Origin of the sequence: Actinoallomurus sp. NPDC050550, from assembly GCF_040655075.1 — a bacterium.
In the GTDB taxonomy this organism is placed as follows: Bacteria; Actinomycetota; Actinomycetes; order Streptosporangiales; family Streptosporangiaceae; genus Actinoallomurus.
In genome coordinates, this window is sequence record NZ_JBFAJC010000005.1 from 57,672 (window position 1) to 114,947 (window position 57,276).

The following is a 57,276-nucleotide window of genomic DNA, read 5'->3' on the forward strand; positions in this document are numbered from 1 at the left end:
CGCGGCGGGCATCAACGGCCCGATGAACCGGTGGTACGGCGGAATGGTGCACGAACTGGGGCACGCGTTCGGCCTGCCCGACGCCACGTCCACCGACGGGACGTGCATGTCGGCGTCCCTCTACGACTACCCGAACTGCCACTTCAGCCCGACGCAGAAGAACGGCATCCTCAACGGCCCCTACGGCAGCTTCCTCTCCTGATCGGTGATGGGCGGCGTGACCGGAGCGTCACGCCGCCCATCCCGTGCCGCGGCCGGCAGACCGCAGGCGTTCCATTCGGCGGATCGGCCGGGTCGACACATCGTTCGATCGAGTTATCCACAACCCGTGGCGACGCCTGGATGCGCCCGTTCGATGAACGCGATGATGAAGTTCCCGGTGGTCAGCACCGCCGTAATGGCGGTCTCCTCGGCCGCCACCGGGTGCCGCGTTCGCGAAAGGGGTCTAAATGCACGGGGGTCTGCCCTTCATAGGGTTCAGCACCATCATTTACGGGGTCGTCGGGATCGTCACGGTGGTCGCGCGGTTCAGGAGGCGCAAATGATGCCCTCCCTCACCGTCATCGTCCCGGCCCACAATGAGGAGGAAGGGCTTCCGGCGACGTTGGAGTCCCTTCTCAGCCAGACGGTCCCGCCCGACGAGATCATCGTGGTCGACGACGGCTCGACCGACCGCACCGGCGCGGTCGCACGGTCCTACGGGGTGACCGTGCTGACACCCGCACGGAACCTCGGCAGCAAGGCCAAGGCGCAGAACCACGCGCTGCCGCACTGCCGGACCGATCTCGTGCTCGCGGTCGACGCCGACACCGTGCTCGCACCCGACTACATCGAGAAGATCAAGCCGGCGTTCGACGATCCGGCCGTCGTCGTCGCGGCGGGGAACGTGCAGACGCGGTTCACCCGCACCGCCTGGGAGCGGGGCCGGTCGATCGAGTACCTCTTCGGCTTCCACTGGAACCGGCCGATCCAGAACCACGCGAACAGCCCGGTGGTCTGCTCCGGCTGCTGCTCGGCGTTCCGGCGGGACATGCTCGTGGCCTTCGGCGGCTTCCCCGAGCGCACCATCGTCGAGGACATGGACATCACCTGGTCCCAGCAGATCGCGGGCCGAAAGGCCGTCTACGTCGGCGACGCGGTCGCGTGGGCGGCCGACCCCGAGACCCTCACCTACCTGCGCAAGCAGGTGTGGCGCTGGATGGCCGGCTTCTTCCAGAACGTCCGGCTGCACCTCGGAGGGCTGGTGGTCCGCAAGCCCATGCTGGCTCTGTGGATCGTCCTGGCGGTGTTCGAGGTCTTCACCGCGCCGCTGTGGTGGGCCGCCCCGTTCCTCCTCACCCTCGGGATGCACCGCCCGGTCGCGCCGACCCTGGCGTGGTGGCTCGGCTCCGAGCTGCTCTTGACCGCACCGCCGCTGATCTATGCGGCGCGACGGCGGAGGCTGCCGGTGCTCCGGGTGCTGATGAACGTCCCGTTCGTCTACCTGACGAAGGCGGTCAACCTCTACTACGCGTGGAAGGCCCTCATCGTCGAGCTGATCCTCGTCCCGCTCCATCTCTCCCCGGGGCTCGTCGTGTACGAGAAGGGACGCGCCCACACACCTCCCAGCGCGTAGCGCGAGCGTGATCGCGTACGGCCGCCGCCGGCCGTACGCGATCACATGAACTCAAGGGAAAAGATAGGCGATCACCACCTACCCGGATGCGATCGTCCGGTCTATGATCGCAACGCCTTGTCAATGTTTCTGACAACACAACTCGGAGTTTCGGCTCGCAATATGGAGCGACTCGATGACACACCGTGTTTCCTGAGCGATCGGAGCGCGCCGAAATGCGCCGATCCCGCGAACCGGTGAGCACGATCATGCCGAATTACGTTCGACTTAGGTAAGCCGGCGATAGAGCATGGCACCACGGCGTCCCAGCGACCACATCCCTCGAAGTGTGCAATTCACCAACCACCTGATCGGAGGATCACCCATGACCAGCGACGACCGGATTAAGAACATCGTTGTTCTGGGAGGCGGTACGGCGGGCTGGATGTCGGCCGCGTACCTGGGAAAGGCACTCGGGCGATCGGTGAATATCACGGTCCTCGAGGCGCCCGCCATTCCGAAGATCGGGGTGGGTGAGGCCACCATTCCCAATCTCCAGAAGGTGTTCTTCGACTTCCTCGGCCTGTCCGAGGAAGAGTGGATGCCCGAGTGCAACGCGAGCTTCAAGATGGGCATCAGGTTCGTCAACTGGCGGACCGGCGGCGCAGGCGAGGCCCAGCCGCGGCCGCACGGAACGGGACTGGACCGGTTCGACCACCTCTTCGGTCTGCTGCCGGAGCACGACAACCTGCCGTTGTCCCACTATTGGACGTACAAGAGGTCGCAGGGCGCGACCGATGAGCCGTTCGACCGCGCCTGCTACGTCCAGCCGGCGATCTTCGACAAGAAGCTGTCCCCCCGTCACATGGACGGCACGAAGTGGGCGAGTTACGCCTGGCACTTCGACGCCCACCTGGTCGCCGACTTCTTGCGCCGGTTCGCCACCAAGCAGCAGGGAGCGGTGCACATTGAAGACAGGTTCACCGGCGCGGAGGTCGATCAGAACGGGCACATCGCCGCGATCACGACCGAGGCCGGCCTCAGGCTCGAAGCCGACCTGTTCATCGACTGCTCGGGTTTCCGGAGCCTTCTGATCAACCAGGTCATGAAGGAGCCGTTCCTGGACATGAGCGACCACCTGCTCAACGACCGGGCGGTCGCGACCCAGGTGCCGCACGACGACGAGACCGACGGGATCGAGCCGTTCACCTCGGCGATCGCGATGTCCTCCGGCTGGACCTGGAAGATTCCGCTGCTCGGCCGGTTCGGCACCGGTTACGTGTACTCGAGCCGGTTCGCCACGCAGGACGAGGCGACCGAGGAGTTCTGCCGGATGTGGAACCTCGACCCGGAGAAGCGACCGCTCAACCACATCAGGTTCCGGGTCGGCCGCAACCGGCGGGCCTGGGTGAAGAACTGCGTCGGTATCGGCCTGTCCTCCTGCTTCCTGGAGCCACTGGAGTCCACCGGCATCTATTTCACCTACGCCGCGCTCTACCAGCTGGTCAAGCACTTCCCGGACAAGCGCTTCGACCCCGTCCTGATGGACCGGTTCAACCGCGAGATCGAGAACATGTTCGACGACACGCGGGACTTCATCCAGGCGCACTTCAGCTTCGCGCCGCGCGACGACACGCCGTTCTGGCGCGCCTGTAAGGAGCTGGAGCTGGCGGACGGTTTCAAGGAGAAGGTGGCGCTGTACAAGTCCGGCCTGGGGGTCAACCTGCCGGTCACCGACGAGGGCAACTACTACGGCAACTTCGAGGCCGAATTCCGCAACTTCTGGAGCAACGCGAACTACTACTGCGTGTTCGCCGGACTCGACGTCCTGCCGGAGCACTCGATGCCCTTGCTCAGCCACCGGCCGGACTCCATCGAGTCCGCCGAGGCCGTGTTCGCGGAGGTCGGACGCCGACGGGACGAGCTCCTGAACACTCTGCCCTCGACCTACGCGTACCTCCGCCACCTCCACGGAAAGTAACGGCGCGCCGCCCTCTGGGCGGGCCCTGTCCTCCTGGCGAAGCCCGGAGGACAGGGCTATGGGCCTGCGTACAGGGGCGGCGGCATGACGAAGGGTTCCGGCGCCGTACCAGCGACGTTGGTCGCGCTGACGACGTGGCGGCGTCGGCCCACCTACGCGAAGGGTCATGTGCAGTGACTGAATCATCCCTTTCAATGCCGGAGGTCTGCTCGCCGAACGAGTTCCGGTCACTGATGTCGGAGTTCCCCAGTGGCGTTGCGATCGTGACGACCCTGGACGACGAACGGCGGCCGTGGGGCATGACCTGTTCCGCGCTGTGCAGCCTCACGACGGCCCCGCCCACGCTGCTGGTATGCCTGCGCGCGGAGAGCCCGACGCTGAACGCGATCCTGCGGCGGGGAACATTCGCGGTCAATCTCCTGCACGGCGGCGCGCAGTCCGTCGCCGAGCTCTTCAGCTCGAGGATGAGCGTCCCTGAGCGGTTCGAGTCGGTGGACTGGTCGGCCGGGCCTTCGGGACCGCATCTGACCGGGCACGCACACGCGATCGCCGACTGCCGGGTCGCCCGCACGGCGGATGGAGGAAGCCACCTCATCCTGTTCGGGAGGGTCGGCGGCGTCACCCAGCAAAGGGGACACGCTCCCTTGCTCTACGGCAGAAGGCGCTACCACACCTGGCCGCAGTAGGTGAACACCTGCCGCCTTTCACCCGGTCCCCCGGAGGCCCCACCCGGACATCGCCGGTCGGCCGACAAATGGCGTTGACGCCGCGATCGGGCGGTCTGTCATTAATCGCGAAAGGCCGTTGACAGGCCCCAACAGGCGTCTTAACGTCCATGCGACCGCTCCCGAACATTGTTCGATATATCGAACACGCAAAGGCGAAGTCCGGAGGAGACGAAGAGAAATGCGAAGCAGACCGCCGCTGCTCCCGGGCTGAAGCCGGATGAGAGGCTCACCATGAATGTTCTGTCACGACTTCGCCGTGCGCGAAAAGCACTGATCTCGGCGGGCGCGGCGGTCGCGCTCGCCGCCGGCCTGCAGACCGGAATCTCCACGCCGTCACAGGCCGCGACGTCGCTGCCGTGTGACATCTACGCCGCCGGCGGCACCCCGTGCGTGGCGGCGCACAGCACGACCCGTGCCCTGTACGCCTCCTACAACGGTTCGCTCTACCAGGTGCGCCGCTCTTCGGACAACACCACCCGCAACATCGGCGTGCTCAGCGCCGGTGGATACGCCAACGCCGCCGCGCAGGACTCGTTCTGCTCCGGTACGACCTGCGTCATCACCGTCATCTACGACCAGTCCGGCCGGGGTAACAATCTCACCCAGGCACCCGGCGGCGGGGCGGCCGGCGGCCCGGACAACCTCGCGGTCGCGACCGCGGCGCCCACCATGATCGGCGGCCACAAGGCCTACGGCGTCTACGTGGCTCCCGGCACCGGTTACCGCAACGACCACACCTCGGGCATCGCGACCGGAGACCAGGCACAGGGGATGTACGCGGTCTTCGACGGCACGCACTACAACGGCGGCTGTTGCTTCGACTACGGCAATGCCGAGACGAGCAACAACGACACCGGCAACGGCCACATGGAGGCCATCTACTTCGGCAACATCAAGGCCTGGGGCTACGGCGCGGGCGACGGCCCCTGGATCATGGCCGATCTGGAGAACGGCCTGTTCTCCGGAGTGAACCAGCACTACAACGCAGGCGATCCGACCGTTGATCACCGGTACCTGACCGCGATCGTCAAGGGTGAGCCGAACCATTGGGCCATCCGGGGCGGCAACGCACAGTCCGGCGGCGTGTCGACCTTCTACAGCGGCGTGCGCCCCAACGTCTCGGGCTACAACCCGATGCACAAGGAAGGCGCCATCATCCTCGGAATCGGCGGCGACAACAGCAAGAGCTCCGCCGGGACCTTCTACGAAGGCGTGATGACCTCCGGCTACCCGTCGGACGCCACCGAGAACTCGGTACAGGCCAGCATCACCGCCGCCGGATACGCGACGTCGAGCGGCGGCGGCGCGGGCGGATCGCTCACCCCCGGCTCGTCGATCTCGCTGCGCGCGACGACGTCCGGCTACACCGACCGCTACGTCCGGCACTACGACGACAAGGCCATCACGTCGGTGATCAACTCGTCCAGCTCTGATCTCGACAAGAACGACGCCACCTGGATCGTGCGCAGCGGCCTGGCCGGCAGCTCGTGCGTGTCGTTCGAGTCGAGGAACTACCCCGGCGACTACCTACGGCATCAGAACTACGAGCTGTACCGGCAGCACAACGACGGCAGCTCGCTGTTCGCCTCGGACGCCACCTTCTGCCCGCAGACCGGCAAGAGCGGTCAGGGCACCTCGCTCGCCTCCTACAACTACCCGGACCGGTTCATCCGCCACTACAACAACACCGTCTACGTCGCCTCCAACGGCGGATCGCACGACTTCGACAGCTCCTCGTCCTGGGCCGACGACGTGAGCTGGGTCGTCAGCCAGCCCTGGGTGTAGACGCGGTCGACCTGAGCGGAGCCGTCCCCGGTCCACGGGGGCGGCTCCGCGCCGTTCTCCCCCGGACGGCCCGCCGGCTCCCTCAGGTGCCTTTCCCCGGAGATGACGGCGCGTAGGGCGATTCCCGGAAGACCAGGGGTAGGTACCCGTCAGTGATCAAGCCCTGAGGAGTACGCGGATGTGCCTGGGGATCCCTGGAGAGCTGGTCGGGTTCTGTGACGACCCTCCGGACCTGGCGACCGTCGACGTGAGCGGGGTCCGGCGCCGGGTCAACATCGGGCTGCTCGCGGGACAGAGCCTGCAGCAAGGCGACTGGGTCCTCGTGCACGTCGGCTTCGCGCTGTCCAAGATCTCCGAGGAGGAGGCGCAGGCCGTCCTGGACTTCCTCGAGGACATGGGCCAGGCGTACGACGACGAGGTCACCGCGCTTCGGGAGTCGAACCTGTAGGAGGGTCCGGGATGCGCTTCGTCGATGAGTACCGGGACGCGGGGAAGGCACGGGTGCTGGCCTCGCGGATCGCCGCGCTGTGCGAACCCGGGCGGCGGTACCGGTTCATGGAAGTGTGCGGCGGGCACACGCACACGATCTACAAGCACGGCATCGAGGACCACCTGCCCGAGGCGATCGAACTCGTCCACGGGCCGGGCTGTCCGGTCTGCGTCATTCCGATGGGCCGGGTCGACGACGCGATCGCGATCGCCGGGCAGCCGGATGTCATCATGACCTCGTTCGGTGACATGATGCGCGTCCCCGGCGGCCGGGGGTCGTTCTTCGACGCCAAGGCCGCGGGCGCGGACATCCGGATGGTGTACTCCCCGCTGGACGCCCTGAAGATCGCGCGCGCCAATCCGGATCGGCGCGTGGTGTTCATGGGGATCGGGTTCGAGACGACGGCGCCGTCCACCGCGATGACCGTGCTGCGCGCCGCGGCGGACGGCGTCGACAACTTCTCGGTGTTCTGCAACCACGTGATGATCATTCCGGCGATCAAGGCGATCCTCGACTCCCCCGACCTGCGCCTCAACGGATTCCTGGGGCCCGGTCACGTCTCCACGGTGATCGGCTGCGGGCCGTACGAGTTCATCGCTCGCGACTATGGGAGACCGCTCGTCTGCGCCGGGTTCGAACCGCTGGACATCCTGGCATCGGTGCACATGCTGCTCCGCCAGCTCGCCGAGGGCCGCACCGAGGTGGAGAACCAGTACGCGCGGGTCGTGCCGTGGGAGGGCAACCGTACGGCGCTGCGCGTCATCGGCGAGGTGATGGAGCCCCGTCCTTACTTCGAGTGGCGCGGCCTGGGATTCATCTCTCATTCCGCGCTCCGGATGAGGGACGCGTACGCGCGCTTCGACGCCGAGCGGGTCTTCGAACTGCCGGGCGTCCGGGTCGCCGACCCGAAGGCGTGCCAGTGCGGAGAGGTTCTCAAGGGCGTGCTGAAGCCCTGGGAGTGCAAGGTCTTCGGGACCGCGTGCACGCCGGAGACGCCCATCGGCACCTGCATGGTCTCCGCCGAGGGCGCCTGCGCGGCGTACTACAACTTCGGCCGGTTCAGCCGGGAGCGCACCCGGGAGGCGAGCGGAACGTGAGCAGGGCACAAGAGGCGAGCGGAACGTGAGCGAGGCACAGGAGGCGAGCGGAACGTGAGCGAGGCACGGGAACACGCCGTCTGGGCGGAGCGGGCCGTCCGTGAGGCCGAGGCGGAGCACGTCCTCGCCGCACCGCCTACGGCGGGTGAACCGGATCGGGAACGGCAGGTCCTGGAACGCATCGAGCAGGTACGGCGCCGCAGACCCCGGCTCAGAGAAGAGCGCATCACGCTCGCGCACGGCGCGGGCGGCAAGGCGACGCGCACGCTGATCGACGCGGTGTTCCTCGAAGCGTTCCGCAATCCGCTGCTCGAGGCGATGGAGGACGGCGCGACCGTCACCGTGGACGGCGCGCGGCTGGTCTTCACCACCGACTCCTTCGTGGTCTCCCCGCTGTTCTTTCCCGGGGGCGACATCGGCGATCTCGCGGTGAACGGCACGGTCAACGACCTGGCCGTGTGCGGCGCGCGGCCGCTGTTCCTGTCCGCCGGGTTCGTTCTCGAAGAGGGCTTCCCCGTCGACGAGTTGCGGCGCGTCACCCGCTCGATGGCCCGGGCCGCCGCCTGCGCCGGCGTGCGGATCGTCACCGGCGACACGAAGGTCGTGCAGCGTGGGAAGGCCGACGGCTGTTACATCACGACGGCCGGCATCGGCGTGCTCGGCCATGACCTGAACCTGTCCGCGGGCGGTGCGCGCCCCGGCGACGCGGTGCTGGTGTCGGGACCGATCGGCGATCACGGCGTCACCGTGATGCTCGCGCGCGGCGAACTCGACATCGACGCGGATCTGACGTCCGACACGGCGCCCCTGCACGAGCTGTGCGCGTCACTCCTGAAGGCGGCGCCCGGTACCCGGGTGCTCCGGGATGCGACGCGCGGCGGTGTCGCGACGGTCCTGAACGAGGTGGCCGCCGCGTCCGAGGTCGCGATCGTCGTCGATGAGACGGCCGTGCCGATCCGCCCGGAGGTCGCCGGCGCCGGCGAACTGCTCGGCATCGACCCCCTCTATGTCGCCTGTGAAGGCCGCATGGTCGCGATCGTGGACGGCGCCGACGCCGACTCCGCGCTCGCCGCCCTGCGCGCGCATCCCCTGGGCGTCAACGCGGCGTTGATCGGGAGGGTCGCTGCGGATCCCGCAGGTCTGGTGCTGCTCAACACGGCGTTCGGCGGTACGCGAATCGTCGACCTCCTCGTCGGCGACCCGCTTCCGCGCATCTGCTGACCCTCGCCCCCGATCCCGGCGGCGCGGATCCGGTACGGCCCTATCGCGGGACGCGGATTCGGTACGGCTATCGCGGGACGCGGATTCGGTACCGCCCCACCGCCGAACGCGAATCCGGTACCGCCCTACCGCAGCGGCGTCGTCCGCCCGGTGCCGCCGTTCAGCTCCACCTGGATGAGTTCCCACAAGACCTGGTACGTGGTCGTCTGGGCCTCCTGGATCCGGTGCACCGAGGAGGAGGGCACGACCAACAGGTGGTCGACCGCACCGCACTCGGCCATCCGGCCGCCGTCGTACCCGGCGAAGCCCACGGTCACCATACCGAGCCGTCGCGCCTCCTCCAGCGCGTGGACGATGTCGGCCGATCCGCCGCTCGTCGACAGCCCGACCGCGATGTCACCGGCCCGGCCCAGGGCCGCCAGTTGTCTCGCGAAGATCACCTCGAAGGCGACGTCGTTGCCGAGCGCGGTGAGCACCGCGACGTCGCTCGTGAGCGCCAGCGCCGGCAGCGGACACGCCCCGGGCCCCGGGTTGGTGAACAGCTCGACGATCGCGTGCCCGTCGGTGCTGCTCCCCCCGTTGCCGAAGGCGAACAGCCGTCCGCCCTGCCCGAACGACCGGGCGAGCGCCCTCGCGCACGCCGCGATCCGGCCGGCGTTCCGCCGGCACATCTCCGCTCGCAGCGCGACGATCTCGTGCGCCTTCTCGACCGTGGACCGGGTCACCTCCGCGAGCACCGCGTCGAAGTCCGCACCGACGTCGTACAGCGCCGGATAGAGCGACCGCATGTCGTCGGACGCGGCGCTGCTCATCTCTACTCCCAAGCCACTGCCTTCGGCGTGGCGGGCCGAGGCGGGCTCCGGCGGATGCCCGCTCATCGGCCCGGCTCCGGTTCGAGGACCCCCGGCTGCTCGAGGAAGACGTGCACGAGCTCCCAGAGGATGTGGTACGCGGTGACGTTGATCTCCTTGACGACGCGTGGATCGTCCGCGCGGACCACGAGCGTGTGGTCGATCGGCGGGGCGCCTGCGATCGGTCCGCCGTCGCCGCCGACGAGCGCGACCGTGAGCAGGCCCATCTCGTGGGCGGCCGCCAGGCCCCGCCGGACGTTCTCGCACCGTCCGTCCGCCGACAGCCCGACGGCGATGTCGGCGGGCGCACCCATCAGGCGGACGCCGGCCGCGTAGGTCTCCTCGAATCCCGCCCTGCGGATGACGCCGGTGAGGGCGTTCGGGTCGGCGGCGAGGGACAGCGCCGGCAGCGCGCGTTTGCCGACGATGACGGGATGGACGAACTCCACCGCGATGTGCGCCGCGTCGGTGGCCTGTGCCCCATTGCCGAAGACGATCATCTTGCCGCCCCGGTGGAACCGTGCGGCCATGGCGTGGCAGGCCCGGGCGACGCGCTCCGCTTCCGCGGCGAGGGCCTCCGCCGGTTCCGTACGGCGGCCGAACGCCGCGGTGACCGAATCCTCCGAGATCGTCATCGCCCCTGTCCTCCGGGTCCGGCCGGCGCGGCGACCGACGCGTGCCGGACCAGGTAGTAGTCGAGAAGCGCGCGGGTCTCGGCCAGGACGCCGGCCCAGGTACCCAGGAGGGCCTCGCCGCGCTCGGTGAGGTAGTAGGTGCGCCGTCGCGGTCCCGCTTCCGACGCCTCCCATTTCGAGCACAGCATCCCCTGGCGTTCGAGTGAGCGGAGCCTGCGGTAGAGGTGCCCCGGGTCTCCCTCCGCGATGCCGAAGGGCTTGAGCCGTTCGAGCAGCTCATAGCCGTGCGCGGGCCGTTCCCGCAGGAGCAGGAGCAGGCAGCACTGCAGGAAGTTCCGGGGTTCACCGGCGGGCCGGGCCGCGACATGGTCGGCTTGCGCGGCGCGGGCCGTCGGCCTCAGCTCCCGGTCGGCTTGTGCCATGTCCCCCCCGGCGGATCGACTCGATCGATACGGAAAGCGATGTCTCCATCACCGGGAGTACCCACATGATCGCGATCGCATCCACGTCCGCCCCTCGTTTCCCGCCCGCCTCGGACGGCGAGGGCACGGACCGCTACCTGACGAGACCACATAGAGGGAGGGATCACTTACCGTGCGTGGCGCTCGTGCCTTATACCGGTTAACGCCGCTTTTCCGCGGTGTGAGGGACCGCCTGCCGGACCTTCGCCGGTCGATGGTCGGCGTCCGCGCCGTCGGAGAAGGGAGCAGCGATCATGACAGCTGAGCCGGTCACCGCCGGCGCCGCCTTCGATCGCGCCCTCGCGGTCGCCGACGCGATCCTCTACGAGGGCTATCTGCTGTACCCGTATCGCCGCTCGTCGGCGAAGAACCGGGTCCGCTGGCAGTTCGGCGTGCTGACCCCACGGGCCTGGACCGAGGCGCGGGGGGTGGACGACGAGGGGGTGGCCGGGTCCGCCGAAGGATGGTGGCAGCGGACCGAGTGCCTGCTCGAGGCGAATGATGAGTCCGCCGTCTGGTGTCGTGTCCGGTTCCTGCAGCTCCGGAGCAGGTCGGTGGAAGAACGAAGCCCGGATGGCGGCCATCGCGCGGTCGACCGCCTTCGGATCGGCTCCCGGCTCGAGCTCGCCTTCGACGAGGCGATCCCCCGGGACTTCGACGTGCGGATCGTCGTCGGCGAGGCGCTGAACGGCGAACGGCGGTTCGCCCTTTCAGCTCCCGGTGGCGAGGACGTCGAGGCGCTCACGGATGACGCCGGCCGCCCGGTGGGACGGACGGTGTCGCGGTCGTGGCCGGTGGACGCGTCGGTGACGGTCTCCGCGGCCCGCTGCCCCACGGCACCGTGGCTCGTCCGGCTGCGCGTGCGCGTCGAGAACACCGACCGTACGACCCCGCCGGACGCTCCCCGGGGCGAGGCGCTGCGGCGATCGCTGATCGCCGCGCACACCATGGCGGCCGCGCGCGACGCGTCGTTCGTCTCGCTGCTCGACCCGCCAGGTTGGGCCGAGGCGGAGGCCCGTGCCTGTTCGAACATCCGGACCTTTCCCGTGCTCGCCGGGCCGCCCGGCGAGCGGGACCTCCTGCTGTCGTCACCGATCCTCCTCTACGACCACCCGGCGATCGCTCCGGAGAGCCCTGGGGATTTGCACGACGGCACCGAGATCGACGAGATCCTCTCGCTGCGCACGCTGACGCTCACCGACGCCGAGAAACGCGAGGCCCGCGCGACCGATCCTCGCGCCGCGGCCATCATCGACCGGGTCGACGGGATGCCGCCGGAGGTGATGTCCCGCCTGCACGGAGCCGTCCGTTCCCTCGGCCCGGCCGCTGCGACGGCCGGCGAGGGCGGGGGCAAAGGCGTGAGCAAGGACGCGTCGCCTCCGTCACGCTGGACCCCGCCCGACGCGGCCGACCTGCCCCCCGACGCCGACGTCGTCGTCGTGGCCGACCGGCGTGTCACCAAGGGCAGCCGGGTGCGCCTGCTGCCGCAGCGGCGGGGCACCGACCCACAGGACATGTTCCTGGCGGGCCGGACCGCCAGGGTGGAGGCCGTACTCCTCGACGTGGACGGCTCCCGTCAGCTGGCCGTCACCCTGGAGGACGATCCCGGGGCCGAGCTCGACCGATGGTACGGGCGGTTCCGTTACTTCTCCCCCGCCGAGATCGAACCGCTCGCCGACGCCGGGGGCACCGAGTGAGCGACGAGGGAAGACGACGTCCGCAGGCGCCCCGGAGGCTGAGCGGGAGACGCAGCATGAGCGCGCCCGGCCGTCAGGTGCTCGTGGCGGGCATCGGCAACGTGTTCCTCGGCGATGACGGGTTCGGCGTCGAGGTCGTCGGCCGGATCGACGCGTCGGCGCTTCCCTCGACGGTGGAGGTGGCCGACTACGGGATCCGGGGCGTCCACCTGGCCTACGAACTGCTCGACGGCCGCCACGACACGTTGATCATGGTCGACGCCGTTCCCCTCGACGGCCCGCCCGGGACGCTGGCCGTCCTCGAGGTCGACCCGCCGACGGGCCCGGCCTCCTCGGACCCGCCGACCGGCCCGGCCTCCGCACCGGAGCCGTCGCCTCCCCCGGCTCTCGACGGGCACGGCATGGATCCGGAGGCCGTCCTCGGGCTGCTCCACGCCATCGGCGGCGGCATCGACCGCGTGCTCGTCGTGGGCTGCCGGCCGGCCGTCGTCGAGGAGCGGATGGGACTGTCCGAGCAGGTGCGCGCCGTCGTGGACGACGCGGTGTCGCTCGTGACGGAGCTGGCGTGCGAAGAAGCGGCGAAGCCCGGAAGGGCGGAGAGGCGACCTGCCGATGCATGAGATGGGACTGTGCGACGCGATCGTCGACGCGGCCGTGCGCCGCGCCCGCGGGCGGCGGGTGACCGGCGTACGGGTGTCCGTGGCCGGCCACCCGGTCGATCCAGACGTCATCGACCAGGGCTTCCAGCTGGCCGCGGCCGGGACGGTGGCGGAAGGGGCGAGCGTCGAGCTCGTCCTCCGGCCGCCGTCGGTCCACTGCCGCGGCTGCGGCGCTCGCAATGACGCCACCGACGCCCTCGTCCTCGCCGCGTGCCCGCGGTGCGGCGGCATCGACGTCGACGCGGTGGACGCCGAGGAGGTCGTGCTGGAGTCGATCGCCTTCGAGCCGGCCGGGGAGAGGAGACCCTGATGGACGCGACTCATCCCCACACGCGGAACCGGCCGTCCGCACCGGCGCCGGCGGCTCCAGGCACCGCGATCTACGACCGACTTCGAGACAGGCCCTAGGAGGGGGACCCCGGACATGAGCATCGACGAGAAGCCCACGACCCGCGAGGCCCAGACGGGTTTCGAGCACATCGACATCCTGTGGATCTCTGAGGGGATGAGCTGCGACGGCGACACGGTGGCGATGACCGCCGCGACGCAACCGCCGATCGAGGACATCGCCCTCGGCCTCATCCCCGGGCTGCCCCGGGTCACCCTGCACAACAAGGTCCTGTCACCGGCCCAGGGCGGCGAGCAGTTCCTGGCACCGTTCCGCGCGGCGGCCGCCGGCGAGCTGGAGCCGTTCATCCTCGTCATCGAGGGATCCGTGCCCAACCAGAACATCATCGAGGGCGACGGCTACTGGACGTCCTTCGGCAACGACCCGCAGACCGGCGAGCCGCTCACCCTGAACTGGTGGATCGACCGCCTCGCCCCGAAGGCCTGGGCGGTGGTCGCGGCCGGTACCTGCGCGACGTATGGCGGCATCCACGCGATGGCCGGCAACCCGACAGGATGCATGGGCCTGGCCGACTACCTCGGCTGGGATTTCACGTCGACCGGCGGACTGCCGATCGTCAACGTGCCCGGATGCCCGATCCAGCCCGACAACTTCATGGAGACGCTGACCTGGGTGCTGTACCACGCCGCGGGCAGCGCTCCCCCGCCTCCGCTGGACAAGATGCTGCGCCCGCAGTGGCTGTTCGGCAAGACGGTCCACGAGGGCTGCGACCGGGCCGGCTACTACGAGCAGGCCGACTTCGCCAAGGACTACAACTCTCCCAAGTGCCAGGTGAAGGTCGGCTGCTGGGGACCGGTCGTCAACTGCGACGTGCCCAAGCGCGGCTGGATGGGCGGCGTCGGCGGCTGTCCCAACGTCGGCGGCATCTGCATCGGCTGCACGATGCCCGGCTTCCCCGACAAGTTCATGCCGTTCATGGACGAGCCCCCGGGCGGATCGATGTCCTCGGCCCTCAACAAGCCGTACGGCATGTTCATCCGCCGGATGCGCGGCTTCACCAACCAGACGGTGAACACCGAACCCAAGTGGCGCCACAACAAGCCCGAACTGACCAGCGGATACAACCCGCGCTGGCGTCCGTGACCGGCCGGAGGGCGAAGGAGACCGAAAGATGGCACTGACCGATCGGACGCGAGCGCCGCAGCGCGCCGGCGAACAGCTCGTCGAGATGGCCTGGGACCCGATCACCCGGATCATCGGCAACCTCGGCATCTACACGAAGATCGATTTCGCGAACCGGCAGGTGGCCGAATGCCATGCCACCTCGTCGCTGTTCCGCGGCTACTCGGTGTTCATGAAGGGCAAGGATCCGCGCGACGCCGGCTTCATCACCAGCCGGATCTGCGGCATCTGCGGGGACAACCACACGACCTGCTCGGTGTACGCCCAGAACATGGCGTACGGCATCAAGACCCCGCCGCTCGGCGAGGACATCATCAACCTCGGCGAGGCCGCCGAGTACATGTTCGACCACACGCTCTTCCAGGACAACCTGGTGTTCGTCGACTTCTGCGAGGCGATGGTCAAGGCGACGAACCCGAGCGTGCTGCAGCGGGCGCAGCGGACGGAGGCACCGGGCGCGGAGATCCACGGCTACCGGACGATCGCCGAGATCATGGAGGCCTTCAACCCGTTCGAAGGCGAGGTGTACAAGCAGGCGCTGCAGGTCAGCCGCACGACCAGGGAGATGTTCTGCCTGATGGAGGGGCGGCACGTCCACCCCTCGACCGTCTACCCGGGCGGCGTCGGGACGATGCCCGAGCCGAGCCTGTTCACCGACTACCTGAGCCGCCTCATCTCGATCATCGACTTCGTCAAACAGGCCGTCGCGATGAACGACGACGTCTTCGACTTCTTCTACGAGGCCCTGCCCGGGTACGAGGAGGTCGGGCGCAGACGCGTCCTGCTCGGCTGCTGGGGCGCCTGGCAGGACCCCGAGGTCGTCGACTACCGGTACGAGAACATGACCCACTGGGGCCGGGCGATGAACGTCACCCCCGGCGTGGTCGTGGACGGCCAGCTGGTCACGACCGACCTCGTCGACATCAACCTCGGCATCCGCATCCTGCTCGGCAGCTCCTACTACGAGGACTGGGTCAACGAGGATCCGTTCGTCACCCACGACCCGCTGGGCAACCCCGTCGACATGCGCCACCCGTGGAACCAGACGACGCTCCCGATGCCGCAGAAGCGGGACTTCGAGAACAAGTACAGCTGGGTGATGAGCCCGCGCTGGTACGACAAGCGCACCGGTGAGAACCTGGCCCTCGACACGGGCGGCGGGCCGTTCGCCCGCCTCTACACCACGGCGCTCGCCGGCCTGGTCGACACGCCGTACGTCAAGGCGACCGGCTCCAGCGTGCGCATCAGCCTGCCCCGCGGCGACAAGCTCCCGGAGACGACCCTGGAGTGGCGTATCCCGCAGTGGTCCAACGCGATCGAACGGGACCGCGCCCGGGCGTACTTCATCGCCTACGCGGCCGCCATGTCCCTCCACTTCCTCGAGCGCGCCATGGAACGCGTCCGCGCCGGGGACGTCAAGGTCTTCCAGGACTTCACGGTCCCGGACGAGGGCATCGGCTGCGGATTCCACGAAGCGGTACGCGGCGTGCTGTCCCACCACCTCGTCATCAAGGACAAGAAGATCGCCAACTACCACCCCTATCCGCCGACCCCGTGGAACGCCAGTCCCCGTGACATCCACGGCGTTCCCGGACCGTACGAGGACGCCGTCCAGGACATGCCGATCTTCGAGGAGAACGGCCCGGACGACTTCAAGGGCGTCGACATCATGCGCGCCGTCCGCAGCTTCGATCCCTGCCTGCCCTGCGGCGTCCACATGTACCTCGGCAACGGCACCGTGCTGAAGAAGCTCCACTCGCCGACGTTCGGAGCAAGCCATGGCTGACCCGCCGGCCGCCGGCCTCCCGAAGGACCCGCCGGCCGGCGGCCTGCCGGAGGCCGAGGTCGAGGACCGGCTCGCCCGCCTCGACGGTCTTCTCGAGCGGCTCGAGCAGGCCACCGGGCCCGTCGCCGAGACCGCGGCGCAGGCGATCGAGGCCCTCACGGAGGTGTACGGCACCGCGCTCGCCCGCCTGACGGCCCTGGTCGGCGGGCTGCCGGAGCTCGCCTCGGCGCTCACCCGGGACGAGCTGGTGCACCACCTCCTCATCCTGCACGGCATCCACCCGCAGCCGGTCGAGGAACGCGTCGCGCGGGTGCTCGACGACGCCCTTCGAGCAGGCGGCGGCACGGTCGAACTGGCCGAGATCACCGGCGACGTCGCGCGTCTTCGATGGTCCGGGGGCCGGGGCTGCGCGTCGTCGGCGGCGGCGGTCGAAGGGGCCATCGCCGACGCCGTGCTCGCCGTGGCCCCCGAGCTGCGGCGGGTCGAGGTCACACCCGCCGAGCGCGCCCCGGCGGTGATTCCCGCCGATTCCCTGCTGCGCCGGCCGGCCGACCGGATTCCGGACAGGACGGCGTGAAGAGCACGGGTGCGCTGCGGCGCGTGGTCGACCGCGCGACGGCGGCCGGCCGGCCCGGGCGGCCGTGCGAGCTCTGCTCCCTGCCGATCGCGGAGAACCACCGGCACCTGCTGGATCTCCAGGCGGACGAGCCGCGGTGCGTCTGCTACGCGTGCTCGGTGCTCTTCCAGCGGGACGAGGCCGGTGAGGGGCACTTCCGGCTGATTCCCGACCGCCGCGTCCCGCTCCCCGCGTTCGCGCCGGCGGCGGTGGGCGTCCCGGTCGGGCTGGCGTTCTTCGTCCGGCGTCCGGACGGCCGCGTCATCGCGCACTATCCGAGCCCGGCCGGCGCGACGCGGTGGGAGGTCGATCCGCCGCGATGGCGGTCCGCCGTCAAGGGCATCGGACCGATGACGTCCCTGGCGGCCGACGTCGAGGCGGTCCTCGTCAACACCGCCCGGGGATGCACGGAGGCCTGGCTGGTCCCCATCGACGACTGCTACCGCCTGGTCGCGATCGTACGGCGGCACTGGACGGGTATGTCGGGCGGCGAGGTGGTATGGACCGAGATCGAGGGATTCTTCGATGAGCTGAGGAGATGCCATGGGACGGATCCGGGTCGGTAAGCCGGACGTCAGGCCGGACACCCCGGCCCACGTGCGCGGCATACGGGAGGGCAACGCGAGGCGGAGGCTCAGCAGGCAGATCGGCCACCGCAGGGACGGCACCGCCGACGCGCGCCGTTCCACGGGGGTCAAGCCGAGGAAGCACAACGCGATCCTCAAGATCATGCCCAACCTGCCACCTGGCTGACACCGATCGGAGGAACCATCATGATCAAGAAGGCACTGATCGGCGCGGCGATCGCCGGTGTCGTCGTCGTGGCCATCCGAGAGTTCCCCGCGCTCAGGCGCGAGATCAAGATCTGGCGCATGTGACACCGCCCCGCGGTGGGCGTCCTGAGGGGACGGCGCCGCGACCTCTGGCCGGGGGTCGCGGCGCCGTCCTCCCGCGAAGACCGCGCCTCCCGATGACGCGTCATCTGGTGATCGACCGGATCCGTAGCCGTGCATACGACGGGCGATCGAGGAAATCACCGCTGGTATGGCCACTGCGTACGCCGGACATTCCCTGCCGCACGTCCTGCGGGAGTACGCCGTCGTCGCCGACGGCGAACGCGGAGCCCTGATCGGCCCGGAAGGGGACGTGGCATGGATGTGTTTTCCCTCCTGGGAGTCACCGGCGGTCTTCAGCGGGCTGGTCGGCGGTCGGGGCCGTTACACCGTCCAGCCGGTCGACGAGTGGCGCGTCTGGGGCGGCTACTACGAAGACCGCAGCCTGATCTGGCGAAGCCGCTGGGTCACCCCTGCCGGCGCCGTGGAATCCCGGGAGTCCCTGCTCCGCCCGGCACATCGTGACCGTGCCGTCCTGCTCCGCCAGATCCACGCCGTCCGGGGCCCGGCTCGCGTCCAGGTACGCCTTGATCTGCACGGCGACTTCGGGAAGCACACGATGACCGGGCTGCGGCTCGAGGACGGCATCTGGACGGCCCGCAGCGGCTCCGTCCGCATGCGCTGGGCCGGGGCCGCGAAGGCCGAGCATGACGACGACGGCCTGCTGCTGATCATGGACCTTCCCGAAGGTCAGTCCCACGACCTGGTGCTGGAGCTGACCACCGGCCGTCCCGACGGGTCCCTCTCCCCGCACGACCTGTGGGCGGCCACCGAGGCCGACTGGCGCGCCTGCGTACCGGCCTGCGAGGACACCATCGCACCCCGCGACGCCCAGCTCGCCTACGCGGTACTGACCGGTCTCACCAGCAGCTGCGGCGGAATGGCCGCCGCGGCCACCACGTCGCTGCCCGAGCGGATGGGATACGACCGCAACTACGACTATCGGTACGCCTGGATCCGCGATCAGTGCTACGCCGGCCAGGCCGTCGCCGTCCACGGTGCCCGGCCGCGGTTGCTGGACGCCGCCACCGGGTTCGTGGCGGAGCGCCTGCTGGCCGATGGCGCCCGTCTCAAACCCGCCTATACGGTCACCGGAGACGCCGTCCCCGACGAGGGACAACGCGACCTCCCCGGGGTATCCCGGTTCCCGGCTCATCACCGGCAATCGCGTCAACGACCAGTTCCAGCTGGACGCCGTCGGTGAGGCTCTCCACCTCTTCGCCACCGCCGCCCGGATCGATCGGTTGTCGCAGGAGGCGGCCCGCGCCGCACGCGTCGCCGTCGACGTCATCGCCGCGCGCTGGCACCGCCCCGACGCCGGGATCTGGGAGATCGACGACCGATGCTGGACCCAGTCACGGCTGGCCTGCGTCGCCGGCCTGCGGGCGGCCGCGGCGGCCATCGCGGCACCGCCCGAGCGATCGGAATGGCTCGCCCTGGCCGAGACGATCCTCGCCGAGACCACCCGCACGAGCCTCAGCCCCGCCGGGCACTGGCGCCGTGCGCCCGACGACAACCGGATCGACGCGTCCTTGCTGATCCCGCCGATCAGAGGTGCCCTTCCCGCGGACGATCCCCGCACCGTCGCCACCCTGAACGCCGTCCGCGAACGTCTGGTCGAAGACGGGTTCGTCTACCGGTACGCGATCGACGAACGCCCGCTCGGCGACGCCGAAGGGGCCTTCATGCTCTGCGGCTTCTTCCTCGCCCTCGCCGAACACCACCAGGGCGACATCCCGCAGGCCGTACGCCGCTTCGAACGCATCAGGTCCGGCTGCAGCACCACCGGCCTGTTCACCGAGGAGTACGACACCCGCCAGCGTCAGCTCCGCGCCAACCTGCCGCAGGCGTTCGTCCACGCGGCCTTCCTCGAGGCGGCGGCACGGCTCGCCGTCGATTCACCGTGAATCACGGGGAGGAGCGCCCCTCGTCGAGCCGGCCGGGCACCGGGTGCCGGACCCGGGCCGGACGGACGTGGCCGTCCGGCCCGAGTCCGGCTCGATCAGGGGTGCGCGGCGGCGCCGGGAGGCGCTGAATCGTCGACGCTGACCGAGAACAGGCTCATGTTGCCGACGGCCGGCAGGGTGACGTAGGCGAGCGTCTTGCCCGCCGGCAGCAATCGGACCTCGCCGTACAGGCTGACGTCGTGCGGGCCCTTGCCGCCGGTGAGCGGCTGGTTCCACTGGCCGGTCGACACGATCGAACTCGAGGCCACCGGCGCGTTGCCGTACCAGTCGGCGAAGTCGATCGGCACGTCGGCCGACGTGCCGTCGGTGAACGTCGCCTTGAGCGTGCCGCGTCCCACTCCGTTGTGGGCCGCGCCGAGGACGACCAGGGCCCTGCCGGTGCCGCCGACCTTGACGACCTGCCCGGACGCGCTGACCGCGTCCGGCGTGCCGGGGGCCTGTGCGGGGAACACGGTCGTGGCGGTGCCGACCTTCACCGTGCCGCCCGGGGTGACGCCGTCGGCCGCGAGGCTCTGTGCCGAGTAGCTGTACCCGCTGCCGTCGAAGTTGCCGGGACCGGGATCGCCGTTGGCGGTGACGCCGACGGTGTCGGCGGCGGCCTCCATCGAGGCGTACGGCACGTTCAGCCGCGCCGTCCGGGTGGCCGACATCCTTCGGCCGTCCACGCGTCCGCTGAGGGTGACGGCCAGGCTGGTCGCGCCCTGCACAGCGCCGGCCGGCACCGTGACGCGGAAGGTCCGACTCGCCGACCGGCCGGCCTGGACCGTCCCGAGGTGGCCCTTCTGCGGGACGACCCGCCAGCCGGCCGGTGCGGAGACCTTGAGCGCGGCCGAGGTGAGCGGAACGTCGGACAGGTTGCCGACCTGCACGGTCGCCGTGTAGGTGGTCCCGGGCTCGACGACGCCGGGCAGCTCGGCGATCTCGAAGCGGACCGGACCGTCGGTCTTCCGGACCCGGTACGTGGCGCGCAGCGGCAGCGAGGCCGAGGAGCCGCCGACCGCGATCGGGTAGGAACCGTCCTGGACGGTGAAGGCCTGGGCGCCGCTGTCCCAGTAGGACAGCTCCCGCGGGTTCACCGTGAGGGTGACCGTCCTGGTCTGGTGCGGGGCGAGCTCGACCTTGCCGAAGGCGCCCAGCTCCTTGGGCGCGGTCGGCGCCAGCGTGTCCGGTTTGCCGACGTACACCTGCGGCGCCTCGGCGCCCGCCCGGTCGCCGGTGTTGGTGACCTTGAATGACACGGTCACCGGGTCGCGCGAGTCACCCGAGAAGTGGTGGAGCCGCAGGTCGCTGTAGCGGAAGCGGGTGTAGGACAGGCCGTGGCCGAACGGGAACAGCGGGGTCTCGTCGTGCTGGTCGTACCACCGGTAGCCGACGTAGACGCCCTCGGAGTAGGAGGTCTCGCCGTCGATGCCGGGGTACTGCGCGGGCGTGCCGACCGGCGTCTGCGCGTTGCTCGCGGGCCAGGTCTGCGGCAGCTTGCCGGAGGGGTTCACGTCGCCCCACAGCAGTTGCGCGGTGGCCGCGCCGCCCCGGGCCCCTGGGTACCAGGTCTGCAGCACGCCTTCGACCTGCTTCAGCCAGGGCATGAGCACCGCCGAACCGGTCTGGAGTACGACCACGGTGTGCGGATTGGCCTTCGCCACCGCGTCGACCAGGGCGTCCTGGCCGCCCGGCAGGCTCAGGTTGGACCGGTCGGTGCCCTCGGCCTCACCGTCCTTCACGAACACCAGGGCGACCTGGGCCGTCTTCGCGGTCGCCGCCGCCTGGCCGAGGTCGGAGCCGTCGGCGTAGGAGACGGTGGCCGACGAACCGGCGCGGGAGACGATGGCATCGTAGGCGTTGTCCATCGACAGCGGGTTGACCTTGCTGCTGCCTCCGCCCTGGGCGGAGGCCTTCGCCGGGGTGCCGATGACGGCGATGTCGTGCGTCGAGGAGCCCAGGGGCAGGACGTCCCCGTCGTTCTTCAGCAGCACCGCGCTCTGGGCCTCGATCCGCTGGGCGGCCGCGTTGTCGGCGTCCTGGTCGATCGGGCCGCGGGCGGTGGTGTCGCGGTCGAACAGCCCGAATTCGAACAGCACCTTGAGCGTCTCGCGCACCCGGGCGTCGATGTCGGCCATCGTGATCGAGCCCTTGTCCAGCGCGGCCCGCACGTTGGGCAGGGTGTTGAACACCCCGGTCGGCAGCTCGACGTTCAACCCGTCCTTGATCGACGTGGTGGCGTGCGTGGCCGGGTAGTCGGACACCACGAAGCCCGTGAAGCCCAGCTGCGAGCGCAGCGACCCGAGAGTCTCGCTGTCGTCGCAGGCGTAGACGTCGTTGACCCGGTTGTAGGAGCACATCGCCGCTCCGGGCCTGCCGTCGGCGACGGCCACGCCGAAGTTCTTCTCGTAGATCTCGTGCAGCGTACGGTCGTCCATGTTCGCCGACACGGTCTTGCGATTGGTCTCCTGGTTGTTGGCCACATAGTGCTTCACCGTGGCGATCACGCCGTGGCGCTGGATGCCGCGGACGTCCGCGCCGGCCATCGTGCCGGACAGGAACGGGTCCTCGCTGAAGTACTCGAAGTTACGGCCGTTCACGGGCACGCGCTGGATGTTCTGTCCGGGGCCGAACACCACGTCCTGGCCGAGCGCCCGGGCGTCGCCGCCGAGCACCGAGCCGTACTCCTCGGCGAGCCGCGTGTCGAAGCCGGCCGCGAGGGCCGACGGGGACGGCAGCGCGGTGCTCTTGTCGACGCGGTCGCGCACACCGGCCGGGCCGTCGGTCATGGTGATGCCGGGAACGTGCAGCCGCGGGATCGGCGCGATGTACCCGACAGCGGGGACGGGGGCGTCCGCACTCCCGTGCAGCATGTTCACCTTGTCGGCGAGCGTCATCGCCGCGAGCAGTTCGTCCGCCCGTGACGATGGGCTCTGGGCTGTGTTCATCCACGGCTGTCCGGCGTCGGCCGACGCGGACTGAACGGGGACGAGCAGCCCTCCGGCGGCGATCGCCACGCCGGCGATCGCCGCCCACAGACGCCGGGGTCTGCGCCCGTGGGCACGTGATCTGGTCATGTTTCGACGCACATCCTTGGCGAGGTGGGTGGTCGGTGAGGTGGGTGCGTCGGTAGCCGGGAGGCCTACCGAAATGATCAAGGTAGGTTCGCCGCCAATTCACCGTCAAGATCTTGAAATTCCACCTGCCTCCGTCTTAGCGGCATCGGTGACGAGGGCCTTGACCATCCGCACGGAAGGCGATTACGTTCGTTAGGGAGTCTTCCTAACAGTTCCGTCCCGATCCCCGCCGGAGGAACTCGATGACCGCAGGACGCGCCCGTGCTCTCCTCTGTGCCCTCTGGGCCTGCGCACTCGTACTGGCCCTCGGCGGTGCGGCCGCCGCGGCGAGGGCCCCGGTCGCACCGGGCCCGATCACGCGGGTCTCAGCCGGTTCGGGCGCCGCGACCGCCCTGGCCGGATACCGGATCCAGTCCTCGGCCAAGGTGACGGACTCGGGCGCCGCCATCTCGACCCCGGGATACACGGGCGCGTCCGGCTGGTACTCGGCCGGCCCGCGCTCGACCGTCCTGGCCGCGCTCCTCGCGAACGGCAAGTACGGCGACCCGTTCTACTCGACCGCGCTGAAGTCCATCCCGGCGAGCGACTTCACCGTGCCGTGGTGGTACCGCACGGACTTCACCCTCGGCTCGGAACCGGACCTGCACACCTTCCTCGACTTCAGCGGCGTCATCTCCAGCGCGGACGTCTGGGTCAACGGCACGCGGGTGGCGACCGCCGCGCAGACCGCCGGCGCCTATCCCCGGTACCAGCCGGACATCACCGCGCTCGTGCACCCCGGCGCCAACTCCGTGGCGTTCTCGGTGAACCCCAACGACCCGGACAAGAACCTCACGACCGGTTGGATCGACTGGGTGCAGTCGCCACCCGACCACAACATGGGCCTGTTCCGCGACGTGTTCGTCCGGCGCAGCGGCGCCGTGGCGCTTCGGGGCGCCCACGTCACGACGAAGCTCGCCGTGGCCGCGCTGGACAAGGCCGACCTGACCGTCAAGGTGGACGCCCGGAACGACTCCTCCGCGACGGTGCAGGCGACGGTCGCCGGCACCGCCGGCCCGGCGTCCTTCTCCCAGGACGTGTCCCTCGCGGCCCACGAGACCAAGACGCTGACGTTCACCTCGTCGATCGCGAACCCGAAGGTCTGGTGGCCGTACGGGATGGGCGGCCAGCCGCTCTACGACCTCGACCTCACGGCCACCGTGGGCGGGGCCGCGACCGACACGGCGCACGAGCGGTTCGGCGTCCGCGACGTGCGCTCCGCGCTGAACTCCGACGGCGCCCGCACGTACACGATCAACGGCAGGCCGCTGCTCATCCGCGGCGGTGGCTGGTCCCCCGACCTGTTCCTGCGCCCCGACCGCACCTACCTCGAGGACCGGATCCGCTACACGCGTGACCTCGGGCTCAACACGATCCGGCTGGAGGGGCACCTGGAGCCGGACGACTTCTTCGACCTGGCCGACGAGTACGGCATCCTGACCCTGCCCGGCTGGGAGTGCTGCGACAAGTGGCAGAGCCTGAGCGGCTGGAGCAGCGCGGACCACACCGTCGCGAAGGCGTCGATGGCCGCCGAGGCCGCGCGGCTCCGCGACCACCCGAGCGTCATCTCCTTCCTGATCGGCAGCGACGAGGCGCCGACCAAGCAGGTGGAGCAGGAGTACGTCGACGCGCTGAAGGCGGCGGACTGGCCGAACCCGATCGTCCCGGCGGCGTCGGACGCGTCCGCGCCGATCACGGGCTCGTCCGGGATGAAGATGACCGGACCGTACGACTGGGTCCCGCCGAACTACTGGTACACGAAGAAGGAGGGCGGAGCGTACGGCTTCAACTCCGAGACGAGCGCGGGCCCGGACGTGCCGACCCTCGACACGCTCCACCGGATGATGAGCTCGAGCGAGCTCGACTCGCTGTGGCAGAACCCCTCCGCGAAGCAGTACCACCGCTCGCCGTCCAGCACGTTCGGCACCCTGAAGATCTTCGACAACGCGCTCATCGGCCGCTACGGCAAGCCGACGAGCCTGGAGGACTACGTACGCAAGGCGCAGCTCGCCCAGTACGAGGCGGTGCGCGCGCAGTTCGAGGCGTACGGCCGGAACTTCACCGACTCCTCCAAGCCGTCCACGGGCGTCGTCTACTGGATGCTGAACAGCGGCTGGACCTCCCTGCACTGGCAGCTGTTCGACTACTACCTCGACCAGGGCGGCTCCTACTACGGCGCCAAGGAGGCGAACCGGCCGCTGCACGCGCAGTACTCCTATGACGACCGGTCGGTCGCCGTGGTGAACTCGGGCCACGGCACGGCGTCCGGCCTCACGGTGAAGGCCGACGTGTACAACCTCGACGGCACCTCCAAGTACTCGAAGACCGCGACCGTGAGCGTGCCCGGCGACGGCGGCCATGCGACGGCGCTGACCCTCCCGTCGTCGATCAGCGGCCTGTCCACGACCTACCTGGTGCGCCTGACGGTCGCCGGCGAGGACGGCCGCGAGATCGACCGCAACGTGTACTGGCTGTCCACCAAGAAGGACGTCATCGACTGGTCGAAGAACGACTGGTACTACGTGCCGACGTCGAGCTACGCCGACCTCAGCGGACTGTCCGGCATGGCGGCGGCGCCGGTGAGCGCGGCGGTCTCCTCGGCGGCGTCCGCGGACGGCACCACCACGACCACGGTGACGCTCAAGAACACGGGCACGGGCAAGGTGCCGGCGTTCTACCTCGACGCCCACGTCGTCGACGCGTCCGGCAAGCCGGTGCTCCCGGTGCGGTGGTCGGACGACGCGGTCAGCCTGTGGCCCGGCGAGTCGACCGTGCTTACCGCCACCTACCGTACGTCCGACCTGCACGGATCCACGGCCGGAGTCCGCGTCTCCGGCTGGAACGTGGCCACCCGGACGGTCACCGGGTGACGAATGCCCGGGTCGGACCGGATCCGCGCGGTGGCGTAGCGTGTACGTCACCGCGCGGGCCGTTCCCCGACGAGGCGTCGGCGCAACGCGTTCGCCTGTCCTCGGAGGGTCGCAGGTGCCGATCGAAACAGCGGAGTTCGGGCGTACCGGTCACGACAGCACGCGTGTCATCTTCGGCGCAGCGGCGCTGGCCGCGGTGTCCCAGAGCGTCGCGGACCAGACCTTCGACGTGATCCTCGAGCACGGGATCAACCACATCGACGTGGCCGCCTCCTACGGCGAGGCGGAGGTGCGGCTCCGGCCGCTGCTGCGGCGGGAGCCGGACCGGTTCTTCCTGGCGACCAAGACCGGCGAGCGCACGGCGACGGGCGCGCGTGAGGAGCTTCACCGGTCGCTGGACCGCCTCGGCGTCGACCACGTCGACCTGTGGCAGTTGCACTCCCTGGCCGACCCGATCGAGTGGGACATCGCCCTCAGCCCCGACGGGGCGCTCGAGGCCGCCCTGGCGGCGCGGGAGGAAGGGCTCGTGCGGTGGATCGGCGTGACCGGCCACGGCACGCAGATCGCGGCGAGCCACCGGCGGAGCCTGGAGAGGTTCGACTTCGACTCGGTCCTGCTGCCGTACAACTACCTCACCCTGCGCAATCCCTACTACGCGGACAACTTCGAGGCTCTGTACCAGACGTGCCAGGAGCGTCAGGTGGCGATGCAGACGATCAAGTCGATCGCGCTGCGTCCGTGGATGGGCCGCCCGCACACCCGGTCCACCTGGTACGAACCGCTGGAGCGGCAGGACGACATCGACCTCGCCGTCTGGTGGGCGCTCAGCCGGCCCGGCGTCTTCGTCAACAGCGTCGGCGACGTCGACCTGCTGCCCCGCGTCCTCGACGCCGCCTCCCGTTTCGGCGAAGCACCCGACGACGCCGCGATGGACGCGCTGGTCCAGCGGTCCCAGGCCGAGCCGCTGTTCGTCTGATCCCCGGCCGTCAGTGCAACTCGTCGGAGAGGTGCACGAAGCGGTGGCCTGCCGCCAGCAGGCGGGGCACGGCGGCGGCGATGCCCTCCGCCGTGCCGCCCTTGGGCTGGTTCATGTGGCAGATCACGATCGAGCCGTCGGCGGCGCCCCCGACGGCGTGGTGGACCTCCGCGGGGGTGAACGTGGCGCCCGCGTCGCCGTTGACGCTGAAGCCGACGAAGCGCTCCCCGATGTCGGTGACGATCCGCGCCGCGACGTCGTCGCAGTACGCGGTGCCGGACCGGAAGAAACGCGGCGGTGAGCCCAGCAGCCGGGTCAGCTTGACATGGTTGCCGGCGACCTCGTCGTACACCTCACCGGCGCTGCGCGTGCCGGCGATCCCGTACGCCGACCGCCCGGTGACCGACAGCGGACGGTGCCGGGTGCCGTGGTTGGCGATCTCGAACAGCGGTTCGCGGGACAGCCGGCGGAAGACCGCCGGGTTGGCGTCGATCCAGCGGGAGTTGATGAAGAGGGTCGCCGGCACCTCCCGCCGGCGCAGAAAGTCGATCAGCTTGTGGTCGTAGCCGCTCCCGCCCGGACCGCCGCAGGCGTCGAAGGTCAGCGCGATCGCACCTCGGGTGGGCAGTGCGCGTACCGTCCCGGGCGCGCCGAACCCCCAGGTGTGCGGCTTCAGCCGCCCGTAGCGGGCCACCACCTCGGCACGCGTCGCCGTGTGGGCGGCGGCGGGCCGCGGGGTGAGGCTCGGCCTGCCGCTTCCGGTCCCGGGGCCGGGCGCCCCGCTGCCGGCCCGGCCACCGCGGGCCGTGCCGGACGGGCCCGCGCAGCCGGCGAGCGCGCTCGCCGCCATGGCCGCCAGGACCGCACGGCGGCTGGGAGGCATTCGGTGGTCCACACCGTAATCATGGTGCGTACGGCGTTCACGCCAGGTTAAGCATCGACGGAGTCGGTGGCGTCCGGGACGTCGGCGAAGGTGACGGCCGAGTGGCGGCGGGCCTGACGGGTAGTCATGCGGAAGCGGTTCTGCCCCTTCCCAAATCCGGTCGGCTGGAGTAGACAGACGGGGAAACTGATCGGCGAATCAGTATCGGGGGCGCCGGACCGGCAGAGAGGCGATGCCAATGGCCGCGATCCCCGACGACTTCACCGGCCGCTGGGAACACGAGAAGACCCACCTGCGGAAGTCCTTCTTCCGGCTCGACATCGCGGCGTTCCTGATCTGCGCCCTGGTCGGCCTCGACACGCTCGGCACGGTCGCGGCCAAGGGCCCGCAGGGCCTGGTCTGGCTGCTGTTCCTCGCGGTGTTCTTCTTCCTGCCGTACGGGCTGCTCGCCGCCGAGCTCGGGTCCTCGTTCCCGTTCGAGGGCGGGCCGTACGTGTGGACGAAACTGGCCTTCGGCCGGTTCGCCGCAGGGGTCAACCAGGTGCTCTACTGGATCTCCAACCCGGTGTGGCTCGGCGGCACGCTCACCATCGTCGCCGTCACCACGTGGGAGAAGTTCTTCTTCGACCTGCCGGGCACCTGGAAGTACCTCGGCGGCGCGATCTTCATCTGGATCGGCGCGCTCGCGGTGCTGCTGGCGTTCCGCATCGGCAAGTGGCTGCCCACCGTCGGGGCGATCGCACGCGTCGTCCTGATCGGCACCTTCCTCTTCTCGGTGATCCTCTATGGCGCGAAGCACGGCGTCCACCTGCACGGACGCGATTTCAAGCCCAGCTACGTCGGCTTCGTCGGGCTGGTCCCGGTCCTCGTCTACAACTACGTCGGCTTCGAGCTGCCCAGCACGGCGGCCGAGGAGATGACCGCCCCGCAGCGGGACGTGCCCTTCGCCATCGCCCGCTCCGGGGTCCTCGCGGTCGTCCTGTACGGCGCGCCGATCCTCGGGACTCTCCTGGTGCTGCCGGGCAGGGCCATCGGCAGCCTGGGCGGGTTCGTCGACGCGTGCAAGGCCGTGTTCACGGTGTACGGCGGGCACGTCGCGGCCAACGGCTCGGTGACGCTGACCGGCGCTGGTTCGGTGATGGGCAAGATCGCCGCGCTCGGCCTCATCATCGGGGTGCTGACCAGCGGAATCACCTGGTCGATGGGCGGCGACCGCGCTCAGGCGGTGGCGTGCGCGGACGGCGCGGGGCCGGCGTTCCTCGGGAGGTTCTCGGCGCGCTTCGGCACGCCGATCCGGGTGAACCTCCTGTCGTCCGTGCTGTCCACGGCCGTCATGGTGGCGGCGTTCCTGATCACCAAGGGCGACGCGCAGAAGTACTTCTCCGCCGTGCTCGGACTGGCCATCTCCACCACCTTCATCTCCTACATGCTCGCCTTCCCCAGCCTGTACGTCCTGCGGCGCAGGCTGCCGGACGTCGAGCGGCCCTACCGGTCCCCCGCCGTGGGCCTGGTCGCGGCGCTGCCGACGTTCTTCGTGGTGTTCACCCTCGTCCAGCTCGTGTGGCCGGGGCTGGGGGTGGGGTGGTTCGGCACGTCGGGTGACCCCGCCGACTCGCTGCCGGCGGGCTTCGCGCACGACCGGCTCGGCTACCTGCTGAGCCAGTTGGTGCCGCTCGCCCTGTGCGTCGGCCTCGGCGTGCTGTTCTACGTGCTCGGAACGCCGACGCGACGGGCACGCCGGGCGGAGCCGGAGCCCGCGGCGGACACCTGAGTCAGAAGGAAGGACACGTGCCCTTGTCCGGTCCCGGGGCGCGACGGATACTGACTCAAGAATCAGTAAGGAGTCGCCATGTACGACGTCGTGGTGGTCGGCGGTGGGCACAACGGCCTCGTGGCCGCCGCCTACCTGGCAAAGGCGGGGCTGCGGGTCTGCGTCTGCGAGGCGCGCGAGGTGGTGGGCGGGGCCGCGGTGAGCGAGCATCCCTTCGGCCCGGACTACACGGTCACGTCCCTGTCGTACGTGGTGAGCCTGCTGCCGCCCGCCCTGGTCCGCGACCTGCGGCTCGACCGGCACGGCTACCACGTGTACCCGCAGGGCCCGTACTTCGCGCCGCGCGCCGACGGCGGGCACCTGCGGCTGCCCGACGACCCGGCGCGACGCCGGGAGGAGATCGAGCGCTTCTCCTCCAAAGACGCCGCCGCGTACGAGCGGTGGGACTCCTGGATGGGCAAGCTGGGTCGGCTCCTCGGCCCGCTGCTCGACCAGATCCCGCCGAAAATCGGCTCGCACCGGCCCGCCGACCTCCTCCGGCAGGCCGGGCTGCTGCGCACCCTGCGCGGCGTGGACGAGCGCTCGGCGGTCGACATCACCCGGATCCTGACCGACAGCATCGCCGACCTGGTGGAGGACTTCTTCCACTCGGACGCGATGCGGGGCGTGCTGTCGGTGTCCGGCGTCATCGGCACCTGGGCCGGCCCCCGGTCCGCCGGGACGGCGTACGTCATGCTGCACCACCACGTCGGCGAGACCGCGTGGGGGTTCCCGCGCGGCGGCATGGGCGGGGTGACCCGGGCGCTGGCCGCCGCCGCCCGCGGGTTCGGCGCCGAGATCCGCACGGCCGCGCCGGTGGCCCGCATCGACGTCCGCTCCGGCCGGGCCACCGGCGTCACGCTGGAGTCCGGCGAGGAGCTGACGGCCGGCACCGTCATCACGACGGCGCACCCGAAGATCTCGTTCCTGCGGCTCCTCGAGCGCCGGGACCTGCCGGCGGACTTCGTCGCGGACATCGAGCGCTGGAAGACCCGCAGCGGCACCGTCAAAATCAACCTGGCGGTGGACCGGCTGCCGGAGTTCCGCGGGATCTCCGGCTTCGACCCGGAGGTGCACGGCGGCACGATCGTGCTCGCCGAGTCCCTCGACGACATCGAGGGCGCCTTCCAGGACGCCGTGGCCGGCCGGGCCGCCGAGCTGCCGTTCGCCGACGTGTGCATTCCCAGCGTGTTCGACGACTCCCTGGCGCCCGAGGGGCACCACATCGTGTCGATGTTCACCCAGTGGGTGCCGCACACCTGGCACACCGCGCAGCCCGCGGCGGAGCTCGAGGCGTACGCCGACCGGATGGTCGCCCGGATGGAGGCGGTCGCGCCGGGCTTCGCCTCCTCGGTCCTGCATCGGCAGGTGATCGGGCCGTACGACATGGAGCACCGGTACAACCTCATCGGCGGCAACATCTTCCACGGCGAGCTGACGCCGGGCCAGATGTTCCACGCGCGCCCGGCGGCCGGCTACGCCGACCTACGCACGCCGATCAAGGGGCTCTACCAGGCCGGCTCGGCCACGCACGGAGGCGGCGGCGTCACCGGAGTGCCCGGCCGCAACGTCGTCGCGCAGGTGCTCAAGGACCGCCGGAGGCGCCGATGACCCGGCTAGAGGGACTCGAGGCCGAGCTCGCGGGCGGCCTGGTCGTACGCCCACGCCTCGGCCTGTCTGCGCGTCAGCACGCCGCGGTGCACGGTCGTCTGCACCGACAGCCCGTCGATCAGCGCGGTGATGCGCCACGCCGCGGCCTCCGGATCGGCGCAGGAGAACTCCCCCGCCGCGACGCCCTCCGCGATGATCCCCGCGATCGTGTCGCGCCACCGCAGGTCGAGGCGGCGGCAGACGCGGCGCAGCTCGGGCTCGCGCAGGGCGGCCGACCAGCCGTCGATCCACAGCCGCCAGCCCGGCGCCGCCGACCCACTGGGGTGGTACAGGCGCAGCGCCCGTACGAGGCGCCGCCGCGCGGAGCCGCCCGACCCGGCGACCTCGGCGAGCCGGTCGAGGTCGCGGCGCGCCGCGTACGCGAACGCCTCGGCGACCAGGCGGTCCTTGGAGCGGAAATGGTAGAAGACGAGCGCGGTGCTGACCCCGAGTGCGGCGGCCACGTCGGCGACCCGTACGGCCGCGACGCCGCGCTCGGCGATCTGGGCGACGGCGGCGCGCAGGATCTCCTCGCGCCGGTCGAGGGCGGTCAACCGAGCCACGCGCCGACACTATCCCGGCCGGGAGGTCCCCGATGAGGTCGTGGCCGCCCGCCCCGTTCGGTGACGAGGACCTCGACGACGCGCTCCGGCCGTTCGGCGAGGCGACGATGCTGCCGGGCCGCGCGTACACGGCACCGGAGGTGCTCGCCTGGGAGCGGCGGCACCTGTTCGCCGGCACGTGGAGCTGCCTGGGGCGGTCGGAGGAGCTGCTGCCCGACGGGGTGACGCAGCGTGGCGTCGTCGTGGGCGACGTGCCGGTGCTGCTCACGCCGGAGGGGGCCTTCGCCAACACGTGCCGGCACCGCGGCCACGAACTGCTGCCCGACGGCGGCAGCGGAACGCGCGACCTCGTCGTCTGCCCGTACCACGCGTGGGCGTACCGGCTCGACGGCAGCCTGCGCGGGGCGCCCGGCTTCACGGTGACCGGGTACGACCTGCCGCGCCTGCCGCTCACCGTCTGGCACGGCTGGGCGTTCGTCAACGCCACCGGCGACGCGCCGCCGTTCGCCGAGCACGCCGGGGCGCTGACCGCGCTGGTGGAGCCGTACGCGCCGGAGAGGCTGAGGCTCGCCGCGCGGCACGAGTACGACGTGCGGGCGAACTGGAAGGTGATCGTCGAGAACTACCACGAGTGCTACCACTGCCCGCTGATCCATCCGGAGCTGTGCGCGGTGTCGCCGCCCGCGAGCGGCGACAACTACGACCTGCCGGGCGCGTGGGTCGGCGGGTCGATGGACCTGCGCGACCACGCGGAGACCATGTCGCTGGACGGCCGGTCGGGCGGCGCCTTCATCCCGGGCGCCGAACGCCGCCGGGTGCACTACTTCGGCCTGGTCCCCGACCTCCTGATCTCGCTGCACCCGGACTACGTCATGGCCCATCGTCTGCGGCCGCGCACTCCGGACCGCACCACGATCGAGTGCTCCTGGTACGTCCCGCAGGGGGCAGGCGACGCCGGTTACGCGGTGGAGTTCTGGGACCGGACGAACCGCCAGGACTGGGCCGCGTGCGAGTCGGTGCAGCGCGGCCTGGCGTCCCCGCACTTCCGGCCCGGTCCCTTCGCCCCGAGCGAGGACGCCGTGCACGCGTGGGTGCGGATGCTCGCGCGCGCCTACCAGGGTGTCCCCGTCTGGGCGTGACACCTGGCGCCGTCAGCCGACCGCGACGCCCGCCCCGGGCTCCGGGCGCCGTCAGCCGACCTTGACGCTCGGCCCGAGGCTCCGGCCGCCGTCGACGCTGAGGTACGCGCCGGTGACCTGGCGGGCTCCGCCGGCGACGAGCATGGCGACCACTTCGGCGACGTCCTGGGGCTGGGAGACGCGCCCCAGCGGAGTCTCGGCTTCGCCTCGGGCGATCATGGCCGCCTGGTGCTCGCCGGCGTTGGCGTCGGTGGGCACGAGGCCCGGGGCGACGGTGTTGACGAGGATCCCGTCCGGGCCGAGCTCACGGGCCAGCACCAGGCCCAGCGTGTCCTGGGCGGACTTGGCCACGGCGATCTCGGCCATACCGGGGGCACCGCCGGCGCGGGATCCGCTCGCCCCGATGAGGATGATGGACCCGCCGCCGCGGGCGCGCATGCCCGGGACCACCAGGTGGCAGCAGTTCAGGGTGCAGGCCAGCTGGACGGCGGCCCGCCCCTGGATCGCCGCGACGGACTCCCAGGAGTCGATCGTCGGCCGCCGCCGGATGTCCGACGTGTTGCCGAACGCGTTGCACACGAGGATGTCGATCTCACCCAGCTCTTCGGCGGCCTCGCGGACGAGCCGCTCGGCCGCGGCGGGGTCGCCGACGTCGCCCTGGACGGCGACCGCGCGCGAGCCCGCCGCCTCGATGTCGGCCACCACCTGTCCGGCCGGCTCCGGACTGTTCACGTAGTTCACCGCGACCGCCGCGCCGTAGCCGCCCAGCGTGCGGGCGATGGCGGCGCCGATCCCCCGGCTGCCCCCGGTGACCAGCGCGACCTGGCCGGTCAACGATCCGTGTCCGCTCGGTACGCCCATGCTCTTCCCTCTCCCAGATTGACAGGTTCCTGTCGAAAATCTAGCACTAAGGTACGGGCATGGACCAGCAACCGGCCCTGGACCGCCGAGACGCCGGCGGCGATCTGATCACCACGCTGATCGACGAGGTCTTCCAGCTCAACGGCAGGCTCCTGCGCGCGGGCGACGCGCTGACCGCCGAGTTCGGTCTCACCAGCGCCCGCTGGCAGGTCCTCGGAGCCATCGGCGACGGACCCGCGACGGCCGCCGCGATCGCCCGCCGGCGCGGGCTGCGCCGGCAGAGCGTGCAGGAGATCGTGACGCGCCTACGCGCGGACGGACTGGTCGAGGCCCGGCCCAACCCCAAAGACCGGCGCGCCCCGCTGGTCGCCCTCACCCCCCGGGCCGAGCGGCTGCTGACCACGATCGAGCCCGCGCAGGCCCGCTGGGCGAACCAGCTGGGATCCACACTCACCGCCGAACAGCTCGCCACCGCCGTCGAGGTCCTCGCGGCCGTCCGCGCGATGATCGACGATTGAAGCCGCCCGACCCGGCCGGGCAACGACCTTGTCGGGGGTGGTCAGTGGGCGAAGAGCGTGCTGGCCAGGACCACGTGGACGGTGGTGCCGGCGAGGATGCTCAGCAGGGCGTTGCGGCGCCACAGGTGCAGGCCGACGGTGACGGCCAGGGCCACCAGTGGGGCGAGTGCACGCGCGTGGGTCAGTGGCAGGTCGCGCAGGCAGTAAGCGAAGAGGATCACCATGACGCCGGCCGGCATGCGGGCGCTGAGGTAGTGGACGGTCCTGCTCGCGCGCAGGGGCGCGAGTGCGGTGAACGGCAGCGCGCGCAGCGCCCAGGTGACGGCCGCGGACACGGCGACCGCGGCGATCAGGTAGCGGGTGTCAGGCATGGCTCGGCCTCTCGCCCGTGAGCAGGTGGCGGGCCAGGAGCCCGGCGGTGAACAGGGTGAAGGCGGCGAGCAGCATCTGGCCGGGGAGGAAGACGCGGGCCGCCAGCGCGCTGAGCAGCGCGAGGACAGGGGTGGGCAGGTCGCCGCGCCGAACCCGGACGGCGTCGAGGGCCAGGACGGTGAACAGGGCTGTCATGGCGAAGTCCAGGCCGGTGACGCGCTGAGGTATCAGCGAGCCGAGCAGGGCGCCGACGGTGGCGGCGCCGACCCAGTACAGGTGCAGGAACACCTGGAGCCACCGGATCCGCCCGCCGGACCACGAGCGGGCCTGCTCGCCGGTGGTCAGAGCGTATGCCTCATCGGTCAGGGCGAAGGTGCTGTAGACCTTGGCGGCGCGGCCCTGGACCCGGTGCAGGGGGAAGGACAGCGCGTAGAAGACGTGCCGGACGTTGACCAGGAAGGCGGTCAGGGCGATCGTCGCGAGCGCGGCCGGTGCGGCGACCAGGCCGACGAGCAGGAACTCGAACGATCCGGCGTAGATGACGGTGGTGAACACGCTCGGCCACCACCACGCCAGACCGGAATGGGTGACGAACACCCCGAAGGCGAGGCCGAGCGGGACCAGTCCCAGCCCCACGGATCCGGAGTCTTTGAGCGCGGCCCGCGCCTCGGACGCCACTCGGGGCGCGGCAGCGGGCCGCGGAGGATCGTCGACGGCACATTCCATACTCGCAATATCGTCGGCCGCGGCCTGGAGGTCCTCATCGACGTGGAGATCTACGCGAGCGACCTGAAGACGGTGGAGGCGTTCGAGGCCACCGTGGCGGCCTACGAGGAGGTCGTCGAGTTCCGCCGGATGTTCGGCCGCCCCGACTACCTGATCCGCGTCGCCGTGGCCGACCATGCCGCGTACGAGGCATTCCTGACCGACCGGCTCATCGGCCTCCCCGCCGTCCTGCGAGTGGTCTCCCACCTGACCATGAAGAAGATCAAGGCCGACCACTGACCCCTGAGCGGACCCGCCTCAGAGGCCGGTGACCTGAGCGGACCCGCCTCAGAGGCCGGTGAAGCGCGGCAGCCTGCCGCGGGTCTCAGCCGATGCGGATCGGGAGTGCGCGGGGCCCGCGGACCTGTCCCGGCGCCCAGGTCACCGCGTCCGGATCGTCGAGGGCGAAGACCGGGACCCGTTCGAGCCAGACCTCCAGGGCGACCCGCAGTTCCATGCGCGCCAGGTGGGAGCCCACACAGCGGTGGATGCCCAGGCCGAACGCGGCGTGCCGGTTGACCTCACGGTCGATGACGACATCGTCGGCCCGGTCGAACTGGGCCGGATCGCGGTTGGCCGCCGGGAACGACAGCAGCACCCAGTCGTCGGCCTTCATGTCGACGCCGCGCCAGTGCATGTCCTCCTTGACCAGCCGCGCCATCGTGACCGGCGCGTAGACCCGCAGGAGCTCCTCGATCGCGGTCGGCACCAGCCCGGGCTCGGCGACCAGCCGTTCCCGGTCGCCGGGCGTCTTGGCCAGATGCCACAACGACGCCCCGATCGCACTCCACGTCGTGTCGATCCCGGCGATGAGGAGCAGGGCCATCGCGCCGGCCACATGCGACGGTTCGAGCCTCCGGCCGTAGAGCTCGGCGTTGAGGAGGTAGGTGGTGAGATCGTCGCGCGGGTCGTCGAGGTGGTCGCGGATCTGCTCGAGCAGGTAGTCGAACAGCTGGTCCATCCGCTGAATGCGCTCGTCCGTGGGCTGGTTGGCGCCTTCGAGGGCGTTCTCGACGAACTGGGCGAACTTCGGTGCGTCCTCCGGAGGGAAGCCGAGCATGGCGGCCATGACCCGCATCGGGATGTGCTGGGCGTACTCGCTCGCGGCGTCGACGACGTCCCGACCTTCCAACCCGTCGATCAGCGCGTGGCACAGCGCCCTGGTGTCCGGCTCGTACGCGGCGATCGCCCGCTTCGTGAACGCCGGGAGCAGCAGCCGGCGGGCGTCGTGGTGGAACGGCGGGTCGGAGGAGATCGGCGGCACCACGCCCACCGGCGCCAGGCTTAGTGGGGGCCGGTAGTTGCTCACGACGATCGCCCGCGAGGAGAAGCGCTCGGTGTCGTAGGCGATCGCGGCGACGTCCTCGTACCGGGTGGGCAGCCACGCGCCGCCGAACCGCTCGGTGTGCGCGATCGGGCAGCGCCGCCGCAGGTCGTCCTGGATCGGGTACGGGTCGGCGGCCCACTCCGGCTCGGTGTGGGAGAAGTCGGTCGCCCAGTCCGCGACGGGACCGGTGACGACCTCGTTGCGCGTTCCGAGGAGTCGGGGGTCGTCCTCCGTGTCCCGGAAGTCGCGGGTGAAGCGGTCGTCAACCGTCATCTCAGGCTCCTTCGTGAAGGTCGATGGCGCGTTCGGGGCAGTTGGCGGCCGCGCGTCGCGCGTCCTGCGCCTTGTCCGGCGGCACGACGCCGTCGCCGAGGACCGTCCCGAAGCCTTCGTCGTCCTCGCCGAACAGAGCGGGGGCCAGGTCATAGCAGCGGCCGTGTCCCTGGCAGCGCCCCGGGTCGAGCTGAACTCTCACGATGCCTCTCCGATCTGGAAATGTGCTGTCACGCGGAACGGTGAGCGGCCTCGCGGGGCGCGGCCCGGCGGGAGAACCGCATGGCGCCGTCGTCGACGCGGCCGTACCGCAGGTCGACCAGGTCACGGGGGTAGCTCGTGCGGAGCCGCCACGGGGTCCGGGAGCCCGCCTTGGGGAACTCCTCGATGGAGCGCAGCACGTAACCGGCCTGGAAGTCCAGCAGGGGCTCCTCCGTGACAGTGGGGTCGTCGTTGACCGGCACACACTGATCATGGCCGTGGGCGTCCAGATGGCGCAACAGCCGCATGACGTACTCGCTGACGAGGTCGGCCTTGAGGGTCCAGGACGCGTTGGTGTAGCCGATCGTGAAGGCGAAGTTCGGCACGCCGCTGAGCATCATGCCCTTGTAGGCCATCGTCTCCGGCACCGCGACGTCGCGGCCGTCGACGGTGAGCCGGATGCCGCCGAGGACCAGCAGCCGCAGGCCGGTGGCGGTGACGACGATGTCCGCGTCGAGTTCGGTCCCGGACTCCAGGCGCAGTCCCGTCTCGGTGAACTCCGTGATCCGGTCGGTGACCACGGACGCGCGTCCCTCGCGGATCGCGGTGTACAGGTCGCCGTCGGGGACGATGCACACTCGCTGGTCCCACGGCCGGTAACGCGGCTTGAAATGCGTGTCGACGTCGTAGCCCGGAGGCAGTCGCCGGATCGCCGCCTTGCGGATGATCGAGCTCACGAGGCCCGGGCGGCGGCGGCTGAGCCGGTAGAACAGCGTGACCGCGGTGATGTTCTTCCACCGCACGATCGGGTACGCCCGGCGGTCCCCGATCAGGCGCCGCAGGGTGTTCGCGATCGCGTCGCGGGCCGGCAGCGACATGATGTACGTCGGCGAGCGCTGCAGCATCGTCACGTGCGCGGCCTCGTGGGCCATGGCCGGGACCAGCGTCACCGCCGTCGCGCCGCTGCCGATCACGACGACCTTTTTGCCGGTGTGGTCGAGGTCCTCGGGCCAGTGCTGCGGGTGGACGACGGTGCCGCCGAACCGCTCGATGCCGGGAAAGTGCGGCAGGTGGCCGACGTCGTAGCGGTAGTAGCCGCTGCAGGCGTACAGGAAGCCGCACGTGTAGCGGACCGGTTCGCCGTCGTGGATCGCCTCGACCGTCCACCGGGCGTCCTCGCCGGACCAGGAGGCGTTTACGACGCGGTGCCCGAAGCGGATGTGCCGGTCGATGCCGGCCTCTGCGGCGGTGTCGCGGATGTAGCGCAGGATCGACGGCCCGTCCGCGATGGCCTTCGCCTGCGTCCACGGCCGGAACCGGTAGCCGAGCGTGTGCATGTCCGAGTCGGACCGCACCCCCGGGTAGCGGAACAGGTCCCACGTCCCGCCGATGGCCTCTCGCGCTTCCAGGATGGTGTACGTCTTGCCGGGAAGGGCCGCCTGGAGATGGTGGGCCGCGCCGATGCCCGACAGACCGGCACCGACGATCAGCACGTCGACGTGCTCGGTCATGACCGCGCTCCGGCGACCGTGGCCGTTGCGGGCGGAACCGGCGGGGTGTTCCGGCGGCGTACGACCGCCCGGCCGCCCTTCGCCGGGGCGTTGGCGATGCCGCGCGAATGCCATCGCTCATCCGGCTCGGTGGTGGGTATCAGGGTGAGGTCGCGCAGCAGGGTGCGCAGGACGACGTTCATCTCCATGGTCGCGAACGCGGCGCCGAGGCAGCGCCGCGCGCCGCCGCCGAACGGGATCCACTCGTACAGGTCCGGCTTCGCGTCGAGGAAGCGGTACGGGTCGAAGGCCCGTGGGTTCGGGAACAGCGACTCGTCGTCATGGATCAAGGTGATGCCGACCAGCACCGTGTATCCCTTCGGCAGCGTCCACCGCCCGAGCCGGAAGCCGTCGGTCTTCACGTGGCGCCCCACGAGGTCGATGACCGGACGCGTGCGCTGCACCTCGACGATCGTCGCCTGGCGGAGTGCGTCGCCGCCCGCGTCCGCCTCCGCGACGAGTTCGCGCAGGACCGCAGGGTGGCGGCGGAGCCGTTCGACCGCCCAGGCGAGGGTCGTCGCGGTGGTCTCGTGCCCGGCGGACAGCAGGGTGAGCAGCTGATCGGCGATCTCGCCGCGGCTCATCGGCGAGCCGTCGTCGTAGCGACTCTGCAGCATCAGCGCGAGGACATCGTCGCGCTCGTCGAGGTCCTCCCCCGCCGCCTTGTGGATCAGCCGGTCGACGATCGCGTCGTACCGCCGGCGTGCGATCCAGAACCGCCCCCACGGGCTCCACCGCCCGAGGTCGATCTGCGGAATCGGCATCACCGCCAGCCGGGAGCCGAAACTGACCCACGGCGGCAGCAGCGCCCGCAGCTCGGCGAGCTCGGCGCCGTCCGCGCCGAACACCGCGCGCAGTATGGCGTTCAGCGTGATCCGCATCATCGACGGCAATGTGGCGAACTGCCGGTCCTCCGGCCACGACGCCAGCTCGCGTACCGTCTCCTCCTCGATGATCTCCTCGTACGCCCTGAGCCGACGGCCGTGGAACGGGGGCACGAGCAGCTTGCGCTGCTTGCGGTGCTCCTCGCCCGTGAGCGCGAACAGCGAGCCGGGGCCGAGCACCCGCCCGAGATTCGGCTGCAGGTTCTCGACGAGGTCGGAACCGGCCGTGAACAGCTGCTTGATCTCGTCGGAGTCGCTGATGACCACGGCCCGGCCGAAGATCGGCACGTTGATGCGGAAGGCGTCACCGTAACGGGCGCGCATCCGGCGCATCCCGCGGAACGGAGTGGTCAGCGCGAAGGCGCCCTGGACGAAACGCGGGGACGACGGGCCCGGCGGAAGCGTCACGGTCGTCATGGAGAAGCACCCCTCTCAGCATGGTACACGGCCGTACCGCGCCACGGTACGCCGATGTACCATTCGATTCAAGGGCCGGCCATGACGGGAGGTACAGCGTGACCACGGTGACGACCGTGCGGCGTCGGCGCGATGAAGAACGGGCGGCGACCGCATCCGACGACACCGGCGGATTCCGCCGGCGGCTGCTCGACGGCCTCGCCGCGTCGATCGCGGAGAAGGGCTACCGCGCCACCACGGTCGCCGACGTCGTGCGCCGCGCGCGCACCTCCCGGCGCACCTTCTACGAGCACTTCGCGGGCAGGGAGGAGTGCTTCGTCGCGCTGCTGACCGACTCCAACGCCGAGGTGATCCGGCAGATCTACGCCGCCGTCGACCAGACCGCACCCTGGAAGAACCAGGTGCGCCAGGCCGTCGAGACCTGGATCGCCTGCGCCGAGTCGGAACCCGCCATCACGCTCAGCTGGATCCGCGACGTGCCGTCGCTCGGCGACGCGGCACGCCGCCTGCAGCGCGAGATGATGGAGGCGTTCGTCACGATGATCCAGACCCTCTGCGACACCGGCGAACTGCGCGCCGCGGGCGTCGGCCCGGTGTCCCGCCAGATCGTCGTCATGCTGCTCGGCGGACTGCGCGAACTGACCGCGACCACGGTCGAGGACGGCGGACGGATCAGCGACATCACCGAGGTCGCCGTCCAGGCCTCGATCGCACTGCTCGGACCGCACCCCGCGATGTGAGAGCGGGGTTGAGCTGGAAGGTGCCGCCCCCGGGCGGGGCGGGGGCGGCACGTCCGTGGTGGCTAGTGGACGAACTTCCAGGTGAGCGGGATGTTGCCGAGGTTCGGGTCGGCGAGCTGGGAGAACGCCGGAAGACTGAGGTCGATGTGCGTGCTGGAGCAGCTCGGGCACTTGTCCTTGACCGGGACTGTGATCGTCCGCCCGTTGTAGGTCACCTGGACCGAGACGCCGTTGCAGAGCGGGTCGTTGTTCGGGTTGGCGGTGGTCCAGTATGCGGCGGGAACGGCCACGAGCATCTCCGTGGCCGCGTTGATCTGCGAGCCACAGGCGCCGTAACCGGCGTCGTTGTAGTAGGTGGCGTTCCCGTTCATGGTCTGGCCGAACGGGATGTCCGCGTGTGCGGTGCCCTGCGCCAGGATGGGCAGCGCCATCGCCACGGCCATTGTTCCGAGCGCCTTACTGATTTTCACCATGCTGAATCAGCGCATCCTTTCTGCACGGACTTCGGGATGGTCCGATCGGACCGTCAGGGCCGACGGAAATCGGCCCGCACCGCCGGTCAGGCGGGGTTTTGGGCGTGGGTGAGGGTCTCCCACGCGACGAACAGGTTGTTCGTCCCGGCCGGCCGCTGCTGCTCGGTGAGCTTCTGGGTGTTGGCCATCGCGATGCCCATCCGGTTGTGCAGCGCGTTGAAGGCGACCTCCGTGACGGGCCCGAGGCCGCGCTTGAGCGTGCCGCCGCACAGCCAGGACGGCACGGCGGCGCCGAGCTGATACTTGGCCTGGAAGCCCAGCGCCTGGCGGAGCCGCTCGCCGACCTCCGGGTAGAGGTCCTCTTTCTGGATCCGGCTCGTCTCGGCGACGTGCGAGATCGCCGAGATCCCGTATCCGGTGTGCACGAAGTCGCGGCAGGTCTCCTGGGTGAGCCCGGTGACGAACGTCGACTGACCCTGCCAGTACTTGACGATCTCGGCCTTCGTGTCGATGCCGCTGCCGACGGGGGCGACGGGGAGCGCGCCGTCCGAGGAGAGGTAGATGTAGGCGGGCACGCGCTTGCGGAACCTGGCGACCGCCTTGTCATAACTCGTCCGGTCGTCCAGGAAGACGGAGATGCCGACGGCGGCCTCCATCATGGAGAGCTCCCAGTTCCCGTTGCTGTTGGAGCCGTTGATCACCTTCGGGAGGTACACGTTCCGCAGCATCGCGGCGAACCGGCTGACGGCGTCGCTCGTCCAGCCGGTGTAGGTGTAGCGGATGATCTCGGCGGCCCTCGGCCAGACCGACGCGGACCAGCCGGACTGCAACGGCGCGTTGCTGTTGGTGTGGTCCTTGAGCACTGCGGACCAGGCGTTCATGAGCTGGATGGCCTTGGCGGCGTACCGGCCGTCGCGGGTGATGTACCAGGCGAGCGCGTCCGTGTACGCCGCCAGCGCGTCCTCCCGCTCGTCGGTGCAGCCGTGGTTCGGGTTGCTGACCGGGCCGCACTCGACGACCGCGCGCGGCTTCGGCGTACGCGACAGGGAGGCGTACCTACTGGCCATCATCTGGTCGTAGGCGGACTTCCACGGCTGGGCGCCCGCGTTGACCTTCCCGCGTACGAAGTCCAGCTGGGACCTGCTGACCAGAACGCCCGGATGGGTGAAGGCGGCCGGGGCGGCCTTCGCACCGAGGTTCACCGCACCGGCGGTTGTCGTGGCGCCGCTGACCTGCGCGCAGCCGCTCGCCGCCAGCGCGGCGGCGAGGACGACACCGGCGATGGACCGGACACGGCGGCTGCCGGGAATTCGAGTCATGCACTGCTCCCGCAGTTAAGGAGGTTTACGAAAAGCAGTCATGACCCTAGACAGCCGACCGGCCGGGGAATACGCGCTTACGCCGCTCTTAAGGAAGAAGGCCGCTCGCTTAGGACGGCCTTAAGGAAATACGTCGCGCCGGGCGCGCTCAGACCGGGCGGCGGCCCGGCGGATGCCCGGTGCACTGTTTGTACTGCCGGCTGAAATACGCCAGGTCGGTGTAGCCGAGCGTCGCGGCGACCTGGCCGACGGACATGTTCGTCTCGGCCAGCAGTTGACCGGCCCGGTCGATTCGGGCGCGGATGAGATAGCGGGCCGGGGACATGCCGGTGTACGCGGTGAACCGCCGGGTGAACTGGGCGCGTGACAGCGCCGCGCGGGCCGCCAGTTCGGCCACGGTCCAGCGTCGGCTCGGGTCCTGCCGGATCTCCTGGGTGATCTGTTCCAAGGCCGCGTCGACGCGCTCCGGCGCGGGCCGGGTGGCGTCGTCCCAGTACAGGCAGAGCAGCTGTTCCAGGCACAGCAGACTCTGCCGGGAGCCGAATCGGTCGCCGCGCCGGTGGGCGGCGTCGCTGCGGCTCGCCAGGGCCGCGGCCAGCGCCGGGTCGCGCAGTCGGCAGCAGCGCTCCGCGGGGACGACGGCGGCCGGGGCGACCGGTGCGCCGTCGGCGGTGCTCAGCGTCAGGTGGAGGCCGAAGACCAGGAGCCGCCGGCGCGGGTCGTGCCCGGCGACCGGCTCGTCGCCGGGCGCGAACAGCACGCAGCTGCCGGCCGCCAGCGCGTGCCGCCGTCCGTCCAGCGTCAGGTGCCCGACACCGTCCAGGACGTACCACAGGAGGTGGTCCGGCAGCGGGCGGGCGTGCCAGGACCAGCCCGGTTCGCAGCGCCAGTAGGTGGGCGCCGTGACCGGCCGCACGCGGATCTCCGCGCCGTACGGCGTGGGCAGCAGATGCGTCAAACAGTCAACTCCTCGCGTCGATCGTTCCTGGTCGACGACGGTCGGTTCCCCGCATTATCTCCCCAAGGGCTGGCTTTTCGTCTTCCGGCGGCCGATGTCATGCGAACACAGAGAGGGAGGGACCATGAGTGATTCCGACAAAGAGGTATTCGAGCGGGAAGGCTACCTGGTGGCGCGCGGAGCGTTCCGCGCCGAGGAGGTGGACCGGCTGAGGGACCACTTCATGGAGCTACGCCGGCGCGGTTCGCACCCGCACGACCTGGTGGGCGTGCGAGCCGCCGGACGGGACCCGCTGCGGCGGTACCCGCGGATGGCGCAGATGCACCGATGGGACGACGTCACTCTGCGGTGGCTCCTGGACTCCCGGCTCCGGAAGCGTCTCACCGCCCTGCTGGGCGAAGAGCCCTACGCCGTCCAGTCGATGCTGTACTTCAAGCCGCCCGGCTCCCGCGGTCAGGCCCTGCACCAGGACAACTTCTACCTGCGCGCCGAGCCCGGCACCTGCGTCGCGGCCTGGATGGCGCTGGACCCGACCGACGAGGAGAACGGCTGCATGATGGTGGTGCCCGGCAGCCGGCGCTGGCCGATCCTGTGCACCGCCAAGGCCGACACCCGGGTCAGCTTCACCGACGTCACGGTCCCCCTGCCCGACGATCACCAGGCCCGGCCCGTGCGGATGGACGCCGGCGACGTGCTGTTCTTCAACGGCTCCCTGGTGCACGGCAGCATGCCCAACACGAGCGCCGACCGGTTCCGGCGGGCACTGATCGGCCACTACGTCCAGGCCGAGGCCCGGCAGGTCGCCCAGTACTACCATCCGGCGCTGCGCATGGACGGTACGCCGCTCCAACTGGACGTCAGCGAGGGCGGCGGTCCGTGCGGCGAGTGGACCGAGGCCGACGGCGTCCCCGCCATCGCGATGACGGGCCGGGAGAGCATCACCCGCAAGCACGAATGAGCGCGCGGACCGGCTCGCTGGGAGGGATCCCCGCCTGATCGCTCAGGCGGGCAGCCGGATCATCCTCACCGCCCGCGACGCGGTCCGCGACCGGGTCGCTGCGGGACAAGATCGATCGTCCCTTCGCGCGCGACACCATCCAGACCGTCCGCGGCGTCGGTTACCGGATCGAGTCCGGCGCCTGACCGCGCTCGGATCGCTTACGAGGCGTTGAGCGCGACGTCGTCGACGACGAAGCCGGTCTGCAGGGAGGCGTCCTCCGTACCGGTGAAGGACAGCGAAACGGTCTGGCCGGCGAAGGACGACAGGTCCAGTGCGACGGCCCGGTAGCCCGGAGCGGCGTCGGTGTTGGTGTACGTCGCGACGGTCCGGCTGCCGGCCTTGATGGTGAGGGTGTCGTAGGCGACGGTGCCCGTCTCGGCGGTGTCGATGTGCAGCCAGAGGTTGAGGACCGCCCGGCAGCCCGCGGGGATCGTCACCGTCTGCGCGAGGGTGTCGGTGTGGGTGGTCCCGTAACCGTCCAGCCACGCGAAGTGGGTGCCCGAGTGGGCGGTCTCGCCGCTGCCGTTGGCCAGCATCACGTTCGGGGTGCTGGTCCAGGGCGACGCGCCGCTCTCGAACCCGCCATTGACGATCTTGTTTCCGGGCGCGGCGCAGGGGCTGGTGCCGGTGCCGGACCGGAAGGCGGTGAGGCCGTTCGGGGTCCCCAGCCCGGTCGGGCCGTCGTAACCGGCCCCGGCGGTGCACAGGTAGGCCGGGGTACAGCTGCCGTTACTGCCGGACGCGACGTCGAACAACGCCGCCGGGTGCTGGTACGGGAAGGACGCGGGGTAGTTCTGGGCCGGCGCGGGCCCGGCCAGCGCGTACACGCCGGCGATGATCGGCGCGGCGGCGCTGGTGCCTCCGTAGATCTGCCAGCCGCCGGACTGGTACGTGTCGTAGACCGCCACGCCGGTGGCGGGGTCGGCGACCGCGGAGACGTCGGCGACCGTACGTCTGGCGCACCCTCCGTCGGTCTGCCACGACTGCTTGGCGATGTACGCGGCGCATCCGGACCCGGAGCCGTTCCAGGCCCTCTCGCCCCAGCCGCGCGCCCCGGACGCTCGGGACAGGCTGGTGCCGCCGACCGCGGTCACGAAGTGGGACGCCGCCGGATATTCGATCCGATAGCCGTCGTCACCGGAGGAGGCGGTGATCGCCACTCCGGGGTGGTCGAAGTAGGAGCTGTCGAATCCCGGAGCGTCGGAGGTCTCCGGCCCGCCGTAACTGTTCGAGACGTACTTCGCGCCCAAGCGGACGGCGGTGTTGACCGCCCCGCCGAGTTCGGAGAGGTACGGCTGGGCGGCCTCGACCAGCAGGATCCGGCAGCTCGGGCAGATGGCGGACGCCATGTCCAGGTCCAGCGACTCTTCCGCCGCCCAGCCGGCATCCGGGGCCGGGAGGCTGTTGCCTCCGTTCTCGTCGACCTTCCGGAAGCAGCCGTTCGCGGTGGTGCACGGCGGGAGCCCGTACTGGGAGCGATAGACCGCGAGGTCGGACTCGGCGTTCGGATCGTCGTACGTGTCGATGATCGCGATCGTCTGCCCGGCGCCGCCCGAGGACGGCAGTGCGTAGGCGCTCCGCAGGTCGGCCGGTCCGAAACCGGCAGGCGCGATCAGATGCTGGATGCCGCGCGACGGCTTGACGTCGGTACGGATCAACACGAGGCACGCCACCTGGTTCCGGTGCGTCGGCGGTGCGCACGCCCGCCTGATCAGCATCTTTCCGGCGGGGATCGCCGCCGGCCCGCCGACCGGAGCGGCGGAGTGACTCCGCGGGCCCGGATCGGCGGTACGCGCCGCGGCGGGAGAGGCCACGAATCCGACGGCCAGGACGATCGCGGCGAGCGCCGTAAGGCCGGCACGCCTCATCCGCGACTGCTCAATGTCCGACATGGCGCTTCTCCTCAGCCGGGTGTCGACGAAGCATCTGCGCGACCGCTAACGGTCACGACGACCACCGTCGACACTTCCGGCCGGGGAGACGGAAACCGGCATGCCGGTGATGCCGAACCTTGCCGATTCGATTAACCCACCCGCACCAAGAAAGAAGCCCGGACGCGGCACCGGGTCGCAGCCGCGGCCTCCACTGGGGGTGGCCACCCGCAGGTCACAACCTTGGGGAGCGGCCACGGAACGAACGGAGTTCCATGATCGAGAGCCGACGGCAGCCGTTCCCACGGCTCCGCCGGCTCCGGCTTGGTATCCGGTCTCAGTCCCATTCCAGGGGCACGGTGTCGCGGACGGGCTCGCCGGCCCCGGGCTCGCCCGGCTCGCCGCCGGCCTCCGTGAACGCCCGCAGCCCGTCCACCAGCCCGGCCCGATGATCCGCGGGAATCGCGGCGACGATGGCCGCGATCTCCTCCCGCCGGCGAGCCGTGACCTCTGCCACGATCTGCTGCCCGGACTCGGTCAGCCGCAGCAGGACCTCCCGGCGGCTGGCCGGATTGGTCCGCCGGCTCACCAGGCCCGCGGCCACGAGACGCTCGACCATCCGCATCGCGGTGGAGGGATTGACCGCGAGATCCTCGGCGAGGGTCACCAGCTTGGTCTCTCGATGGGTGGCCAGCACCACCAGCAGACGGAACTGCGGAAGCGTCACTCGCTCCCCCACCGACGCGAGCGACCGCACCGAGATCCGCACCAGCAACCGCGAAGCGGTCAGCACCGCGGACGTCACCGCGTCGACGTCCTCTGCCGACGTCGGGTCCGGCTGCATCGGCTCGATCGCACTTTCGGTCACGGGTCTGTTCTACCCGGCACCTCGGCCGCTCATTGCACGATGCAATGATCGGCTCAGCGCTGACGCGCGACCGCCGTCCAGCCGGCCCGCAGCGGTTTCTCGAGGCGGGTGGGCCGCCACTCGCACAGGTGGACCACGCCGGGCTCGAGGATGTCCAGCCCCTCCAGGTAGCCGGTGACCTGGTCGCGGGTCCGCGCGATGAAGGGGGCGTTCGCGCCCCGGTAGGCGGTCGCCACGTCCGCGTTGCGTTGTTCCTCCACCGCGGCGTGGGAGAGGATGACGTGGCTGCCGGGCGCGAGCACGTCCCGGTACTCCCGGACGAGACCGGCCGGGTCCTCCTCGTCGGCGACGAAGTGGAGGACGGCCACGAACAACAGCCCGACCGGGCGGCTGAAGTCGATCAACTGCCGGGTTTCCGGGTCCTCCAGGACGGCGCGCGGGTCGCGCAGGTCGGCGCGGACGACGGTGGTGCGCTCGTCGGAGGCCAGCAACGCCCGCGCGTGGGAAATCACCACCGGGTCGTTGTCCACGTAGACCACCCGGGCGTGCGGGTGAACGGACTGCGCGATCTCGTGCACGTTGCCCTGCGTCGGCAGACCCGAGCCGAGATCGATGAACTGGTCGACGCCGCGGTCCGCGACGTGCCGCACGGCCCGCTGGAGGAACTCCCGGTTCGTCCGGGCGACCGCGCCGACGTCGGGCAGGGCCTCGGTGACCTTCTCGGCGGCCGCCCGGTCGGCGGCGAAGTGATCCTTCCCGCCGAGGAAGTAGTCGTACATCCGCGCGACGCTCGGCGTGGTGGGGTCCAGGTCGAGCCTGGCCGACTCGACCCTGCCGCGTTCACTCATCCAGCGGGTCATCGGCCACGGCCCCAACCGCTGCGAATGATCACCCGAAGATCGTACTAAGGCCCGATCCGGCGATCGTGGGCATCCCGCGACTACACGATATGAGGATGTGGCGGACCCGGGTCGCCGTCACCATGGGTATACGTGGCGTGTCGCCAAACCGGCCGCGTCGGCCTGGCGGTCCGGGGTCCGCGGCCCCGGGGCGCGCGGCCGCCGTCGTCGTCCCGGCTCGCCATGGGACAGGGGGAGGTGGACCGGATGGCCAACGGCCGGTGTCACGAACTCCACATCGGGGTGCTCGGCTCGTACGGCGGGCTGAACCTCGGCGACGAGGCGATCCTCGCCTGTGTCCTCGACAGCCTGCGGGAGATACGGCCCGCGGCGCAACAGGTCGTGTTCAGCCGGCATCCCGAGCACACCCGCACCTGTTTCGGCACCCCGGCGGTGGGCTACACCGAGGTCTCGCTGGGGCAGCTCGCGGAGATAGAGGCCGGGCTCGACCTGCTCATCCTCGGCGGGGGCGGCATCCTCCACGACGGCCTGGCCGCCTCGGTGATGCGGCCGGTGCGCCTCGCCCACCGGCTGGGCGTCCCCACCTTCGGCTACGCGATCGGCGCCGGGCCGCTGACCGGCCACGAAGAGATCGACGTCGTACGGGACACCATCGAGCAGATGACCGACCTGACGGTCCGGGACCACGAGTCAATACTCGTCCTCGAAGGGATGGGGGTCACCCGGGAGATCCCGGCGACCGCCGACGCGGCGGTGCTGCTGGAGCCGGAGGAGTTCACCGAGGAGATGCTGCTCCGGGAAGGCATCGACGGCCAGACGCGCCTGGTGGGGATCTCGGTGCGCGAACCGGGCCGGGCGGCCGACAATCTCGATGAGAACAGCTACCACGGTCTGCTCGCCGAGGTCACGGACTTCATGACGTGCCGATACGAGGCTCAGGCGGTGTTCATCCCGATGGAGCGCGGGGACATCGCCCACTCTCACGCGGTGCTCTCGGCGATGAGCGCCCCGGAGAACGCCCGCGTGCTCAATCGCACGTACAGCCCCGGGCAGATCGCCGGGCTGATGCGTCACCTGGACTTCGCGGTCGGCATGCGACTCCACTTCCTGATCTTCGCCGCCCGCGCCGGCGTACCGGTCCTGCCGTTGCCGTACGCGGGAAAGGTCTTCGACTTCGCGCAGACGATCGGTGCTCCTGCCCTGACCGGGATCGCGCGGCGGCAGGCGGGCCCGCTGCTGGCGGAGCTCGATCGGCTGTGGGACGAACGGGGCGCGTGCTCCGCGATGCTGCGGGAGCGATTCCAGGTCCTGCGCGAGCGTGCGCGGGAGAATCAGGCGCGGTGCCGAGCGCTCATCGATCGGCTGGCCCCGGTCTGATGTCGCCGGACCGGTTCGTGCACAACGCGCGTGATCACGGACTCACCGGGGACGGGCGCACCAACGACCAGCCGGCCCTGCAGGCCTTGGTCGACGAGCTCGGGGCGGCCTACGCGGCCGACGGTCGGCCGCGCACCATCTTCTGCCCGTCGGGGCTGTACTCGATCCGGGACCGGGGCACCGTCTGGCGGAGCGGGGTGTCCTTGATCGGCGCCGGACCGGCGGCCACGCGGTTCGCCCTGGCCAACCCCGGCGCCCCTGCCGCCGCGACCCCGCTGGCCTACTTCACGGCTCTGCAGCACGGCGCCGGCCGCGGGAACCCCATCGCCGACTGCACCTTCGCGCAGTTCGAGATCGACGGCTCCGGCGTGAGCCTCTCCCAGTACGACGTGCTGGCCAAGGGGCTCGGCCTGCAGTACGTCCTGCGCGGGCGCTTCCACGATCTCTACATTCACGACACGCCCGCCACCGGGTTCGGCTGCGACTTCCTGCAGGACACCTTCGTGGACAACCTGCTGGTCGTGCACTGCGGGCGGCTGGAACGCCAGGGCGAGTGGCTGGGAGGAGCCGGCCTCGGCATCGGCACCGGCGGCTGGGGCTCCATCGAGCGCTGCACCGTGTCCTCGTGCACGACGGTGCGCAACGGCACCAACGGCATCTTCTTCGAGCTCCAGGACCGGCGGTGGCCGGCGACCCGCGGCATCCGGGTGCTCGGCTGTCACTCGGAGGGCAACCGGTTCGGCATCTCCGACTGGGGCGCCGACGGGCTGGTCGTCTCCGGATGCACGATGATCGGCAACCACCAGGCCGGCTACGACGTCTCGGCGCTGGGCACGTCCGCCGTCGCCGGGCGCGGCGGGATCGTGGCCGGCTGCATCATCGAGGACAACGTCTGGGACGGGGTCGCCATCGGCAACACGCCGGGCCCGTACACCTTGGCGGGCAACCGCATCAGCCGGAACGGCCGGTACGGGTACTGGCAGCACAACCTGGCCGGCGGCCCCCAGGAGGCGGCCGGCAACATGATCATCGATGCCAACGAGTTCTGGGACAACGGCCTGGACGGCATCTTCATCGACTCGGCCCTCGCGGATCCCGACATCGCCGGTAACCGCCTCCGTGGCAACGGCCGACAGTGCGAACCCGCGACCGAAGGCGACGGCGACACGGTCTCCTATGGAGCGCGGTCGCTGATCGACACCGCGGCCGACTGGCGGCCGAACGGGCACATCGGCAAATGCGTCACGGCGGGCGCGCAACGGGCCATCGTGATGGGCAACAGCGCCACCGAACTCGCCCTCGCGCCCTTCCGCCCCGGCGCCATGACCGCGTGGCCGGACGGCACCCCCTCTCCCGGATCCCCCTACCGGCTGCCGGAGGCCCCCGACGTCAGAGCCGGGCTCACGCTCGCCGCCGCCGTCGACAGCCCGACGATCCGCGACAACCGGGTCTGGGACGGCCAGGCCCGCAAGACCCAGACCCACGGGCTGGTCATCGCCGGCGCCGGGACCTGCGGCACGGCCTGGGTCCACGACAACGCCCTGACCGGCAACGCCGTCGCCGCGACCCGTTTCGACACCGAACCCTCCGGAGGCTGCTGGTACCACAACCACGGCCTCGACGAATGCCCCGGCCGCCCTGGAAGCGGCCGGTGACCTCACAAAGCCGGTGGCGGATCACCGTCGGCCCGGGCGCGGGCCAGCAGGTCGCGGATCAGGGCGACCACCTCGGGCGGCGTGAACTCCAGGGCGTTCTCGCCGACGGTCACCTCGAAGCTGCAGCGGGCCGGGTCCGGCCCGGACCGTACGCGGCCCCAGAGCTGGACGCCCTGCTCGGCGATGATCGCCGCGCCGGCCCGCTCGACCGCCCGCCTGGGGGCGGGCAGGCCATCCCCTGGAGGGCATCGAGCTCCAGCGCCGCGTGGTCATAGGCCAGGTCCGGCAGCATGTTGCAAACTGATCGCAGTTACATCAAGCATGCAATTAGGTTCGGTGGGCACCGGTCGCCTGCCGCGAGCGCCTCAGCGCGACGCCGTCCCGGTGAGATGACACACCGGGCCGTGGCGAACTTACTACTATCTGTGTAGTAGATTGACTGATCGTAGTCAGCGATGACCACATCGTCACCGGCCGGCAGCCGATACCTGCCGGGCCGTACACGCACGCCGAACCTGTCACCGACTCGGGGAGAGAGATGACAAGGCCGGAAGCCTTGACCGAAGCCGACATCGCCGGCGCCGGCAGATACGTGGTGAAGAAGTTGCCGGAGGTCACTCTGGCCTTCTGGATAATGAAGATCGCCGCGACGACGCTCGGTGAGACGGCGGGCGACCTGTTCGCCCAGACGCTGAAGCTGGGCTACTTCCTCACGACGATCGCACTGTTCCTGATCTTCCTCGTCACGCTGGTGATCCAGCTCGTTTCAAAGCGGTACAACCCGTTCTTCTACTGGACGGTGATCATGTCCACGAGCATGGTCGGCACCACGACGTCGGACTTCATGAACCGCGACGCAAGCGCCAAATATCTCCCCGAAGGGGCGAAATCGCTCGGCTGGGGACCGCAGGGTCTCGGCCTGGATTACCCGGTCGGCGCCGCAATCTTGATCTCGATCCTGATCGCCGTCTTCGTGGTCTGGAAGTTCAGCGGGCTGACCTTCGCGATCCGCGACATCGACACCTTCCGCGGCGAAACCCTGTTCTGGTCGGCGATCCTCGTCTCCAACACACTCGGCACCTCGATGGGCGACTTCCTGTCCGACAGCTCAGGCCTCGGGTACGGCGGCGGCGTCCTGCTCATCACCGGACTGCTCGCCGCCCTCCTCGCGCTCAGATACACACCCGCCGTGCCGAACGTGCTGCTGTTCTGGCTCGCCTTCGTCCTGACCCGCCCGTTCGGCGCCACGGCCGGCGACCTCCTCACCAAACCGGCCGCCAAAGGCGGCCTCGACCTGGGGACCGCCGGCTCGTCCGCCGTCCTGCTCGCCGCATTGCTCGCCCTGATGGGCTGGGCCCACATCCGGAACAGCCGTCAGCCGGCCACGGCGACCTAGAAAATCGCCAGGCCGTCTACTATCGTGATAGTAGAGATCTCTTGGGATGAATGGGAAACGATGCTGGTCAACCTCCTGTTCGGCAGCGCCGGCCTGGTGTTCATCTGGCACCTTCAACTCGCGCCGCTGCTGATCGACCGGCCCGGCCGAGGCGACGCCGACGACCCGGCGACGCGGCGTGCGAGTGACGCATCGCGAGGATCACAAACACCGTGATCGCCACCAGGGCGATCAGGACGTAAAGGTTGCCGCACACGAGTTCGAAGCCATGCCAATGGTCTTCCCGGTGCCTCCCGAAGGGAACGGTGCGGATCAGGCCCTGCGGCAACGCCGGCAGGCCGGGGACCGCGAAGATCCATGCCCCGAAGAGCACCTCGAGCGCCGCACCCCCGGCGATCCAGACCCACGTGCGCCGCAGCGGTCCGGTCATCCGGTCGGCGGCGAGCACGAGCGCCGGTGCGATCCACACCCAGTGGTGCGACCAGGAGATCGGCGAGATCAGCAGACCGGTCATCGCGCAGATCACGACGGCGGCCGGCTCACGGCCGCGGCGGCTCTGCCGAGCCGCGAGCCACAGCCCGGCGGCTCCGGCCACCGTTGCGCCGCCCAGCCAGTACGGCCGGGCGGCGTTCTCGCCGCCGAGGAACCGGACGAGCATGCCGTACAGCGACTGGTTCCCCACCCAGTCCACCGGGCCCACCCGGCTCGGCGCCATGAACAGCCGGTCCCCCCAGAATCGCCCGGACTCGTGCGGGAGGGCCACGAAGCCCACGGCGATCGTCAGCAGGAACACGGCGATCGCGACCGCGGCCGCGCGAAATCGCCGGGTGAGGAGCAGGTAGACGATGAAGATGCCGGGCGTGAACTTGATGCCCGTGGCGATGCCGATCCCGACGCCCTTCCAGCCGCGACCGTCACCCTGCCCGAGGTCGGTGACGACCAGGGCCATCAGGATCAGGTTGATCTGGCCGAACCACAGTGTCTTCTGCACCGGCTCGGTCCACAGCGCCGCCGCGGTCACCAGGAGCGTCGCTCCGAGCAACGCGGGGCTGCGACGGTGGCCGAGCGTCCGCCACGTGATCCAGACGGCCGTCACCAGCGCGGACAGGCTCGCCAGCGTCATCATCCAGCGCAGCGCGGCCATCGGGAGCACCGACAGCCCCGCGAAGATCACGGCGGCGATCGGCGCGTAGGTGAACGCGAAGCCGCCGGTCGTCTCGTCGTACAGCCGGTCGGAGTGCCGGGCGAGCAGGCCACCCCAGCGGTAGACCTTCAGGTCGGACATCGCCCACAGGCCATGGGGATGGGCCAGCACGGTCATCGCGTAGGCGGCGACCGCGACACCGAACGCGAGCAGGCCGCAGGCCGTCAGGGCGAGGCCGCTCCGGGTCATCCGCGGAGCGTCCGCTTGCTGGTGACGAGGGCGAACTGCCGTTCCCAGCGATCGAGGACGGTGTCCGGCTCGTACCGCCGGACGGACTCGCGGGCCGCCTCGGCGAGGGAGTCGCGCAGGTCCGCGTCCCGCATCAGCCGGTCGAGGGCGGCGGCGAACTCCGCGGTGTTGCCCGGCGCGACGATCAGCCCGTCATGGCCGTCGGTGAGCAGTTCGCGGACGCCCGGTGCGCAGTCGAAGGCGACGGTGGGCAGTCCGTACGCCATCGCCTCAATGACCGACATGGGGAAACCCTCTTCGCGCGAGGGCAGCGCGAAGATCGACGCGCCGGTCAACGCCGTCTCGATGTCGGAGGTCGGGCCGGCGAACTCCACGCTGCCGGAGACACCGACTTCGGCCGCCTGGCGGCGCAGCGCGTCCTCATCGGGGCCGGAGCCGTACAGGCGCAGCCGCCAGGAGGGGTGGCGCGGTGCGATCTCGGCCCACGCTTCCAGCAGCATGTCCTGGCCCTTCTCGAAGGCCAGGCGTCCGTGCCGGACGACGACCGGCTCGGTGCGTGGCGAGACGGACCGCGGGACGACGTGTAGGGGGTTGGGCATCGCGCCTGCGGTGGACATGTCGTCGAAGGCCCACGCATCGGCATCGGCGTCGGTCAGCGCGAGCAGCAGGTCGGCGCCGGCGAAGTGGCGCTTCACCCGCTCGTAGCGCGAGGACCGGCGGGTGGCCTCGTACGACTCGTGGCTCATGCCGATCACCGGCATCCCCGCCGTGTCGGCGCGTGCCACCCATTCCATCGCCCAGACCTGCGCCGCGATGACGACGCCGCCGGGGCGGGCGGCGCGGAAGAGCGCGCTGAGACGTGCGGCGCCGTGCCGGACCATCAGGCGATGGCGCAGTTCCCGCAGGAGCGTGCCGACCGGTCCGCGCGCCGGCGGCAGGTCGCGGTCGTGCAGCACGGTGACGGCGTACGGCAGGTCGTGGCCGTAGTCGTGGGGGCGGTCGGCGTGCGTGACGCCGACCAGGTGCACACGGTGGCCTCGATCGGCGAACATCCGGCCGATGTCGTGCGCCCAGCGCTGCAGGCCGCCGAGTTCTTCCACGTTGTTGCAGACGATGAAGACGTCGCGGGCCTCAGCCACGGCCGCCTCCGGTGAAGAAGCGCTCGACGATCGCCTTGGCGGCGGTGCCGGTGTCGTACTCACCGAAGTGTTCGACGAAGCGCCGCCGCCGGTCGGCGTGGTCGCGGCGAGCGCCTTCCAGATCCCCGAGGGCGGTGAACAGTCCGGCCTCGTCGCCGACGACCGGGCCCGGCGCGTGCTCGGCGAGGTCGAAGTACGCTCCGCGCTGCCGGCTGACGTAGTCCTCGGCGTCGGGCGTGTAGAAGATCATCGGCCGCTCCAGCAGCGCGTAGTCGAACATGACCGAGGAGTAGTCCGTGATCAGCGCGTCGGCCAGCAGCATCAGCGTGGTCACGTCGTGTTCCGCGCCGACGTCGATCACGGTGCCGCGCAGGCCCGGCGGCACCACCGCGCGGCTGCGGTAGTGGGCGCGGATGAGCAGGACGTGGGACTCGCCGAACTCGCGGGCGAAGCGGTCGAGGTCGAACGGGATCTCGAAACGCGCGGCGGGCCTGCCGTTCTCGTCGGTCCGGAACGTCGGCGCGTACAGCACGACGGTGCGCTCGTCGTCTTCCAGGCCGAGCCGCCGGCGTAGTGCCGCCTGCTCCTCGGGATCACCGCCGGTGATCAGCGCGTCGTTGCGCGGGTACCCGGCCCGCAGGGGTTCGGCCGTCACTCCCAGGCCCTTGACGAGGGTGCGGACGTCATGCTCGGAGCGGACGGCGAAGTGGTCGAACCGGCCGATCATCGTGCGCAGCCGGTCATGTTCGAACCGGGTGCCCTGTTTGACCGTGGGCTCGTCGAAGCCCATCCGCTTGAACGCCGAACCGTGCCAGGTCTGGATGTAGGTCGTCTCGGGACGTTTGACCAGCTCGGCGGGGAAGCCCTGGTTGTCGATCCAGTACTGGGCGCGGGCCAGGGCCCGGTAGTACGCCCACGAGCCGCGCTTGACCAGCGTGGTGTCGGTGGGAAAGCCCCGGCGGCTGCCGCTGAAGGACCAGATGGCCTGGTACGGCGCGCCGCGCTCCTGGAGCGCGCGGTGGATGTACTTGGGGTTGTCGGAGTACTGGGCGCCGAGGTGGCTCTCGAAGACGACCGTGCCCTTCTTGACCGGCAGCCGGACGAGGAGCCTGTTGAACACGGCGATCTTCGTGTCCCGGCCGGTGAGCCGGCGGATCAGCGCCCGCTCGACGCCGCCGAACCACTGCCACCAGCGCCGTCCGAGAGCGGTCCGGGCGACGTGGCGCAGGGCGGGCAGTGTCGTTCGCGCGGGCCACCTCTCGCCCACGATGCGCAGCGCGAGCTCACCGGACTCGGCGACGTAGGCCTCGAGGTGGTCGCCCGCCACGCGGGTCAGCCGTGGCCGTACGGGCACCCGTACGTCGTCGTGCGCCGTTCCGTCCGAGGCGAGCCGCACGGTGACGGTGTCGCCGCCGACCTTGAGACGTAGCCAGAGACCCCAGGTCTGGTCGACCAGCCCGATCGGGCGGATCCGGCGGGCCGGCGCGAACGCGGCCTCCCAGCGGATGCCGTCCGCCTCGTGCCGTACGGTCACCGGGACCCGGAAGGCGCGATTCTTCCGGCGGCGGTCGCGGATCTCCAGCGTTCCGGACGGTTCCAGGTCGGCGCCGATGTGGCCCAGCGGGTTGACGACCGTACCCGCGACGCGGAGCTCTCCCCCGGCTCGGCTCATCGCGGTGACCTGACCGCCCAGGTCGAAGGCGTCGAGTGGCGCCGAGTGGAGCCCCAGGTCGGTGACGTCCAGGATCCGGCGGCCCAGTGCGGTCTGGAGCTGGCCGCCGGACCAGTAGATCCGCCCGTCGCGTTCGACCGGTTCGATGGACAGGACCGGTTTCCGGCCCCTCTTCGCGGCGTAGTCGGCCGCCGCCACGGCGCCCTCGATGTCGCCGTGCCGGACCAGGTACGCGCCGATTGCGGGCAGCGGGTTGCACTCCGCGAACACCACCGGGTCCAGTTCGGTGAGGTAGGACCGGGCCAGTTCGAGGAACGCCTCGCGGTACTCCGGATCCCGGCTGCGCAACTCCCGCAGATAGAGCAGCAGGTCGTGGTTGACGAACTTCACGTTCTTCAGCAGCGCGAGC

Annotated in this window: 49 protein-coding genes and 2 pseudogenes (2 of these 51 running past the window's edge); 29 read left to right on the forward strand and 22 right to left on the reverse strand. The window is 70.5% G+C overall.

Features of this window, described 5'->3' with window-relative positions:
- The 8 genes and pseudogenes from AB0I04_RS08625 to hypE all read left to right on the forward strand — a co-directional run.
- Positions 1-202, forward strand: a pseudogene (locus AB0I04_RS08625) (cellulose binding domain-containing protein) (its annotated part extends 635 nt beyond the left edge of the window); the annotation flags it as partial.
- 339 nt (positions 203-541) lie between these two features.
- Positions 542-1,615: a glycosyltransferase gene (locus AB0I04_RS08630; RefSeq protein ID WP_360881143.1), complete on the forward strand. Its 1,074-nt coding sequence runs from the start codon at positions 542-544 to the stop codon at positions 1,613-1,615.
- Positions 1,616-1,979: 364 nt separating this feature from the next.
- Positions 1,980-3,575: a tryptophan halogenase family protein gene (locus AB0I04_RS08635; RefSeq protein WP_360881145.1), complete on the forward strand. Its 1,596-nt coding sequence runs from the start codon at positions 1,980-1,982 to the stop codon at positions 3,573-3,575.
- Positions 3,576-3,769: 194 nt separating this feature from the next.
- Positions 3,770-4,261, forward strand: coding sequence for a flavin reductase family protein (locus tag AB0I04_RS08640; RefSeq protein ID WP_360881147.1), 492 nt, complete (start codon positions 3,770-3,772; stop codon positions 4,259-4,261).
- A 273-nt stretch (positions 4,262-4,534) separates the two neighbouring features.
- Positions 4,535-6,088, forward strand: coding sequence for an alpha-L-arabinofuranosidase B (locus AB0I04_RS08645; RefSeq protein WP_360881149.1), 1,554 nt, complete (start codon positions 4,535-4,537; stop codon positions 6,086-6,088).
- A 178-nt stretch (positions 6,089-6,266) separates the two neighbouring features.
- On the forward strand, positions 6,267-6,536 hold the full coding sequence (locus AB0I04_RS08650; protein ID WP_360881151.1) for a HypC/HybG/HupF family hydrogenase formation chaperone: 270 nt from the start codon (positions 6,267-6,269) through the stop codon (positions 6,534-6,536).
- Between the two features lie 11 nt (positions 6,537-6,547).
- A complete protein-coding gene (gene hypD, locus AB0I04_RS08655) occupies positions 6,548-7,675 on the forward strand; it encodes a hydrogenase formation protein HypD (protein ID WP_360881153.1) in 1,128 nt (375 codons plus the stop codon).
- A gap of 54 nt (positions 7,676-7,729) precedes the next feature.
- Entirely contained in the window at positions 7,730-8,896 is a 1,167-nt protein-coding gene (hypE, locus tag AB0I04_RS08660; RefSeq protein WP_360881155.1) for a hydrogenase expression/formation protein HypE, read from the forward strand.
- Positions 8,897-9,021: 125 nt separating this feature from the next.
- On the opposite strand, the gene AB0I04_RS08665 is transcribed toward hypE, so the two are convergent.
- From AB0I04_RS08665 to AB0I04_RS08675, 3 genes are all read right to left on the reverse strand, one after another.
- Positions 9,022-9,708, reverse strand: coding sequence for an SIS domain-containing protein (locus AB0I04_RS08665; RefSeq protein WP_360881157.1), 687 nt, complete (start codon positions 9,706-9,708; stop codon positions 9,022-9,024).
- 62 nt (positions 9,709-9,770) lie between these two features.
- Positions 9,771-10,382, reverse strand: coding sequence for an SIS domain-containing protein (locus AB0I04_RS08670; protein WP_360881159.1), 612 nt, complete (start codon positions 10,380-10,382; stop codon positions 9,771-9,773).
- Positions 10,379-10,804, reverse strand: coding sequence for a helix-turn-helix transcriptional regulator (locus tag AB0I04_RS08675; RefSeq protein WP_360881161.1), 426 nt, complete (start codon positions 10,802-10,804; stop codon positions 10,379-10,381). The genes AB0I04_RS08670 and AB0I04_RS08675 overlap by 4 nt, the downstream gene beginning before the upstream one ends.
- A gap of 293 nt (positions 10,805-11,097) precedes the next feature.
- Here AB0I04_RS08675 and AB0I04_RS08680 point away from each other — a divergent pair, with 293 nt between their 5' ends.
- The 9 genes and pseudogenes from AB0I04_RS08680 to AB0I04_RS08720 all read left to right on the forward strand — a co-directional run bounded on the left by AB0I04_RS08680 (position 11,098) and on the right by AB0I04_RS08720 (position 19,932).
- Complete coding sequence (locus AB0I04_RS08680; RefSeq protein ID WP_360881163.1) at positions 11,098-12,540, forward strand: hypothetical protein; 1,443 nt, start codon at positions 11,098-11,100, stop codon at positions 12,538-12,540.
- A 56-nt stretch (positions 12,541-12,596) separates the two neighbouring features.
- Positions 12,597-13,160, forward strand: coding sequence for a hydrogenase maturation protease (locus AB0I04_RS08685; protein ID WP_360881165.1), 564 nt, complete (start codon positions 12,597-12,599; stop codon positions 13,158-13,160).
- Positions 13,153-13,509: a hydrogenase maturation nickel metallochaperone HypA gene (locus tag AB0I04_RS08690; protein WP_360881167.1), complete on the forward strand. Its 357-nt coding sequence runs from the start codon at positions 13,153-13,155 to the stop codon at positions 13,507-13,509. The genes AB0I04_RS08685 and AB0I04_RS08690 overlap by 8 nt, the downstream gene beginning before the upstream one ends.
- A gap of 114 nt (positions 13,510-13,623) precedes the next feature.
- Positions 13,624-14,691: a hydrogenase expression protein HypE gene (locus tag AB0I04_RS08695; protein ID WP_360881169.1), complete on the forward strand. Its 1,068-nt coding sequence runs from the start codon at positions 13,624-13,626 to the stop codon at positions 14,689-14,691.
- Positions 14,692-14,719: 28 nt separating this feature from the next.
- The gene (locus AB0I04_RS08700; protein ID WP_360881171.1) at positions 14,720-16,516 is read left to right on the forward strand and encodes a nickel-dependent hydrogenase large subunit; all 1,797 of its coding nucleotides are present in this window, start codon (positions 14,720-14,722) and stop codon (positions 16,514-16,516) included.
- Complete coding sequence (locus AB0I04_RS08705; RefSeq protein WP_360881173.1) at positions 16,509-17,093, forward strand: NifU family protein; 585 nt, start codon at positions 16,509-16,511, stop codon at positions 17,091-17,093. Before AB0I04_RS08700 ends, AB0I04_RS08705 begins: the two co-directional genes overlap by 8 nt.
- A complete protein-coding gene (locus AB0I04_RS08710) occupies positions 17,090-17,698 on the forward strand; it encodes a DUF5947 family protein (RefSeq protein ID WP_360881175.1) in 609 nt (202 codons plus the stop codon). Before AB0I04_RS08705 ends, AB0I04_RS08710 begins: the two co-directional genes overlap by 4 nt.
- Positions 17,676-17,885, forward strand: a complete 210-nt coding sequence (locus AB0I04_RS08715; protein ID WP_360881177.1) for a hypothetical protein — start codon at positions 17,676-17,678, stop codon at positions 17,883-17,885. The genes AB0I04_RS08710 and AB0I04_RS08715 overlap by 23 nt, the downstream gene beginning before the upstream one ends.
- A gap of 291 nt (positions 17,886-18,176) precedes the next feature.
- A pseudogene (locus AB0I04_RS08720) lies at positions 18,177-19,932 on the forward strand (glycoside hydrolase family 15 protein).
- A gap of 95 nt (positions 19,933-20,027) precedes the next feature.
- Here AB0I04_RS08720 and AB0I04_RS08725 read toward each other — a convergent pair.
- The gene (locus AB0I04_RS08725; RefSeq protein ID WP_360881179.1) at positions 20,028-23,048 is read right to left on the reverse strand and encodes a glycoside hydrolase family 3 C-terminal domain-containing protein; all 3,021 of its coding nucleotides are present in this window, start codon (positions 23,046-23,048) and stop codon (positions 20,028-20,030) included.
- 242 nt (positions 23,049-23,290) lie between these two features.
- On the opposite strand from AB0I04_RS08725, the gene AB0I04_RS08730 reads away from it, so the two are divergent.
- Both AB0I04_RS08730 and AB0I04_RS08735 read left to right on the forward strand, forming a co-directional pair.
- Positions 23,291-25,957, forward strand: coding sequence for a beta-mannosidase (locus AB0I04_RS08730; RefSeq protein WP_360881181.1), 2,667 nt, complete (start codon positions 23,291-23,293; stop codon positions 25,955-25,957).
- A 115-nt stretch (positions 25,958-26,072) separates the two neighbouring features.
- Complete coding sequence (locus AB0I04_RS08735; protein WP_360881183.1) at positions 26,073-26,933, forward strand: aldo/keto reductase; 861 nt, start codon at positions 26,073-26,075, stop codon at positions 26,931-26,933.
- Positions 26,934-26,943: 10 nt separating this feature from the next.
- On the opposite strand, the gene AB0I04_RS08740 is transcribed toward AB0I04_RS08735, so the two are convergent.
- Positions 26,944-27,828 (reverse strand): polysaccharide deacetylase family protein, encoded by an 885-nt coding sequence (locus AB0I04_RS08740; RefSeq protein ID WP_360881185.1) that lies wholly within the window; start codon positions 27,826-27,828, stop codon positions 26,944-26,946.
- Positions 27,829-28,054: 226 nt separating this feature from the next.
- Between AB0I04_RS08740 and AB0I04_RS08745 the strand changes: the two genes are divergently transcribed.
- Positions 28,055-29,587 (forward strand): APC family permease, encoded by a 1,533-nt coding sequence (locus AB0I04_RS08745; RefSeq protein ID WP_360881187.1) that lies wholly within the window; start codon positions 28,055-28,057, stop codon positions 29,585-29,587.
- Positions 29,588-29,665: 78 nt separating this feature from the next.
- Positions 29,666-31,237, forward strand: coding sequence for an NAD(P)/FAD-dependent oxidoreductase (locus tag AB0I04_RS08750; protein WP_360881189.1), 1,572 nt, complete (start codon positions 29,666-29,668; stop codon positions 31,235-31,237).
- Positions 31,238-31,242: 5 nt separating this feature from the next.
- On the opposite strand, the gene AB0I04_RS08755 is transcribed toward AB0I04_RS08750, so the two are convergent.
- Positions 31,243-31,839 (reverse strand): TetR family transcriptional regulator C-terminal domain-containing protein, encoded by a 597-nt coding sequence (locus AB0I04_RS08755; RefSeq protein WP_360881191.1) that lies wholly within the window; start codon positions 31,837-31,839, stop codon positions 31,243-31,245.
- Between the two features lie 32 nt (positions 31,840-31,871).
- Between AB0I04_RS08755 and AB0I04_RS08760 the strand changes: the two genes are divergently transcribed.
- Positions 31,872-32,978 (forward strand): SRPBCC family protein, encoded by a 1,107-nt coding sequence (locus AB0I04_RS08760; protein ID WP_360881193.1) that lies wholly within the window; start codon positions 31,872-31,874, stop codon positions 32,976-32,978.
- 51 nt (positions 32,979-33,029) lie between these two features.
- Here the strand turns inward: AB0I04_RS08760 and AB0I04_RS08765 are convergent, their stop codons facing one another.
- A complete protein-coding gene (locus AB0I04_RS08765) occupies positions 33,030-33,839 on the reverse strand; it encodes an SDR family oxidoreductase (RefSeq protein ID WP_360881195.1) in 810 nt (269 codons plus the stop codon).
- Positions 33,840-33,898: 59 nt separating this feature from the next.
- Here AB0I04_RS08765 and AB0I04_RS08770 point away from each other — a divergent pair, with 59 nt between their 5' ends.
- On the forward strand, positions 33,899-34,357 hold the full coding sequence (locus AB0I04_RS08770) for a MarR family winged helix-turn-helix transcriptional regulator (RefSeq protein WP_360881197.1): 459 nt from the start codon (positions 33,899-33,901) through the stop codon (positions 34,355-34,357).
- Positions 34,358-34,398: 41 nt separating this feature from the next.
- Here the strand turns inward: AB0I04_RS08770 and AB0I04_RS08775 are convergent, their stop codons facing one another.
- Complete coding sequence (locus AB0I04_RS08775) at positions 34,399-34,728, reverse strand: AzlD domain-containing protein (protein ID WP_360881199.1); 330 nt, start codon at positions 34,726-34,728, stop codon at positions 34,399-34,401.
- Positions 34,721-35,365 carry an AzlC family ABC transporter permease gene (locus AB0I04_RS08780; RefSeq protein WP_360881201.1) on the reverse strand — a complete coding sequence of 215 codons (645 nt, stop codon included), beginning with the start codon at positions 35,363-35,365 and terminating at the stop codon, positions 34,721-34,723. Before AB0I04_RS08780 ends, AB0I04_RS08775 begins: the two co-directional genes overlap by 8 nt.
- A 132-nt stretch (positions 35,366-35,497) precedes the next feature.
- Between AB0I04_RS08780 and AB0I04_RS08785 the strand changes: the two genes are divergently transcribed.
- Positions 35,498-35,734: an Lrp/AsnC ligand binding domain-containing protein gene (locus AB0I04_RS08785; protein ID WP_360881203.1), complete on the forward strand. Its 237-nt coding sequence runs from the start codon at positions 35,498-35,500 to the stop codon at positions 35,732-35,734.
- A gap of 85 nt (positions 35,735-35,819) precedes the next feature.
- Here AB0I04_RS08785 and AB0I04_RS08790 read toward each other — a convergent pair whose 3' ends face one another.
- From AB0I04_RS08790 to AB0I04_RS08805, 4 genes are read right to left on the reverse strand one after another with little or no spacing between them, the layout of a single operon-like run.
- Positions 35,820-37,094, reverse strand: a complete 1,275-nt coding sequence (locus AB0I04_RS08790) for a cytochrome P450 (RefSeq protein ID WP_360881205.1) — start codon at positions 37,092-37,094, stop codon at positions 35,820-35,822.
- 1 nt (position 37,095) lies between these two features.
- Positions 37,096-37,296, reverse strand: a complete 201-nt coding sequence (locus tag AB0I04_RS08795) for a ferredoxin (RefSeq protein ID WP_360881207.1) — start codon at positions 37,294-37,296, stop codon at positions 37,096-37,098.
- A gap of 28 nt (positions 37,297-37,324) precedes the next feature.
- On the reverse strand, positions 37,325-38,806 hold the full coding sequence (locus tag AB0I04_RS08800) for an NAD(P)/FAD-dependent oxidoreductase (protein ID WP_360881209.1): 1,482 nt from the start codon (positions 38,804-38,806) through the stop codon (positions 37,325-37,327).
- Positions 38,803-40,146, reverse strand: coding sequence for a cytochrome P450 (locus tag AB0I04_RS08805; RefSeq protein ID WP_360881211.1), 1,344 nt, complete (start codon positions 40,144-40,146; stop codon positions 38,803-38,805). Before AB0I04_RS08805 ends, AB0I04_RS08800 begins: the two co-directional genes overlap by 4 nt.
- 98 nt (positions 40,147-40,244) lie before the next feature.
- Between AB0I04_RS08805 and AB0I04_RS08810 the strand changes: the two genes are divergently transcribed.
- Positions 40,245-40,886 (forward strand): TetR/AcrR family transcriptional regulator, encoded by a 642-nt coding sequence (locus AB0I04_RS08810; protein ID WP_360881213.1) that lies wholly within the window; start codon positions 40,245-40,247, stop codon positions 40,884-40,886.
- 62 nt (positions 40,887-40,948) lie between these two features.
- Here the strand turns inward: AB0I04_RS08810 and AB0I04_RS08815 are convergent, their stop codons facing one another.
- From AB0I04_RS08815 to AB0I04_RS08825, 3 genes are all read right to left on the reverse strand, one after another.
- On the reverse strand, positions 40,949-41,359 hold the full coding sequence (locus AB0I04_RS08815) for a cysteine/serine endopeptidase inhibitor (RefSeq protein WP_360881215.1): 411 nt from the start codon (positions 41,357-41,359) through the stop codon (positions 40,949-40,951).
- Between the two features lie 86 nt (positions 41,360-41,445).
- Entirely contained in the window at positions 41,446-42,678 is a 1,233-nt protein-coding gene (locus AB0I04_RS08820) for an alginate lyase family protein (protein ID WP_360881217.1), read from the reverse strand.
- Between the two features lie 148 nt (positions 42,679-42,826).
- Positions 42,827-43,636: an AraC family transcriptional regulator gene (locus AB0I04_RS08825; protein WP_360881219.1), complete on the reverse strand. Its 810-nt coding sequence runs from the start codon at positions 43,634-43,636 to the stop codon at positions 42,827-42,829.
- 124 nt (positions 43,637-43,760) lie between these two features.
- Here AB0I04_RS08825 and AB0I04_RS08830 point away from each other — a divergent pair, with 124 nt between their 5' ends.
- Positions 43,761-44,594, forward strand: a complete 834-nt coding sequence (locus tag AB0I04_RS08830) for a phytanoyl-CoA dioxygenase family protein (protein ID WP_360881221.1) — start codon at positions 43,761-43,763, stop codon at positions 44,592-44,594.
- A gap of 200 nt (positions 44,595-44,794) precedes the next feature.
- Here AB0I04_RS08830 and AB0I04_RS08835 read toward each other — a convergent pair whose 3' ends face one another.
- The 3 genes from AB0I04_RS08835 to AB0I04_RS08845 all read right to left on the reverse strand — a co-directional run bounded on the left by AB0I04_RS08835 (position 44,795) and on the right by AB0I04_RS08845 (position 48,223).
- Complete coding sequence (locus AB0I04_RS08835; RefSeq protein ID WP_360881223.1) at positions 44,795-46,528, reverse strand: S8 family serine peptidase; 1,734 nt, start codon at positions 46,526-46,528, stop codon at positions 44,795-44,797.
- Positions 46,529-46,844: 316 nt separating this feature from the next.
- On the reverse strand, positions 46,845-47,375 hold the full coding sequence (locus tag AB0I04_RS08840; RefSeq protein ID WP_360881225.1) for a MarR family transcriptional regulator: 531 nt from the start codon (positions 47,373-47,375) through the stop codon (positions 46,845-46,847).
- Positions 47,376-47,428: 53 nt separating this feature from the next.
- Positions 47,429-48,223 (reverse strand): SAM-dependent methyltransferase, encoded by a 795-nt coding sequence (locus AB0I04_RS08845; protein WP_360881227.1) that lies wholly within the window; start codon positions 48,221-48,223, stop codon positions 47,429-47,431.
- Between the two features lie 258 nt (positions 48,224-48,481).
- Between AB0I04_RS08845 and AB0I04_RS08850 the strand changes: the two genes are divergently transcribed.
- The 3 genes from AB0I04_RS08850 to AB0I04_RS08860 all read left to right on the forward strand — a co-directional run bounded on the left by AB0I04_RS08850 (position 48,482) and on the right by AB0I04_RS08860 (position 52,663).
- Positions 48,482-49,612, forward strand: a complete 1,131-nt coding sequence (locus AB0I04_RS08850; protein ID WP_360881229.1) for a polysaccharide pyruvyl transferase family protein — start codon at positions 48,482-48,484, stop codon at positions 49,610-49,612.
- A 17-nt stretch (positions 49,613-49,629) separates the two neighbouring features.
- Positions 49,630-51,267: a right-handed parallel beta-helix repeat-containing protein gene (locus AB0I04_RS08855; RefSeq protein WP_360881231.1), complete on the forward strand. Its 1,638-nt coding sequence runs from the start codon at positions 49,630-49,632 to the stop codon at positions 51,265-51,267.
- 538 nt (positions 51,268-51,805) lie between these two features.
- Positions 51,806-52,663 carry a hypothetical protein gene (locus tag AB0I04_RS08860; RefSeq protein WP_360881233.1) on the forward strand — a complete coding sequence of 286 codons (858 nt, stop codon included), beginning with the start codon at positions 51,806-51,808 and terminating at the stop codon, positions 52,661-52,663.
- Positions 52,664-52,763: 100 nt separating this feature from the next.
- Here the strand turns inward: AB0I04_RS08860 and AB0I04_RS08865 are convergent, their stop codons facing one another.
- The 3 genes in view from AB0I04_RS08865 to AB0I04_RS08875 are tightly spaced (each overlapping or abutting the next) and all read right to left on the reverse strand, a layout consistent with a single transcriptional unit that may run on beyond the window.
- Entirely contained in the window at positions 52,764-54,056 is a 1,293-nt protein-coding gene (locus tag AB0I04_RS08865) for a glycosyltransferase 87 family protein (protein ID WP_360881236.1), read from the reverse strand.
- On the reverse strand, positions 54,053-55,195 hold the full coding sequence (locus tag AB0I04_RS08870) for a glycosyltransferase (protein WP_360881238.1): 1,143 nt from the start codon (positions 55,193-55,195) through the stop codon (positions 54,053-54,055). The genes AB0I04_RS08865 and AB0I04_RS08870 overlap by 4 nt, the downstream gene beginning before the upstream one ends.
- A protein-coding gene (locus AB0I04_RS08875; protein ID WP_360881240.1) for a CDP-glycerol glycerophosphotransferase family protein crosses the window boundary here: on the reverse strand, positions 55,188-57,276 show its 3' portion. The gene runs 737 nt beyond the window's last position; 2,089 of the gene's 2,826 nt are visible here — the last part of the coding sequence; the start codon falls outside the window, past its right edge; it ends in the stop codon at positions 55,188-55,190. The genes AB0I04_RS08870 and AB0I04_RS08875 overlap by 8 nt, the downstream gene beginning before the upstream one ends.

Bases quoted from the DNA above. Each gene is read 5' to 3' on its own strand.
- AB0I04_RS08630 (WP_360881143.1), top strand. From the start codon at position 542: ATGATGCCCTCCCTCACCGTCATCGTCCCGGCCCACAATGAGGAGGAA.
- AB0I04_RS08635 (WP_360881145.1), top strand. From the start codon at position 1,980: ATGACCAGCGACGACCGGATTAAGAACATCGTTGTTCTGGGAGGCGGT.
- AB0I04_RS08640 (WP_360881147.1), top strand. From the start codon at position 3,770: ATGCCGGAGGTCTGCTCGCCGAACGAGTTCCGGTCACTGATGTCGGAG.
- AB0I04_RS08645 (WP_360881149.1), top strand. From the start codon at position 4,535: ATGAATGTTCTGTCACGACTTCGCCGTGCGCGAAAAGCACTGATCTCG.
- AB0I04_RS08650 (WP_360881151.1), top strand. From the start codon at position 6,267: ATGTGCCTGGGGATCCCTGGAGAGCTGGTCGGGTTCTGTGACGACCCT.
- hypD (WP_360881153.1), top strand. From the start codon at position 6,548: ATGCGCTTCGTCGATGAGTACCGGGACGCGGGGAAGGCACGGGTGCTG.
- AB0I04_RS08665 (WP_360881157.1), bottom strand. From the start codon at position 9,708: ATGAGCAGCGCCGCGTCCGACGACATGCGGTCGCTCTATCCGGCGCTG.
- AB0I04_RS08670 (WP_360881159.1), bottom strand. From the start codon at position 10,382: ATGACGATCTCGGAGGATTCGGTCACCGCGGCGTTCGGCCGCCGTACG.
- AB0I04_RS08675 (WP_360881161.1), bottom strand. From the start codon at position 10,804: ATGGCACAAGCCGACCGGGAGCTGAGGCCGACGGCCCGCGCCGCGCAA.
- AB0I04_RS08680 (WP_360881163.1), top strand. From the start codon at position 11,098: ATGACAGCTGAGCCGGTCACCGCCGGCGCCGCCTTCGATCGCGCCCTC.
- AB0I04_RS08685 (WP_360881165.1), top strand. From the start codon at position 12,597: ATGAGCGCGCCCGGCCGTCAGGTGCTCGTGGCGGGCATCGGCAACGTG.
- AB0I04_RS08690 (WP_360881167.1), top strand. From the start codon at position 13,153: ATGCATGAGATGGGACTGTGCGACGCGATCGTCGACGCGGCCGTGCGC.
- AB0I04_RS08695 (WP_360881169.1), top strand. From the start codon at position 13,624: ATGAGCATCGACGAGAAGCCCACGACCCGCGAGGCCCAGACGGGTTTC.
- AB0I04_RS08700 (WP_360881171.1), top strand. From the start codon at position 14,720: ATGGCACTGACCGATCGGACGCGAGCGCCGCAGCGCGCCGGCGAACAG.
- AB0I04_RS08705 (WP_360881173.1), top strand. From the start codon at position 16,509: ATGGCTGACCCGCCGGCCGCCGGCCTCCCGAAGGACCCGCCGGCCGGC.
- AB0I04_RS08715 (WP_360881177.1), top strand. From the start codon at position 17,676: ATGGGACGGATCCGGGTCGGTAAGCCGGACGTCAGGCCGGACACCCCG.
- AB0I04_RS08725 (WP_360881179.1), bottom strand. From the start codon at position 23,048: ATGACCAGATCACGTGCCCACGGGCGCAGACCCCGGCGTCTGTGGGCG.
- AB0I04_RS08730 (WP_360881181.1), top strand. From the start codon at position 23,291: ATGACCGCAGGACGCGCCCGTGCTCTCCTCTGTGCCCTCTGGGCCTGC.
- AB0I04_RS08745 (WP_360881187.1), top strand. From the start codon at position 28,055: ATGGCCGCGATCCCCGACGACTTCACCGGCCGCTGGGAACACGAGAAG.
- AB0I04_RS08750 (WP_360881189.1), top strand. From the start codon at position 29,666: ATGTACGACGTCGTGGTGGTCGGCGGTGGGCACAACGGCCTCGTGGCC.
- AB0I04_RS08760 (WP_360881193.1), top strand. From the start codon at position 31,872: ATGAGGTCGTGGCCGCCCGCCCCGTTCGGTGACGAGGACCTCGACGAC.
- AB0I04_RS08765 (WP_360881195.1), bottom strand. From the start codon at position 33,839: ATGGGCGTACCGAGCGGACACGGATCGTTGACCGGCCAGGTCGCGCTG.
- AB0I04_RS08770 (WP_360881197.1), top strand. From the start codon at position 33,899: ATGGACCAGCAACCGGCCCTGGACCGCCGAGACGCCGGCGGCGATCTG.
- AB0I04_RS08775 (WP_360881199.1), bottom strand. From the start codon at position 34,728: ATGCCTGACACCCGCTACCTGATCGCCGCGGTCGCCGTGTCCGCGGCC.
- AB0I04_RS08790 (WP_360881205.1), bottom strand. From the start codon at position 37,094: ATGACGGTTGACGACCGCTTCACCCGCGACTTCCGGGACACGGAGGAC.
- AB0I04_RS08800 (WP_360881209.1), bottom strand. From the start codon at position 38,806: ATGACCGAGCACGTCGACGTGCTGATCGTCGGTGCCGGTCTGTCGGGC.
- AB0I04_RS08805 (WP_360881211.1), bottom strand. From the start codon at position 40,146: ATGACGACCGTGACGCTTCCGCCGGGCCCGTCGTCCCCGCGTTTCGTC.
- AB0I04_RS08815 (WP_360881215.1), bottom strand. From the start codon at position 41,359: ATGGTGAAAATCAGTAAGGCGCTCGGAACAATGGCCGTGGCGATGGCG.
- AB0I04_RS08820 (WP_360881217.1), bottom strand. From the start codon at position 42,678: ATGACTCGAATTCCCGGCAGCCGCCGTGTCCGGTCCATCGCCGGTGTC.
- AB0I04_RS08830 (WP_360881221.1), top strand. From the start codon at position 43,761: ATGAGTGATTCCGACAAAGAGGTATTCGAGCGGGAAGGCTACCTGGTG.
- AB0I04_RS08835 (WP_360881223.1), bottom strand. From the start codon at position 46,528: ATGTCGGACATTGAGCAGTCGCGGATGAGGCGTGCCGGCCTTACGGCG.
- AB0I04_RS08845 (WP_360881227.1), bottom strand. From the start codon at position 48,223: ATGAGTGAACGCGGCAGGGTCGAGTCGGCCAGGCTCGACCTGGACCCC.
- AB0I04_RS08850 (WP_360881229.1), top strand. From the start codon at position 48,482: ATGGCCAACGGCCGGTGTCACGAACTCCACATCGGGGTGCTCGGCTCG.
- AB0I04_RS08860 (WP_360881233.1), top strand. From the start codon at position 51,806: ATGACAAGGCCGGAAGCCTTGACCGAAGCCGACATCGCCGGCGCCGGC.
- AB0I04_RS08865 (WP_360881236.1), bottom strand. From the start codon at position 54,056: ATGACCCGGAGCGGCCTCGCCCTGACGGCCTGCGGCCTGCTCGCGTTC.